The sequence below is a fragment of the Flavobacterium pectinovorum genome, assembly GCF_006438875.1.
Taxonomy (GTDB): Bacteria; Bacteroidota; Bacteroidia; order Flavobacteriales; family Flavobacteriaceae; genus Flavobacterium; species Flavobacterium pectinovorum_A.
This window is the reverse complement of sequence record NZ_RCZH01000026.1, coordinates 1-57,671: the sequence shown is the minus strand read 5'-3', so window position 1 is coordinate 57,671 and position 57,671 is coordinate 1. Positions and strand designations below refer to the sequence as shown.

At 33.0% G+C, this 57,671-nt stretch carries 52 protein-coding genes and 1 pseudogene (1 of these 53 running past the window's edge); 24 read left to right on the top strand and 29 right to left on the bottom strand.

The window, feature by feature from the left end; genetic code table 11:
• From EAH81_RS25730 to EAH81_RS25705, 6 genes are all read left to right on the top strand, one after another.
• A protein-coding gene (locus tag EAH81_RS25730) for a glucoamylase family protein (protein ID WP_140511852.1) crosses the window boundary here: on the top strand, window positions 1–1,167 show its 3' portion. 204 nt of this gene lie to the left of the window's left edge; 1,167 of the gene's 1,371 nt are visible here — the last part of the coding sequence; its start codon lies beyond the left edge, outside the window; it ends in the stop codon at window positions 1,165–1,167.
• 11 nt (window positions 1,168–1,178) lie between these two features.
• Window positions 1,179–1,892: a prolyl oligopeptidase family serine peptidase gene (locus EAH81_RS25725; RefSeq protein ID WP_140511851.1), complete on the top strand. Its 714-nt coding sequence runs from the start codon at window positions 1,179–1,181 to the stop codon at window positions 1,890–1,892.
• A 92-nt stretch (window positions 1,893–1,984) separates the two neighbouring features.
• Window positions 1,985–4,285: a beta-glucosidase BglX gene (gene bglX / locus EAH81_RS25720; RefSeq protein WP_140511850.1), complete on the top strand. Its 2,301-nt coding sequence runs from the start codon at window positions 1,985–1,987 to the stop codon at window positions 4,283–4,285.
• Between the two features lie 75 nt (window positions 4,286–4,360).
• Entirely contained in the window at window positions 4,361–5,140 is a 780-nt protein-coding gene (locus EAH81_RS25715) for a glycerophosphodiester phosphodiesterase family protein (protein WP_140511849.1), read from the top strand.
• A gap of 46 nt (window positions 5,141–5,186) precedes the next feature.
• The gene (locus tag EAH81_RS25710; protein WP_140511848.1) at window positions 5,187–7,106 is read left to right on the top strand and encodes a discoidin domain-containing protein; all 1,920 of its coding nucleotides are present in this window, start codon (window positions 5,187–5,189) and stop codon (window positions 7,104–7,106) included.
• A gap of 472 nt (window positions 7,107–7,578) precedes the next feature.
• Window positions 7,579–8,967 (top strand): M20/M25/M40 family metallo-hydrolase, encoded by a 1,389-nt coding sequence (locus EAH81_RS25705; RefSeq protein WP_140511847.1) that lies wholly within the window; start codon window positions 7,579–7,581, stop codon window positions 8,965–8,967.
• A gap of 65 nt (window positions 8,968–9,032) precedes the next feature.
• Here the strand turns inward: EAH81_RS25705 and EAH81_RS25700 are convergent, their stop codons facing one another.
• The 14 genes from EAH81_RS25700 to prmA form a co-directional block, all read right to left on the bottom strand.
• Window positions 9,033–9,335 (bottom strand): hypothetical protein, encoded by a 303-nt coding sequence (locus EAH81_RS25700; protein WP_140511846.1) that lies wholly within the window; start codon window positions 9,333–9,335, stop codon window positions 9,033–9,035.
• Entirely contained in the window at window positions 9,332–9,793 is a 462-nt protein-coding gene (locus EAH81_RS25695; RefSeq protein WP_140511845.1) for a Coq4 family protein, read from the bottom strand. The genes EAH81_RS25700 and EAH81_RS25695 overlap by 4 nt, the downstream gene beginning before the upstream one ends.
• A gap of 90 nt (window positions 9,794–9,883) precedes the next feature.
• The gene (locus tag EAH81_RS25690; protein ID WP_140511844.1) at window positions 9,884–10,564 is read right to left on the bottom strand and encodes a YiiX family permuted papain-like enzyme; all 681 of its coding nucleotides are present in this window, start codon (window positions 10,562–10,564) and stop codon (window positions 9,884–9,886) included.
• Window positions 10,565–10,930: 366 nt separating this feature from the next.
• Window positions 10,931–11,836, bottom strand: a complete 906-nt coding sequence (locus EAH81_RS25685) for a hypothetical protein (RefSeq protein ID WP_140511843.1) — start codon at window positions 11,834–11,836, stop codon at window positions 10,931–10,933.
• Window positions 11,837–11,855: 19 nt separating this feature from the next.
• Entirely contained in the window at window positions 11,856–12,674 is an 819-nt protein-coding gene (gene kdsA, locus EAH81_RS25680) for a 3-deoxy-8-phosphooctulonate synthase (protein ID WP_140511842.1), read from the bottom strand.
• Between the two features lie 948 nt (window positions 12,675–13,622).
• Window positions 13,623–14,015, bottom strand: coding sequence for a helix-turn-helix domain-containing protein (locus EAH81_RS25675; RefSeq protein WP_140511841.1), 393 nt, complete (start codon window positions 14,013–14,015; stop codon window positions 13,623–13,625).
• A 193-nt stretch (window positions 14,016–14,208) separates the two neighbouring features.
• Entirely contained in the window at window positions 14,209–14,841 is a 633-nt protein-coding gene (locus tag EAH81_RS25670) for a hypothetical protein (RefSeq protein WP_140511840.1), read from the bottom strand.
• Between the two features lie 2 nt (window positions 14,842–14,843).
• Window positions 14,844–15,338 carry a hypothetical protein gene (locus EAH81_RS25665; RefSeq protein WP_140511839.1) on the bottom strand — a complete coding sequence of 165 codons (495 nt, stop codon included), beginning with the start codon at window positions 15,336–15,338 and terminating at the stop codon, window positions 14,844–14,846.
• Window positions 15,328–15,642, bottom strand: a complete 315-nt coding sequence (locus EAH81_RS25660; protein ID WP_140511838.1) for a hypothetical protein — start codon at window positions 15,640–15,642, stop codon at window positions 15,328–15,330. Before EAH81_RS25660 ends, EAH81_RS25665 begins: the two co-directional genes overlap by 11 nt.
• Before the next feature lie 49 nt (window positions 15,643–15,691).
• Window positions 15,692–16,144, bottom strand: coding sequence for a 2-dehydro-3-deoxyphosphooctonate aldolase (locus EAH81_RS25655; protein ID WP_140511837.1), 453 nt, complete (start codon window positions 16,142–16,144; stop codon window positions 15,692–15,694).
• A gap of 420 nt (window positions 16,145–16,564) precedes the next feature.
• Window positions 16,565–17,242 carry a lysoplasmalogenase gene (locus EAH81_RS25650; protein ID WP_140511836.1) on the bottom strand — a complete coding sequence of 226 codons (678 nt, stop codon included), beginning with the start codon at window positions 17,240–17,242 and terminating at the stop codon, window positions 16,565–16,567.
• Between the two features lie 7 nt (window positions 17,243–17,249).
• Window positions 17,250–18,521, bottom strand: a complete 1,272-nt coding sequence (locus EAH81_RS25645; RefSeq protein ID WP_140511835.1) for a sterol desaturase family protein — start codon at window positions 18,519–18,521, stop codon at window positions 17,250–17,252.
• Window positions 18,522–18,585: 64 nt separating this feature from the next.
• Window positions 18,586–18,861, bottom strand: a complete 276-nt coding sequence (locus tag EAH81_RS25640) for an ATP-dependent Clp protease adaptor ClpS (RefSeq protein ID WP_095381901.1) — start codon at window positions 18,859–18,861, stop codon at window positions 18,586–18,588.
• A gap of 145 nt (window positions 18,862–19,006) precedes the next feature.
• Window positions 19,007–19,840 (bottom strand): 50S ribosomal protein L11 methyltransferase, encoded by an 834-nt coding sequence (gene prmA / locus EAH81_RS25635; RefSeq protein ID WP_140511834.1) that lies wholly within the window; start codon window positions 19,838–19,840, stop codon window positions 19,007–19,009.
• 113 nt (window positions 19,841–19,953) lie between these two features.
• Here prmA and EAH81_RS25630 point away from each other — a divergent pair, with 113 nt between their 5' ends.
• Both EAH81_RS25630 and EAH81_RS25625 read left to right on the top strand, forming a co-directional pair.
• Window positions 19,954–21,090, top strand: a complete 1,137-nt coding sequence (locus tag EAH81_RS25630; protein ID WP_140511833.1) for a hypothetical protein — start codon at window positions 19,954–19,956, stop codon at window positions 21,088–21,090.
• Window positions 21,050–23,386, top strand: a complete 2,337-nt coding sequence (locus EAH81_RS25625; protein WP_140511832.1) for a hypothetical protein — start codon at window positions 21,050–21,052, stop codon at window positions 23,384–23,386. The genes EAH81_RS25630 and EAH81_RS25625 overlap by 41 nt, the downstream gene beginning before the upstream one ends.
• Before the next feature lie 207 nt (window positions 23,387–23,593).
• On the opposite strand, the gene tpiA is transcribed toward EAH81_RS25625, so the two are convergent.
• The 6 genes from tpiA to EAH81_RS25595 form a co-directional block, all read right to left on the bottom strand.
• Window positions 23,594–24,346 carry a triose-phosphate isomerase gene (gene tpiA / locus EAH81_RS25620; RefSeq protein WP_140511831.1) on the bottom strand — a complete coding sequence of 251 codons (753 nt, stop codon included), beginning with the start codon at window positions 24,344–24,346 and terminating at the stop codon, window positions 23,594–23,596.
• Between the two features lie 80 nt (window positions 24,347–24,426).
• Window positions 24,427–24,921: a TlpA family protein disulfide reductase gene (locus tag EAH81_RS25615; RefSeq protein ID WP_140511830.1), complete on the bottom strand. Its 495-nt coding sequence runs from the start codon at window positions 24,919–24,921 to the stop codon at window positions 24,427–24,429.
• Between the two features lie 394 nt (window positions 24,922–25,315).
• Window positions 25,316–25,984, bottom strand: a complete 669-nt coding sequence (locus EAH81_RS25610) for a dienelactone hydrolase family protein (RefSeq protein ID WP_140511829.1) — start codon at window positions 25,982–25,984, stop codon at window positions 25,316–25,318.
• 259 nt (window positions 25,985–26,243) lie between these two features.
• Window positions 26,244–27,269 carry a hypothetical protein gene (locus EAH81_RS25605; protein WP_140511828.1) on the bottom strand — a complete coding sequence of 342 codons (1,026 nt, stop codon included), beginning with the start codon at window positions 27,267–27,269 and terminating at the stop codon, window positions 26,244–26,246.
• 83 nt (window positions 27,270–27,352) lie between these two features.
• A complete protein-coding gene (locus tag EAH81_RS25600; RefSeq protein ID WP_140511827.1) occupies window positions 27,353–28,474 on the bottom strand; it encodes a BT_3928 family protein in 1,122 nt (373 codons plus the stop codon).
• 83 nt (window positions 28,475–28,557) lie between these two features.
• Window positions 28,558–29,097, bottom strand: a complete 540-nt coding sequence (locus tag EAH81_RS25595) for a DUF1599 domain-containing protein (RefSeq protein ID WP_089479588.1) — start codon at window positions 29,095–29,097, stop codon at window positions 28,558–28,560.
• 194 nt (window positions 29,098–29,291) lie between these two features.
• Here EAH81_RS25595 and folP point away from each other — a divergent pair, with 194 nt between their 5' ends.
• The 3 genes from folP to EAH81_RS25580 all read left to right on the top strand — a co-directional run bounded on the left by folP (window position 29,292) and on the right by EAH81_RS25580 (window position 31,233).
• Window positions 29,292–30,113, top strand: a complete 822-nt coding sequence (gene folP / locus EAH81_RS25590; RefSeq protein ID WP_140511826.1) for a dihydropteroate synthase — start codon at window positions 29,292–29,294, stop codon at window positions 30,111–30,113.
• Between the two features lie 130 nt (window positions 30,114–30,243).
• Entirely contained in the window at window positions 30,244–30,561 is a 318-nt protein-coding gene (locus EAH81_RS25585; RefSeq protein WP_140511825.1) for a hypothetical protein, read from the top strand.
• Window positions 30,562–30,600: 39 nt separating this feature from the next.
• Window positions 30,601–31,233, top strand: coding sequence for a hypothetical protein (locus tag EAH81_RS25580; RefSeq protein WP_140511824.1), 633 nt, complete (start codon window positions 30,601–30,603; stop codon window positions 31,231–31,233).
• A 35-nt stretch (window positions 31,234–31,268) separates the two neighbouring features.
• On the opposite strand, the gene rlmH is transcribed toward EAH81_RS25580, so the two are convergent.
• The 8 genes from rlmH to EAH81_RS25540 form a co-directional block, all read right to left on the bottom strand.
• Window positions 31,269–31,742 (bottom strand): 23S rRNA (pseudouridine(1915)-N(3))-methyltransferase RlmH, encoded by a 474-nt coding sequence (gene rlmH, locus EAH81_RS25575; protein ID WP_029269532.1) that lies wholly within the window; start codon window positions 31,740–31,742, stop codon window positions 31,269–31,271.
• A 210-nt stretch (window positions 31,743–31,952) separates the two neighbouring features.
• A complete protein-coding gene (locus EAH81_RS25570) occupies window positions 31,953–32,255 on the bottom strand; it encodes an antibiotic biosynthesis monooxygenase family protein (protein WP_140511823.1) in 303 nt (100 codons plus the stop codon).
• Between the two features lie 177 nt (window positions 32,256–32,432).
• Window positions 32,433–33,848 carry an adenosine deaminase gene (locus EAH81_RS25565; protein ID WP_140511822.1) on the bottom strand — a complete coding sequence of 472 codons (1,416 nt, stop codon included), beginning with the start codon at window positions 33,846–33,848 and terminating at the stop codon, window positions 32,433–32,435.
• Between the two features lie 108 nt (window positions 33,849–33,956).
• On the bottom strand, window positions 33,957–34,271 hold the full coding sequence (locus EAH81_RS25560) for a hypothetical protein (protein WP_140511821.1): 315 nt from the start codon (window positions 34,269–34,271) through the stop codon (window positions 33,957–33,959).
• A gap of 111 nt (window positions 34,272–34,382) precedes the next feature.
• Window positions 34,383–34,667: a GNAT family N-acetyltransferase gene (locus tag EAH81_RS25555; RefSeq protein ID WP_140511820.1), complete on the bottom strand. Its 285-nt coding sequence runs from the start codon at window positions 34,665–34,667 to the stop codon at window positions 34,383–34,385.
• A gap of 6 nt (window positions 34,668–34,673) precedes the next feature.
• Entirely contained in the window at window positions 34,674–35,069 is a 396-nt protein-coding gene (locus tag EAH81_RS25550) for an OsmC family protein (RefSeq protein ID WP_140511819.1), read from the bottom strand.
• 2 nt (window positions 35,070–35,071) lie between these two features.
• The gene (locus EAH81_RS25545; protein WP_140511818.1) at window positions 35,072–35,953 is read right to left on the bottom strand and encodes a pirin family protein; all 882 of its coding nucleotides are present in this window, start codon (window positions 35,951–35,953) and stop codon (window positions 35,072–35,074) included.
• A 285-nt stretch (window positions 35,954–36,238) separates the two neighbouring features.
• Window positions 36,239–37,339 (bottom strand): DNA alkylation repair protein, encoded by a 1,101-nt coding sequence (locus tag EAH81_RS25540; protein WP_140511866.1) that lies wholly within the window; start codon window positions 37,337–37,339, stop codon window positions 36,239–36,241.
• 361 nt (window positions 37,340–37,700) lie between these two features.
• Here EAH81_RS25540 and nadC point away from each other — a divergent pair, with 361 nt between their 5' ends.
• From nadC to priA, 7 genes are all read left to right on the top strand, one after another.
• Window positions 37,701–38,558 carry a carboxylating nicotinate-nucleotide diphosphorylase gene (gene nadC, locus EAH81_RS25535; protein WP_140511817.1) on the top strand — a complete coding sequence of 286 codons (858 nt, stop codon included), beginning with the start codon at window positions 37,701–37,703 and terminating at the stop codon, window positions 38,556–38,558.
• A gap of 89 nt (window positions 38,559–38,647) precedes the next feature.
• Window positions 38,648–39,571, top strand: a complete 924-nt coding sequence (locus EAH81_RS25530; protein WP_140511816.1) for a YihY/virulence factor BrkB family protein — start codon at window positions 38,648–38,650, stop codon at window positions 39,569–39,571.
• A gap of 1 nt (window position 39,572) precedes the next feature.
• Window positions 39,573–40,004: a DUF2147 domain-containing protein gene (locus EAH81_RS25525; RefSeq protein WP_140511815.1), complete on the top strand. Its 432-nt coding sequence runs from the start codon at window positions 39,573–39,575 to the stop codon at window positions 40,002–40,004.
• A 17-nt stretch (window positions 40,005–40,021) separates the two neighbouring features.
• Window positions 40,022–40,762, top strand: coding sequence for a subclass B1 metallo-beta-lactamase (bla-B1-FLAV, locus tag EAH81_RS25520; protein WP_140511814.1), 741 nt, complete (start codon window positions 40,022–40,024; stop codon window positions 40,760–40,762).
• A gap of 34 nt (window positions 40,763–40,796) precedes the next feature.
• Window positions 40,797–41,096 (top strand): nucleotidyltransferase family protein, encoded by a 300-nt coding sequence (locus EAH81_RS25515; protein WP_140511813.1) that lies wholly within the window; start codon window positions 40,797–40,799, stop codon window positions 41,094–41,096.
• Window positions 41,089–41,427 (top strand): DUF86 domain-containing protein, encoded by a 339-nt coding sequence (locus tag EAH81_RS25510; protein WP_140511812.1) that lies wholly within the window; start codon window positions 41,089–41,091, stop codon window positions 41,425–41,427. The genes EAH81_RS25515 and EAH81_RS25510 overlap by 8 nt, the downstream gene beginning before the upstream one ends.
• A 33-nt stretch (window positions 41,428–41,460) precedes the next feature.
• Window positions 41,461–43,911: a primosomal protein N' gene (priA, locus tag EAH81_RS25505; protein WP_140511811.1), complete on the top strand. Its 2,451-nt coding sequence runs from the start codon at window positions 41,461–41,463 to the stop codon at window positions 43,909–43,911.
• Window position 43,912: 1 nt separating this feature from the next.
• Here the strand turns inward: priA and EAH81_RS25500 are convergent, their stop codons facing one another.
• Window positions 43,913–44,611 carry a LytR/AlgR family response regulator transcription factor gene (locus EAH81_RS25500; protein WP_026729423.1) on the bottom strand — a complete coding sequence of 233 codons (699 nt, stop codon included), beginning with the start codon at window positions 44,609–44,611 and terminating at the stop codon, window positions 43,913–43,915.
• Between the two features lie 177 nt (window positions 44,612–44,788).
• Between EAH81_RS25500 and rpsF the strand changes: the two genes are divergently transcribed.
• From rpsF to EAH81_RS25470, 6 genes and pseudogenes are all read left to right on the top strand, one after another.
• Entirely contained in the window at window positions 44,789–45,130 is a 342-nt protein-coding gene (gene rpsF, locus EAH81_RS25495) for a 30S ribosomal protein S6 (protein WP_007810575.1), read from the top strand.
• Between the two features lie 5 nt (window positions 45,131–45,135).
• Window positions 45,136–45,432, top strand: a complete 297-nt coding sequence (gene rpsR, locus EAH81_RS25490) for a 30S ribosomal protein S18 (RefSeq protein ID WP_002987043.1) — start codon at window positions 45,136–45,138, stop codon at window positions 45,430–45,432.
• 66 nt (window positions 45,433–45,498) lie between these two features.
• The gene (rplI, locus tag EAH81_RS25485; protein ID WP_140511810.1) at window positions 45,499–45,939 is read left to right on the top strand and encodes a 50S ribosomal protein L9; all 441 of its coding nucleotides are present in this window, start codon (window positions 45,499–45,501) and stop codon (window positions 45,937–45,939) included.
• 101 nt (window positions 45,940–46,040) lie between these two features.
• Entirely contained in the window at window positions 46,041–49,211 is a 3,171-nt protein-coding gene (locus EAH81_RS25480; protein WP_140511809.1) for a carboxypeptidase regulatory-like domain-containing protein, read from the top strand.
• A 108-nt stretch (window positions 49,212–49,319) separates the two neighbouring features.
• The gene (locus tag EAH81_RS25475; protein ID WP_099711810.1) at window positions 49,320–49,793 is read left to right on the top strand and encodes a DUF6495 family protein; all 474 of its coding nucleotides are present in this window, start codon (window positions 49,320–49,322) and stop codon (window positions 49,791–49,793) included.
• A 1,262-nt stretch (window positions 49,794–51,055) separates the two neighbouring features.
• Window positions 51,056–57,671 (top strand): annotated as a pseudogene (locus EAH81_RS25470) (hypothetical protein); the annotation flags it as partial.

Sequence of the window (57,671 nt, the reverse complement as noted above, 5' to 3'; positions counted from 1 at the left end):
CATCCGGATGGAGTTTACCCTGACAATGATGCTAACATTGTTACAACGGGTGGTTCCGGTTTTGGATTAATGGCAATTGTATCTGGAATGTCTCAGGGTTATATAACCAAAAAAGAAGGAGTTGAAAGACTAAACAAAATTGCAGATTTTTTAGGCAAAGCAGATCGTTTTCACGGAGCATGGTCACATTGGATTGACGGAAATACAGGAAAAGTAAAGCCTTTTGGAACCAAGGATAATGGTGGAGATTTAGTCGAAACTTCATTTTTGGTTGCGGGAATGATTACAGTTCGTGAATATCTAAAAGATGGTTCTGAAAATGAAAAAGCAGTAGCTCAAAAATATGATGCACTTTGGAAAGGTGTCGAATGGAAATGGTATACCAATAATAAAAATGTATTGTATTGGCATTGGTCGCCAACATATGATTGGCAGATGAATTTTCCATTAGAAGGTTACAACGAATGTTTGATTACTTATGTATTGGGAGCATCTTCACCAACACATGCAATTGATGCAAAAGCATATCATGAAGGATGGGCAAGAAGTGGCGGAATTGTTTCATCAAAAACAAAATATAACATTCCGTTAATTTTAAAACATAATGGAGCAGAAGAATATGGCGGACCGTTATTTTGGGCGCATTATTCTTATGTTGGACTTGATCCAAATCAGTTAACAGATAAATACGCTAACTATTGGGATTTGAATGTTAATCAAACGAAAATCAATTATGAGTATTGTATTCAAAATCCTAAAAATGGTTACAGTGCTGATTATTGGGGTTTAAGTGCTTCTTATTCAAGAAATCCAGATGGATCAATTGGTTATAACGCACATATGCCAAGCAATGATCAGGGTGTTATGTCGCCAACAGCTGCAATTAGTTCGATTGTTTATACGCCAAAAGAGTCAATGGCTGTAATTCGTAATTTGTACGAAAATCATAAAAAAGAAACATGGGGAGAAGCAGGGTTTTATGATGCTTTAAGCTTGCAGAATAATAATTGGGTTGCAAAAAGATATTTAGCAATCGATCAGGGACCAGAAGTGGTGATGATCGAAAATTACCGTACAGGTTTATTGTGGAAGTTATTCATGAATGCTCCGGAAGTAAAACAAGGTTTAGTAAAACTTGGCTTTAAATCAGGAAAATACGGATTTTAATATCATATAAAATGAAATACAAACTGACGGTATTATGCCTGTTATTTTTTGTGATTGGTTTTGCACAAAGTGAAACAACAGGAACAATAAAAACAGTGGTAATGGTAAAATATGAACTAGGTTATGCATTACACAAGCCTGCCAATACAAAAGATAAAAAGCCATTAATAGTTTTTATTTCAGGAGATGGAGAAAAAGGAACAGACATTGAAAAAGTAAAAATCAACGGGCCTTTGAAATATCTAAAAACACATCAATTAGACGCTTATATTTTGGCACCGCAATGCAAAGAGGATGAAAACTGGGATATTGAATCTATTAATGAATTGATTTTGAAAATTCAAAAAGAAAACAAAATAGATGTCAACAGAATATATGTTACAGGATTAAGTTCGGGAGGTTGGGCAGCGTGGAATTTAGCATTAACATATCCGGATAAATTTGCGGCAATAGTACCTATTTCAGGTTTTGTTGATTTGATTGAGTTAGAGAGTGCTTGTAAAATTGCTAATATTCCAACCAGAATTTTTCACGGATTATTAGATGATGTTGTAAAAGTAGATTATGCGATTACTATTTATAAAGAATTAAAAAAATGCAATGCCAAAGATGTTCAATTGACCATTTTTGATGATGCAGGACATGATAGTTGGACAAGAGTTTATGACAATCCAGAAATTTATAACTGGATGTTTAAACAAATAAAAACGAATACGAACAAATAAATATAATAGAATGAAATCGCTATGATTACAAAGTACAAACTGAATGAAGAAAAGCGATTCCATGTTCCATTAAAAACAAATAATAAATACACATGAAAAACAAATTAGTCTTACTTTTTTTAGGATGTACTGTTTTGGGTTTTGCCCAAAAGAAGAACACTAAAAATGCAGTAACAATTAAACCAAAATCAGAGTTTGTAGCTGAGTTACTGTCAAAAATGACATTAGACGAGAAATTAGGTCAGCTTAATTTACCAACTTCTGGAGATATTACTACAGGACAAGCAAATAGTTCTGATGTGGCTAAAAAAATTGCTGAAGGTAAAGTAGGAGGTTTATTCAATATTAAATCTGTTCAAAAAATTAGAGAAGTACAAAAGATAGCAGTTGAAAAAAGCCGATTGAAAATTCCATTGATTTTTGGTATGGATGTAATTCACGGTTACGAAACAACATTCCCAATTCCGTTGGGATTATCTTGTACATGGGATATGGGATTAATCGAAAGAAGTGCTCAAATTGCAGCTCAGGAAGCAAGTGCCGACGGTATCAACTGGACATTTTCGCCAATGGTTGACGTTTCTCGTGACCCTCGTTGGGGAAGAGTTTCTGAAGGTTCAGGGGAAGACCCATATTTAGGAAGCCAAATTGCAAAAGCAATGGTAAATGGTTACCAACAACATGACCTTACCAAAAACAATTCGATTATGGCGTGTGTAAAACACTTCGCTTTATATGGTGCGCCAGAAGGTGGACGTGATTATAACACAGTTGATATGAGTCATATCAGAATGTTCAATGATTATTTCCCTCCTTACAAAGCAGCTGTTGACGCAGGTGTAGGTTCTGTAATGGCATCTTTCAATGAAATTGACGGAATTCCTGCAACAGGAAACAAATGGTTAATGACTGATGTTTTAAGAAAACAATGGGGCTTTAAAGGTTTTGTTGTAACTGATTTTACCGGAATTCCGGAAATGATCGAACACGGAATGGGTGATTTACAAGCCGTTTCTGCTTTGTCATTAAATGCTGGTGTCGAAATGGATATGGTTGGAGAAGGTTTCTTCGGAACTTTGAAAAAATCATTAGACGAGAAAAAAGTAACAATCGAAACTATCGATAATGCTGTTAAACTTATTTTAGAAGCAAAATACGACTTAGGATTATTCCAGGATCCTTATAAATATTGTGATGCCAATAGAGCAAAAACAGAAATCTTTACAGCAAGCAGCAGAAAAGAAGCAAGATCAATTTCAGCTCAATCATTGGTTTTGTTGAAAAATCAAGGTCAGGTATTGCCTCTTAAAAAATCGGGAACTATCGCCTTAATCGGGCCATTGGCAGATGCCAAAGAAAATATGCCGGGAACCTGGAGTGTAGCTACAAAAATGGAAAATGCTATTTCATTACTAGCAGGAATTAAAGAAGTTGCAGGATCTTCTACGAAAGTATTATATGCAAAAGGAAGTAACTTAGATTATGATGAAACTTTTGAAACTAACGCAACAATGTTTGGTAAAACCTTACACCGTGATGGTCGTTCAAAAGAAGAATTATTAGCAGAAGCCTTAAAAGTAGCCAATCAATCAGATGTAATTGTTGCTGCTCTTGGAGAATCTGCGGAAATGAGCGGAGAATCTAGCAGTCGTACAAATTTAGAAATTCCACAAGCGCAAAAAGATTTATTGAACGCTTTATTAAAAACAGGAAAACCGGTTGTTTTGGTTTTATTCGACGGTCGTCCATTAGTTATAAAAGAAGAAAACGAAACTGTTCCTGCAATTTTGAACGTTTGGTTTGCTGGTTCTGAAGCAGGTTACGCTATTGCTGATGTTTTATTTGGAGATGTAAATCCTTCAGGAAAATTAACATCAACTTTCCCTAGAAGTGTTGGTCAATTGCCAATTTACTATGCACACAAAAATACAGGAAGACCACTTTCTAACACAGAAGGTAAATTCGAAAAATTCAGATCAAATTATATTGACGAAAGAAATGAGCCTTTATTCCCATTTGGTTTTGGTTTAAGCTATACTTCTTTTGAATATTCAAACTTAAAAATTTCATCTGATAAAATGAATGCTAACGGAAAATTAAAAGTTACCGTTGATGTTGCCAATACTGGAAATTATGACGGAAAAGAAACCGTTCAGTTATACATAAGAGATTTAGTAGGTTCAGTAACAAGACCCGTTAGAGAATTGAAAAATTTCCAAAAAATAGCCCTTAAAAAAGGGGAGAAACAAACCGTGACTTTTGATATCACAGTTGAAGATTTAAAATTTTATAATTCTGATTTACAATTTGTAGCAGAACCTGGACAGTTTGATATTTTCGTTGGAGGAAATTCAAATGCCGATAAGAAAGTTAGTTTTGAATTAACTAAATAGTTGGTTTATTTATTGTAATTAGCCCTTCGTAATTGGTTGACGAAGGGCTTTTTTATAACTTTTAATTTTTATAAAATGAATACAATTAAAATTTCACGTGCGTTTCTTTTGATGTTCATAATAGTTGTTTTTTCTTCCTGTAATGCCCCAAAAAATGCTGTTGTAGCACATCGCGGAGCCTGGAAAAAGAATAATTTTCCTGAGAATTCGATAGCTTCTCTTAGACATGCTATTGATTTAAAACTGGCTGGTTCGGAATTTGACGTTTGGAGAACAGCAGATGATTCACTGGTAATCAATCACGATGCGCATTTTAACAAATTGCTGATCGAAGAAACAAATTATCAAGATCTTATAAAGTTTAAACTTTCAAATGGAGAGAAACTGCCAACCTTACACGAGTATATTACAGAAGGTAAAAAAAATAACAAACACACACTTTTGGTTTGTGAAATAAAACCTTCGGAAATCAGTAAAGAAAGAGGACAAAAAACGGCTCTAAAAACTGTTGAAACGATCAAAAAGCTTCATGCAGAAAAAATAACAGCCTACATCAGTTTTGATTATGAAATTCTGAAACAAATCAGACAAATAGACCCAAAAACTTCTTTGCAATACCTGGAAGGGAATAAATCACCAAAAGAAGTTAAAACGGATAATATTTCAGGTATAGATTATCATTATTCCGTATTTCAAAAACATCCTGAATGGATAAAAGAAGCGAAAGACAACAAGGTAACTTTAAATGTTTGGACTGTAAATGATGCTGATGTTATGGATTGGATTATTGGAAACAATTTTGATTATATAACAACCAACGAACCGGAATTACTGAATGAAAGATTAAAGAAGTAAAAAGGAAGCTTTTCGGATGCACACTTTTATTTCAAAAAATAAAATTATGAAAAAACTATATTTAATACCAGTTTTGCTACTATTCATTGGTTTTAGTACTAATATATCTGCACAAAATACCATTCCGGGAAAAACAGAATGGTTTGACCCAAATAAACCCGCAACAACGTATTGTAACCCAATTAATATTGGATACAATTATACAACCCATAATCATAACGGAATTCCGGAATCTCGTCGTTCAAGCGCAGATCCGTTAATTATTACTTATAAAGGTGACTATTATTTATTTGCTACAAATCAGGCAGGTTTCTTCTGGAGTAAAGACATGTCAGACTGGAATTTCGTTTACGGAAGTTTTCAAAGACAGCCGGGCGACGATGATCAATGTGCACCAGCTGCTTGGGTTGTAAACGATACGTTATTTTATGTAGGTTCAACCTGGAAAAGAGATCATCCAATCTGGAAAACTGCTGATCCAAAATCAGGAAGATGGACAAGACACGTAGATAAAGCAATGTTGCCAACGTGGGATCCTGCGATTTTTCAGGATGACGATAAAAAAGTATATATGTATTATGGCTCAAGCGGAAAATTGCCACTTGTGGGCGTTGAGGTAGATTATAATACATGGTTGCCAAAAGGAAATCAGGCAGATTACGAGAAATTATACAAAGCAACAGAAGTGGAGGATATACAACGTCCGTACGGTCAGATAAAAGAAGTAGCTATTTTAGATCCGACAAATCACGGTTGGGAGCGTTTTGGACCAAACAATGATATGGAACCTGCACCTTGGGGAAATTTTATAGAAGGAGCGTGGATGACCAAACACAACGGAAAGTATTATATGCAATACGGAGCGCCGGCAACTGAGTTTAAAGGTTATGCAAATGGTGTTCATGTAGGCGATAATCCGTTAGGACCTTTTGTGTATCAAAAACACAATCCAATGTCGTATAAACCCGGAGGATTTGTAATTGGTGCCGGACACGGAAATACTTTTGCAGATAATTACGGAAATTATTGGAATACAGGAACATGTAAAATCTCGATTAAAGATCGTTTTGAACGCCGTATAGATATGTTTCCTGCCGGATTTGACAAAGATGATGTGATGTATTCAATCACATCTTATGGAGATTTTCCGATAGTGCTTCCAACGGCAGAACGCAATCAGGAAAAAGGAGCTTCATCAGGATGGATGCTGCTTTCGTATAAAAAACCGGTAACTGTTTCTTCTTCTGAAGAATGTATGGAAGTCGAAACTCATAGAATGGATAACGGCGGTAAAAAAGTGTATGAGAAATTCTGTTACGGAGCAAATAATTTAACAGATGAAAATATTCAGACATATTGGTCCGCAAAAACAGATAAACCAGGCGAATGGTTACAGCTTGATTTGGGCAGAAAGATGGAAATAAATGCTGTACAAATTAATTATGCAGATCATAAAGCGACACAGTACAATAAGGCAATGGATATTTATTATCAGTATAAAATCTTCATGTCTGATGATGCTCAAAACTGGACTTTAGTAATTGATAAATCTCAAAATGCAAAAGATGTACCTCATGATTACGTTGAATTGACAAAATCAATCAAGGCACGTTATATCAAGATGGTCAATATTCACAATGCTTCGGGATTATTTGCAATTTCTGATTTTAGAGTTTTCGGAAACGGATTATTGGGAAAACCAAAACCAGTTTCAGATTTTAAAGTAGCCCGAAATGCAAAAGATTCCCGTAATGCAATGCTTTCATGGAAAAAACAAGCAGACGCCATTGGTTATAATATTTATTACGGAATTGCACCGGATAAATTATACAACAGTATTATGGTTTACGACGACAATTCGTATGACTTTAGAGGTTTAGACAAAGGCACGAAATATTATTTTACGATTGAGGCATTTAACGAGAATGGAATTGGAGCAAAAAACAAATTAAAAGAAGTAAAATAATTCTAAGTTTATTTTTGAGTCTGTTTAAATTTTATTTTTGAGATTTATTATTAAAGAAATTAGGGATGAATTTTACCGCAAAGCGCACTAAGATTTAATTTTACTTTATGCATAGAAAACACAAAGTTCACAAAGCTGGATCGACACAAAGCTTTGCGAACTTTGTGTTTTTTTGCACCTACTATTAGATAAATCTTAGCGCGCTTTGCGGTAAAATTATTTACAATACAAAATGTTTTATGTTTCTCCACAGGTTTTTGTGTTGACCTGATTTTTGAGTGAAACAAGGCGAATTTTACAGAATAGCTCTGCTATTGTATAAAAAATTTAACTAAGTTGTAGCCAAAAACCATGATAAGGAAGCCAATAAATAAATTTTAAACAACTCTAAGAAAAGGTTGAGATATTTCTGTTGCAATTCTAAAGAATTTTGTTCCTTTGTATTACAACCCAAAATGCTATAAAAAACCCTATGAAAAAAACAATTCTATTAACTGTTTTTGTTTTAAACGGATTGACCACTTTTGCGCAGTCAAACGATGAAAAAAACATTAAATTATTTTACAAGAAAGCTTTAACCGAGGCTAAATGTTATTCTTGGTTAGAATATTTATCTAACGATATTGGGAGCCGTTTATCAGGTTCTGCAAGTGCTGAAGAAGCTGTTCAATACACTAAAAGACAATTAGAAACTCTAGGACTTGACAAGGTATATTTACAAGACGTTATGGTTCCGCATTGGGTTCGTGGCGAAAAAGAAACTGCTTTTATTTTAGACAATAAAGTTAAAACAGTAGTGCCAATTTGTGCTTTAGGAGCTTCAGTTGCAACGCCAAAAGCTGGAATTACAGCGGAAATAATCGAGGTTCAAAGCATAAAAGAATTAAAGGAATTAGGAGATAAAGTAAAAGGTAAGATTGTCTTTTACAACAGACCAATGAATCCTGAAAATGTTGCCACTTTTATATCCTATTCAGAAGCCGGAGATCAAAGACGAAGCGGAGCTGAGGAAGCAGCTAAGCTTGGTGCAGTTGGAGCAATTGTTCGTTCTTTAAGTCTACGATTAGATGATTTCCCACATACAGGAAATCAAAGTTATGGCGATTTGCCAAAAGAACAATATATTCCGGCAGCCGCGATCAGTACAAATGGAGCTGAATTGTTAAGCAAATCATTGAAAAAAAATCCAGGATTAAAGTTCTTCTTCAAACAATCTTGTGAGACATTACCGGATGTATTATCACACAATGTAATTGGAGAATTGACAGGAACAGTAACTCCGGAAAACATTATGGTAGTTGGTGGACATTTAGATTCGTGGGATCTTGCTGATGGTTCTCATGATGATGGAGCAGGAGTAGTGCAAAGTATGGAAGTAGTTCGTATTCTTAAAAACCTAAACTACAAACCTAAAAACACTATTAGAGTTGTATTGTTTATGAATGAAGAAAACGGTGGAAAAGGCGGCGCTAAATATGAAGAAGTTTCAAAAGAAAAGAAAGAGAACCATATTTTTGCTTTAGAAAGCGATTCAGGAGGATTTACACCAAGAGGGTTTACAATTGAAGCAGATGATGCCAATCTAAAAAAAATACAAGGATACAAAGACTTTTTTGAGCCGTATTTAGTTAATACTTTTATCAAAGGGCATAGTGGTTCAGATATTGAGCATTTAACGTCTAAAACAATCGTTAAAGCAGGTTTAATGCCAGATTCACAACGTTATTTTGATTATCATCATGCAGCAAACGATAAGTTTGATGCCATAGACAAAAGAGAGTTAGAACTTGGAGCAGCAACAATGACGTCATTAATCTATTTAATAGATCAAAACGGAATCGTTCTTCCTGCAGCAAACTAAGATTTAAAAATCAAAAATAGTATAAAAGCTATAAGTTCATACTTATAGCTTTTTTTAGTTTACAGCTATTTGATGACAATCAGATAATAAAAAAACGTAATTGGAATATTAGAGAGCAGAATTAAAATCTTAAACGCAATATCTTTTCGATAATCTGGTAAATGAATAAAACGATCTGTCAAATGAACTAACATAATCAGGTTTACCAATATTGCTGAAGCGGCAAACGGCCATGCAATTAGTAAAACATTCGGGCTTTCATTTGAAATAATATAAAGCACAAATAATAATGTGGTAATAACAAAAGTCCCCACTGCTAATTCAATAGATTGTTTTTCTTCAAAAGGTTTATTGCTAATTGTTTTCATGAGTTTTGTATTTTAAATGTTTGGCGAATAGAGTGAATTGGCATAAGAAGCATTTTAGAAAAATCCAGATAATAAAAAGGCAACGCTTGTTTGCCATTTTTATATTGGTTGATGAAATATTTTAATTGTGTTGGATAAAAAACGGTTCCTGATAAAATGACCATATACAAATACAAGCTTCTTTTTCCATTTCCTAACAGAAAATATTGCATTCCAATTTCTTCATAAACAGAAATTCCCGTATTGGTTAAAACATGAATAATATCATGATCTTCCAATTTTTCCTGAATATCAAAATGATTTTTAAAAAGAAAACTTCCTAAGCCAAATCCCAAACTGTTTTCAGGATAATCCATTAAGTGCGCTTTATCAATTTTCCAGGGTTCATTCTTCTTGAAATATTTTTGATACGGTTTTTTGGTGTGTTCGTATAACTTTTCAATTAAATAATCTCTCATGTTTTTGGTTAGTTAAAAGTTCTTTGAAACTCAAAGTAAAATAATAAATAAAAAAGCTAATTTGTTTCGTAATTAGCTTTTTACGGGTTTTTAGTAATTGTCTATTATCGTTATAAGTAAATTAGAATTTGCGAGGTCAGAAGGAGCGACAACCTTTTCTTCCAGCGGAATATCATTGCCATATCTTTCCTTTAATATTTTTTGAACCCTTGGATCACTTAAATTAAAATCTTTCAATTCTCTTAGTTTAGAAAGCTCGATTCCTGCTGCGTTTTTATAGATTTTCCAGACTAATTCAGAACAATAAATTCTGTTATCTGTCCATTCAAAATAGGCGTCATACTCTTTTCCATCAAATTGCTGGCTGTAATCTTTCATTTTTTGAAGAACCTCCGGCGTTAAAACCTTAGAAGCATTTTTCAATCGTTTGACCACATATTTATTGTTTTTTCCGTGCTGAATCCATTCTTCAAGAGGCGTAAGTTTTACAGGTTGAACTGCTTCAAAAACAAACCAGTTTCCGTCTATATTGTAAATAATGCCACAATGTGAAAATTTCGAATTAGTTGCAATTCTTACTGCTTCGCATTGAGCAGATTGTGAGGTTTGCAATATAATATCTCCGTCCTGATATTTACTTGTTGTAGTTTTCTGTTCCGTTTTTGTTTTCGAAAACGGATTATTTGGAAAAACTTTCATTGCCACAAATAAGGCAAACCCAAAGCTTAGCGCAAATGTGACGATAAGGAAAATATATTTTTGTTTTTTCATAATTGAGTAAAACAAAGTAAAGTACTTTGAAATACAAAGTAAATAATAAAAAAAATAGTTACCAAATAAATGATAACTATTTTTTTAAATATGTCTTATGAAATATTAGGGGACAACACAAAAATCTGTGGAGAAACATAAAATATTGTAAATAATTTTAACGCAAAGGCGCTAAGATTTATCTAATAGTAGGTGTAGTAGGTGAAAAAAAACACAAAGTTCACAATCCCGAAGCTTCGGGATCTGTCGATCTAGCTTTGTGAACTTTGTGTTTCTATGCGTAAAGTAAAATTAAATCTTAGTGCACTTTGCGGTAAAATTCATTCCTAATTTATAGCTGCAGAGGTTTTTTGCATTGATTCAATATTAGATTCTAAAAATTCCACCAACAGCGATAATTCTTTGAAAGAATAAAAAGTGTTGTGAAGCTTTATCTTCGTTGCTCACAGTAGTTCTAATATCTTTCATGTCTATGTAACCGCCTTTTAACTCCCCTTGCAAGTAGAAATATTTAAAGAAAGTAAAGTTGATCCCTGCTTTTGCAGATACACCAAAACCAGAAATGTGAAAATCATCATGACGTTCCATTCCTAAAAGGGTTGTATTAGTTTTAGGATATAAAACTCCCATACCTAAACCTTCAGTTAAGTTAATCTGAACTTTATCTGTATTTGGTAAACCAAACCATTTCGAAATATCGTCATGTCTGGAAACCTCAGTATTAATATAGTTCAAACCATCTGTATGTTCGTACATTAAAAAAGCAGTACCATTTGGGTTAGTAACACCTTTATCATAACCACCTTCAATAGCACCACCTTGAGACATATCTACAGGGGTATTATTATAAAGTCCGTTGTAAATAAATCCAGCCTGATCAGCAGGTAAATTAATATAACCCGTAACATTAGCCGTTTGATTTTGAGTCATGACATATTTCATGTGATCCCAACCAATCGAAACACTATAGTGATCGTTAATGAAATACCCCATTCTAAAATTAGTCTGCGGAATTGTCATGTTTGCCGGATTTACATAATCGATATGATATCCTTTTGGTTTATCATGAGCTTTCATGTCAGCAACCGTAAAGTTGTAATCTTTCCCTCTAAAATTTACATCAGATTTTGTATAACTATCTCTGTTACCTCCCCAGGAAATAAAGAATTTTCCTTTATTATGAGCTGTGTATCTTTCTACTGCGATTTCTTCCTGAGCAAAAGTGTTTAAAGAAACACACATCAGAAAGAAAAATAAAATTTTTGCTTTCAATGAAAATAGTATTAAAAAATTAAAATGAGTTAACTGTTTTTCTGATAGCAACCAACTTCGTCATTAAACCTTCAAAATAGTCTAAATGAAGCATATTAGCACCATCGCTTTTTGCATTAGCAGGATCAAAATGAGTTTCGATAAAAATACCGTCAACACCCACAGCAATACCCGCTTTGGCAACAGTTTCAATCATATCAGGTCTTCCGCCAGTAACACCGGCAGTTTGGTTAGGCTGTTGCAACGAGTGCGTTACATCAAGAACCGTAGACGCATATTGTTGCATAGTAGGAATACCTCTAAAATCAACAATCATGTCCTGGTAACCAAACATAGTACCACGATCTGTAACCATAACATTCTCGTTATGACAATCTAATATTTTTTGAACAGCGTGTTTCATGCTTTCAGGACTCATAAATTGTCCTTTTTTTAAATTCACCACTTTTCCGGTATTTGCAGCCGCCACAAGAAGGTCAGTCTGACGAACAAGAAATGCAGGAATTTGCAAAACATCAACATATTGCGCCGCCATTTCAGCATCTTCATTAGTATGAATATCTGTTACAGTTGGAACATGAAATGTTTCTGAAACTTTTCTTAAAATTTTTAATGCTTTTTCGTCGCCAATTCCAGAGAAACTATCGATTCTGGAACGGTTTGCTTTTTTAAATGATCCTTTAAATACATAAGGAATCTGAAGTTTGTCGGTAATACCAACTAATTTTTCAGCAATTCTAAGTGCCATTTCTTCACCTTCGATGGCGCAAGGCCCCGCCAATAAAAAGAAATTACCACTATCAGTATGCTTAATTTGTGGAATATGTTGTATGTTCATAATATGATTTTTTGACAGTGCAAAGGTAGTTATGATTTATGAATAGCACATGAAGATTTAAGTTTTTTTTAAGAAGCTAATCCCGCTATCCGCTGCAAACAAGGTTCACTGAACTCCAAATTAAATAAATTAATAGTGAAGTAATATTTTTCTCTAAATCCTTTTTTTCTTGATCCTTGCAGGAGCTTCCTTTGGTCGCTCTGCAAAAAACAGAAAAAACAGGCTTTCTCAAAAAATGATTTCCGCTTCTATCAGGGCTAGAAATTAACATTTTCAAAAGTAAATTTTTCTTTGGATTAAAATTGACACAATAAGACATATAAAGACTCAAAATTTATCGAAATAAGACATTATTTAATGTGTTTTATTCTTGTTTTATTAGAACGTTCCAATTAGAAAATCAGCTAAGACGCAATCCTCTGGTTAGACGCACTGCTGTGCATCTCTACAGATAAATATTGCGGATATATTTGTTGATAAAAAACAAAATGTTTTAACGTAAAGGTGGATTGTAGAGACGCACAGCAGTGCGTCTCACATTCCAATTAGAAATCTGCTAAGAAGCGATCCTTTGGTTAGATGTTCCGCTAGCGCGAGCGCAATGTCATTAAATTAAGATATTTTAGATTTTGTTCCATCGGAACATTTCATCGGTAGAAAAAAAATGCATCGAGAGAAACATCGTCCCATTGGGACGTTTGAGAAATTGTATATGTAATCTGTATATGTTTTTACCAAAATCAAACGTTCCTACGGAACGTAAAAAAATACCGTATTTATTGGGCTACCAATGAAATGTTCCGATGGAACAAAAACAAATTGTTCCATTGAATTTTTCCCAACTTAATGATATTGCGCTCGCGCTAGCGAAGCTTATTAGTTATGTTTTATAAAAAACAAAACGAGACTTTTTAAAGTCTCGTTTAATTAATCATATCTTTTATAAAGCTACTTTCCTTTTATTATATTTTCTAAGTATTCTACTTTTTCTTGTTCAGACTGAACTAAACGCTCATAAAGTTCAACAACTTTATCAAGTGAATTAACCGTACAAGTATTATTATTGCTTGCGAAATAATTACCGTGACTTTCGTTAAAAGTATTGAAATAATTAATAACTCCCTCTTCTGAAAAATTCTTAATTGCTTCTACGCTCACACCAAGTGCTTTTGCTACTTCGATAAGTTTTTCTTCATCAACGATTTCGCTATTTTCTATAGCCGATATAGCTTGTTGGTTGGTTCCTAAAGCTTGCGCCAAAGCTTCTTGCTTCATATCTCGAAGTTCACGAATACGGCTTATTTTTCGACCTATATGATTTGGTTTTGTTATTGTGCTCATAAATCAAAGATATTTAAAATTCTGTAAATTTTTCTGTTTTGGTAAAATACAATTCTGCGTAAATTAGAAATAATTTTTAATCTATTGTTTGCCAGCGCATGTAAAAATACAATTTTACTTACAAATATATAGCAACATTATAACTTTATTATATTTAAAAAATTTACTTGTCCGAAGACTCCGTTAAGAATTATTAATCATTCTCAATTTTCTTTCTCAATAAAATTGTCTTAATAACACTATGCAAAATATTTGTATTCCAGTCCTTTAAGTAACTATATCCACAATTGATATTTATTGCGTCATCTTTAGAATAAAGGGCAAAATATGTCACATAACTTTTAAATCTAACTTTCTCCCAAGGGATAAATTCACTTTTAGACTTCAAAGATGCATTACTCAGAATATTTAACCCATCTTTAGTAAATGATACTTTTCCAATCTTAAATTCTTCTCCTAATTCTTGTCTGTTAATATAATTTGTTGCTATATCTTTAAAATACAAATCCCATAGCGAATCCAGAATTTCATTGCAAAGTTTATGATATTCGTTTTTCCTTCTGCCAAAATAAGTTTTGAAATTGATCTTCATAACCTGATTATCATGATTACGAATTGATATCACATATTCACGTCCAAAAACAAATTTATACTGCATCCAATTTACACCAAAATGATATTCAGCAATTTCGTCTTTTTGAAAAGTTATAAAAGAATCATTTTTTAAATCCTTACTGTCAAATTTTATTTCGTTTTGATTTAATATTAATTTTCTGGGGTAGTTATCCGTAATTCCTCTTTGAATGGTAAATTCTTTTGGATTCATGTTTAGTTTTTTTGGTTTTGATTTATTGCTGAAAATGTAATTTTCTTCTGAAATTTCACATAAAATATCCAAAACAAAATCTGTCCAGAGAAAAACAGAATATTTATAAAAGTATTAATATAAATTACCATTTTGATTTGAGATAAAAAGCTTTCAGGATTATATAAATTCATTTCGACGAATTTATAAACATTAAAATTTCCGGCTAAAATGGCCGGAAGCGTTAGTGATAAATGAATGGTAAATTTCTTTAAATCTATGTTTTCAGTGTTTTTCGAAAGCTTCCAATAATAAAAACTAACAATACTAAGAACTAAGAACTTAATCAGGTTTGAAACTATTTGAAGACCAACAATATTAGTATTCCAGCCGGGAATTATTGAAGATAAAAAATCAGAATTAATAAGAAGAATAGCAATGTAATAAGGAAATACGATTATACATAAAAAAGCAAAAATAATAAAAGCTGTTTTTGATGTAATCATTTTATTCCTCATAAGATTTTTTTATGTAATACTGCACAATTATAACAATCACAAGTATTATTGAAAAAAGAAAAGAAAGCATAAAGATTCCTATAAATCCCATTCCACATCTGTATCCATGATGATTAACAGGTTCTTCAAAGTTAGTTGAAGCAATTATAAATGCTATAATTGTTAGTGCAATTTGTAAAATAATGCTGATCATAGAAATAGTTCCAAATTCTAACGTAATAGATTCGGCAATTGCTTTTCGACCAAATATAATCTGAAAAAATAAAGGTAAAATAATTAAAACTAAAGGAGATATTCCAAACATTTCTGAATTGTAATTTATTAAATATTATTCTTAGAGGTATAAAAAAAAGCTAATCCTTCTTCAAACTCAATCCCATCGGAACCATCAAAATACCTTTTTCATAAATATTCAAATATAGTTTTATAGGCTTCCTTTGACCGCTCCATGTTAATTCATAAACATTTAAAAAACCAGCACCCATATTACTTCTTTTAGTTGGAAAAGGACAGCAAGTTTCTAATCGTTTGTAGGTTATTTTTTCGCCATTTGGTCCGGCAAGAGCATTTAAAAAACGAGATTCGTTTAAAGCTTCGTCAGATGTATTTCTGTAAAAAATATTGACAGGATAATCTGGATCGTAACCGTATTTTTTGTCTTTGCTAAAGAGCATAATAGCAAATGTGTTATCTTTTTTCAGAATTAAATCAGGAGCATTATCGTCTACATTTTTCAAAGTAGATTTTGTACTCACGCAAGAAACAGTAGTAAGGAGTAAAACAATAAAAAGAGTTATTTTTTTCATGGTTTATGATATTGGTCGTACAAATATAAAAGGGTTTTTTCTTTTTGCCACGAATTTCACAAATTTCGCGAATTTTTAATTACTAAAATAAACCATCGATAATCTACTTTAATGCACATAATCTGTGCGCTATTTTTTGCCACTCCCGATAGCTATCGGGATACAAGATTAAAAAAGATTATTACATGATGCAAAAAACAATCTGTGCAAATCTGTTTTATCCGTCCAATCCGTGTGCAATTTCTTGCTACAGAGAATAAAAAAAAATAAAAAATAAATCTGCTTAATCTGCCAAATCTGCGAGCAAAAAAGTTAGCAAAAACCTATTTTATGTCACTCCCGATAGTTATCAGGATACAAGATTAAAGATTATTAATATAAAAATCTGTGCAAATCCGTTTTATCCGCTAAATCCGTGGGCTATTCTACTTTCTTTACATTTAATTTTAATATACCAACCACAATCAGATATTGTGCCACAAGATACGTCAGCATAATAAAAAATGAACTTTTCTCAATTGGCGTATGAAATTTATTTACCGCCAAAATACTATCTGAAAGAACAAATACAATCGCACCCAGAAAAACGTAAGCATTCCCTGGTTTTTTCCAGATTAAGAAACCATTAAAGGCAAATAAAAGCATAATCGAAATTACTGAAGCATACACCGTTACAGGAATTCTTAAATCGCCCAAAGTGGGTAATAAAACCGAAAGCATTCCTATTAAATAGCAAGCAATTAAAATACTGCCGATTCCAAAAACAGCAATATTTCTTTTGATTGTACCTTTGATTTGTTTATTAAAAAGGATACAATAGGTAATATGTGAAATAAGAAAAGCAACTAATCCGAGAATAAAATAGATTTCGGCAATATCTGTAAAAAGTAAAATGACGTCGCCTATCCATGAAAATAATAAGGCAGTTAACAAGGTGTTTTTTGATGGGAATTTTCGATAAAAATAAACGCCGAAGCCTAATAACGGAATCAAAATGGGTTTTAGAAACAGGTTTAAGCTTTCATATCCCAAAAACAAAATAAGCAAATAGAATAGGCTAAAGGCAATATAGATTTTAAAAAATGTCGAATTTTTCATAGGCAGTTTATGAATTTATAGGTTGGTTTTGGGGTATTTTAAAATCGATTTTTACAAAGTAAATCGTGGTTAGAAGTGATAAACTCAAATAGGTCAGAATAATATAGTTACCAATTGGTAAGACATTATTTAGACCAAACCAATCACCATAATAAGATATGATGGCAATTGCAACTGCTAAACGAAGGCTCTCCCAGAAAATGGCATATTTACTTTTATCCATTAATTCTGTGTAACTGTAAATCGTTAATAGAATAAAAAAGCCATAGACAAAGATATTTGGCAGTCCAATTTTAGCAATATTATCAAAAAGATAACTCACAAATAAAAGTGTAATTAGAACTTGCGCTACAGACCAATAAACTAGTTTTTGGGAATTTTGTGTGCCATATTTATTAAAATCAAAAACATTCTCGATTTTGTTTACAGGATATTTTTCTTCAAAGTTTTCAGGACGCCAGCCCGTTGGTTTAAACCAAATAGTAAGTTTGTCTCTCCAGTTTTCAGCACGCCATGCATCTTTAATCAATAAAGTTAAATGTTGAAAGTTTATTCTAATAGGATTCCAGGTTTGTGCTGGTCTTGTGATTCCAAAAACGGGAGGAACATTGTCTAATTCGGCTTGAAAAGTACCAAAAAGTTTGTCCCAAAAGATGAAAATCTGTGAATGATTTTTGTCTAAATATTCGGGATTTATGGCATGATGCACCCGATGATGAGAAGGAGTAACCAAAACATATTCAACAAATCCCATTTTTTTGATATGTTTGGTATGATACCAAAACTGCAAAAATAAATGTAATGGTAAAGTAATAGCGATCACCGAGGCGGGAACGCCAATAATTGCTGCCGGAATCAATAAAAAAGTAAATAAATTGACCAAACTTGCAATTGGCTGTCTTAAAGCACAAGCAAGATTAAACTCTTCACTGCTGTGATGAATGGCATGTTTGTTCCAAAGAAAATTAATTTGATGTGCAAATCGATGGCTCCAATAACCGTAAAAATCGATAACAAAAAAAGCAATCAAGTAGGAGAGAATATTAGCCTCAAGGTGATAAATAGCTAATTTAGAAACCAGCCATTCATACGAAAGAAAAGTCAGACTCAGACCCAAAACATCTTTTACAGAATTGGTAATTCCGGAGCTTATGCTGGACACGCTGTCTATCAAAGGCGCAGTGTCGTCTTTTTTATAAATGCCGTATGCCTTTTCGATTACAATCAGGACTAAAAAAATCGGCATGGCGATAATCAATATCTTTCCGTATTCTTCCATAAAAAAAACATTCTATTTTATCCAAATATAGAATAAAATAGAATGTTTTTTAAATTATTTGCAATTAAACGATTTCAGCGCTTAATCCAGCTTCCAAAAGTTGTGTGCATTGCGGTTTTAATTTGTCCATTGGTCCTGTTTTTACAGTGCATTTTCCGTTGTAATGTACAATTAAGGAACATTGTTCTGCTTGCTCAGGCGTGTGACTGCAAACGCGCATTAAAGTGTCAATTACGTGATCAAAAGTGTTTACATCGTCATTATAAACAATGATTTCGTTATTGAAACCCGTCGCTTCCTTCTCACGAACTCTTTCTCTTACTTTTTCTTTAGTACTCATGTTTTTAGGTTTTTGTACTGTTGTAATTACTAATTTTTTTGCCAAAGATTTACAATTTAAAATAGCTTTTAAGAAAGCTAAATCAGTGTGAATCTGTTTGATCAGTTTAATCTGTGGGCGACTTAAATTTCAGATAATTAACTATCTAATTTACGTATTTTAATGAAACCCAGTTGTTTCTTTGAAATTTTTTAACATATGTTAATCCTTTCTCCGTGCATGATGCATCAATAAACGGAATATCTTCTTCGTAGAAACCGCTAAAAAGTATAACTCCTTTTGGGTTCAAGCAATCAACATAACTTTGCATATCATTCAATAAGATATTTCGGTTGATGTTGGCAATAATCAAATCATATTTTTTATCTGCCAACAAAGCAGCATCGCCTTCGTAAACGGTAATATGTTTACAATTATTGCGTTCAGCATTTTCGATAGAATTCAAATAACACCAGTTGTCAATATCTATGGCATCGATTGGCTGAGCACCTTTCATTTCGGTCAAAATTGCCAAAATTGCAGTTCCACAACCCATATCCAACGTTTTTAAACCATCAACATCCATTTCAAGCAAATGCTGAATCATCATGTGTGTAGTTTCGTGATGACCAGTTCCAAAACTCATTTTTGGCTCAATTACAATATCAAATTCAGCATCCGTTTTTGGGTGAAAAGGAGCGCGAACGTGACATTTTCCATCAACATCAATAGCTTCAAAATTCTTTTCCCATTCCTCGTTCCAGTTTACCTGATCGATTTCTTCAATAGTATATTCAATTTTAAACTCTTCAGATTCTAAGATATATATGTCATCCAGAATATTCTCATCCCACAAATCTTTCTTCACATAAGCAGAAATTCCAGTTTCTGTTTCTGTAAAAGTCTCAAATGCTTTTTCTCCTAATTCAGCAATTAAAATTTCTGAACCCGGTTCTTTTGGTTCAATCGTAAAATGGTATCCTAAATATATATTTGACATAAATAAATTTTTTGCAAAGGTAAGAATAGAAAGTAGAAGTTGTTTATAAATAATCCATATCCTTACATATATTAATGTTAATTTTGACTAGAATTTGTAAGGATTTTTAAAATATGAAGAATATCATTTTTATTTTGCTCTTTGTGACACTTAATGGAGCAACTTGTGAAAAAGAACACGAAGTAATAAGATCATTTTGTTATTGGAAAACCGATCTGAATTTCGAAAACACAGATGATTCATTAATCAGAGATTTGAAAGTACAGCATTTGTATGTTCGTTTTTTTGATATCGATTGGAATCCGTATGCCAAAGAACCTTTGCCGGTTGCAACAATCAGGAACACAAGCCTAAATGAAAGTAACCCTGAGATTACACCAAGTATTTTTATTACAAACGAAGTTGTTTTACAATCCAATAAAAAACAATTGGATAGTTTGGCAATTCGAATTGCAAAACGCGTTGAACAAATTGGTGTAAACATAAACGAAGCAAAAGCGGATAAAATCGCCAATGCAATTGTATATCCAAAGGATTATTATAAGAATGAAAACTACAAACGCATCAATTATGATTCAGTAAAATCAATTGAACTGGCGAAATTAAAAGTTGATTTTAAAGAGATTCTGATCGATTGCGACTGGACCGAAAAATCGAAGAACAATTATTTTTATTTATTGAAACAAATCAAAAAAGGATTTCCAACAGCCCAAGTTTCAGCTACAATACGACTTTGGCAATACAAATATGCATCAAAAGCCGGAATTCCTCCAGTGGATAAAGGATTATTAATGTGTTATAATTTGACAAAACCGGAAGATTTTAAAACCAAAAATTCGATAGGAACCAGCGAAGAATTGGCGCAATATATTAGGCACGATCAATATAAATTAAAACTTGATATTGCTTTGCCATTATACAGTTGGGCGGTTGTTTTTAGAGGAAATCAGTTTAAAGGCATTTTATCCGATTATGATCAGCTAAGAAATGATACTATTAAACTGAAAAAAATATCAGACATTAAATATGTTCTGCAAGATGATATTTTGGTCGGTCAGACCTATCTTAGAAATGGAGATGAAATCAGGATTGAAAAAATATCTGAAGAAGAATTAGAGAAAATGATTTCGATAATAAAAAGTAAAATTAAGATTGATAATCAAACCAAAGTGACGTTTTTCTCTTTTGATAAAAAATACATCAACGATTATGGAACCCAAAATATATCCAGGTATTATGAGAGTTTTTAGCAGTTTACTTTTAGTTTTATGCTTTCAGGTTTCTTTCGCCTGTGGTTGGAGTGTTTCGCCGGAAACGAGCCGATTGGCCTTGTTTAAAGCACAACGTGAAGGTTTTTTTAAACTGACACCGTTTTATTATTCGGCAGATTACTATTATTCAACAAATACAGTTTCGGGCGTAGACCAGGAATTGAATTGTTTAGAATGGAAGAAAAAATTAGGCAGTCAAATTGATCCGAAAGATGTGCATACCATTTTGTACGAAACTGATGGAGAACAATTTGAAACGGCTTATGAAACCAAATCATTAAAACAAACTTTTGATAAAAACACTTTTATCGAAGCTCTATTATTGCCAAAAAACAAGGTTTTTTTGAACTATATTCTATTTGCTAAAAAACTCGAATACAATAGCAATACGGATGTAAAATGGGAATCCTGGGGACAAGTTGGTTATGGCAGTAAGGATCATAAATTGGCTGATATTACTGATTTTGAAAAGAAAATCAAAATAACTAAAGATGCATTTCTGAAACAACGCTATGCATTTTTAATGCTGAGATATAATTTTTATGCTCAGGATAAAAATGAAGTAATTCGTTTGTATAATACTTATTTTACTGAAAATAAAAACACTATTTTAGAACCATGGGCTTTGTATTATAAAGCTTTGTGTATTGAGAATTTTCCTTTGCAAAACTATTTATTGAGTAAAGTTTTTGCGTCATGCGAAGAAAAATCTTTTGCCGTTTTGCAACATTACAATTGGAAATTAACCGAAGAAACTTTGGCTCTAGCCCAAAATGACGAAGAACGAAGTGTAATTTTATCTATAGAAAGTTTCCGAAATCCTGCACCGGATCTAAAAACGATCGAAGAAGTTTACAAACTAAGTCCGAATAGCATTAATTTGAGTTTTTTGATAGGAAGAGAAATCAACAAACTCGAAGATTGGATTTTTACACCACAATATACCAATAACGGAAGTCCGTCGGTTACATTTGAAGGTACAGATTGGTATGGAGATTACGCTAAAGCGAAAGAGGAGAATTTAAATAAAGACATTTCGAATTTAAGAGCATTAGAATATTTTTTGATTTCGATCAGAGAACAAACTTCTGGAGAACAAAAGGATTATATAACGACAGCAATCGCACAGCTTTGTTTTATGGACGATCAAATTGATTTGGGTAAAAAATATACCGATATGATTTCTGATAAAGCCAATGCATCGATTCAGATGCAAAAGAATATTCAATTGGCTTTGGTTTCATTAAAGCAAGATAATTTGAAAAGTGAGAAAGTTCAAAACCAACTTTTCGAATACTTTAATTCAGTTGAGAATTTAGTCGAAGCAGATTATGGATTATTTAAAAACATGTACAGTTTATACCGAATTGCCAGTGCTGATTTTGCGAAACAAGGCGATCGTGTAACAGCAGGCTTGTTAGCGATGAAATCAGACCTTAAAAACGAAGGAGAGTATTCGGTTTATAATAACCCTTATTTTTATAGTTATATTGGTTATTTCGACCGAACTGCGACGGTAGAAGATGTAGATCGTTTGATGGCTTTACAGCAGAAAAAAGATAAAACGCCATTTGAAATATACATTTGTTCCGGAACGATAGCACCAAATATCAATTATTACAAAGATCTGAAAGGAACAATTGCCTTTAGAAATAATGATTTAGAATTGGCGTATAACACCTTTTCGAGCATGCCAAAAGATTTCTGGGAGAAGAATTATTCGTTTACCGATTATTTGAATGAGAATCCGTTTACGCCAAAAATTCTGCAAAAAGATAAAGAACGAAAATTTGATTATCATTTTAATAAAACCGATTTTATTGCGAAATTGATTCAGCTAAAGAAACAAAACACAGCATCGAGTAATTTACAATTGGCACACGCATATTTTAATGTTTCGTACCTCGGAAATTCCTGGATGATGGTCGCGTACGATTGGACATCAGGAGAATCTTATGTTGATTATGTTTATGGAGATAATACAGAGATTGAAAAAACATACCAGAAAGGAAATTATTACAGCTTAACAATGGCTAAAATGTATTATGAAAAAGCCTTGAAAATGTCTAAAAATAATAACGAAAAAGCTTTAGCTAGTTTAATGATTTTTGAATGTAATTATTACAATCATTACGCTAATATAGTTTCTGCTGAGGAAGAAGAAAAGAATCCGTTTAAAGCAGGGAAGGAGCTGATTAATTTTTATTCGATCTATAAAACGACACCAACATTTAGAAGATACAATTGCCCTTTATTAAAAGCATTTATAAACTAAAAAGGGTTTACCATATAAGTGATATAAGTAAATATAAGTTTGTTTTGTTAAAGACATAAAAAAAGCGTTCGCACAGCGAACGCTTTTTTTATATAGTAAAATCTAAAATCTAAAATCTAAAATCTAAAATCTAAAATCTAAAATCTAAAATCTAAAATCTAAAATCTAAAATCTAAAATCTAAAATCTAAAATCTAAAATCTAAAATCTAGATAGCGGTAACGATAGCTAAGAAATCATCTGCTTTTAATGCAGCGCCTCCAATTAAACCACCGTCTACGTCTGGTTTACCGAAAATTTCTTTAGCGTTATCCGGTTTTACAGAACCACCGTAAAGAATCGAAACTTCGTCAGCGATATCAGCTCCAAAAGCTTTACGAACAACTTCTCTGATAAATTCGTGCATTTCCTGAGCTTGTTCTGGTGAAGCAGTTTCTCCAGTTCCAATAGCCCAAACTGGTTCGTAAGCTAAAACAACTTTAGACCAAGACTCTTTTGCGATATGGAATAATCCGTCACGTAATTGGTTTTCAACGATATTGAAATGATTTCCTGATTGACGATCTTTTAATTCTTCTCCAAAACAGAAAATAACTGTTAAGTCGTGTTTCAAAGCCGTATCAACTTTACTAGCGATTAATGCATCAGTTTCGTGAAAAATAGCACGACGCTCAGAGTGACCAAGAATTACGGTGTTTACACCAATACTAGTTAACATATCAGCAGAAATTTCTCCTGTAAAAGCTCCACCTTCAGCTTGGTGAACGTTTTGAGCAGAAACACCAATTGTAGTGTTTTTTACTTTAGCAACTGCTGCCTGTAAGTTTACAAATGTTGGAGCAACAATTACCTGAGCAGTAGTTTGTGCTGGTATTTTAGCAATTAATTCGTTTAATAATTCTTCAGTTTGTTCTGCGTTTTTATGCATTTTCCAGTTTCCTGCAACAATCTTTTTTCTCATTTTGGTAGTTTTTATTTATTCTTTTTTGTTTTTTATTCTTGTATTAATATCAGAGCCAGCATTGACATTGACATTGAATTTTATTTCAAGCTTTTTAAAGTTTCATTGATTTTATCAAAATCAGTTTCGATAGCGCGGTACAATACGATTTTTCCTTTTTTGTCTACAATAATATATCTCGGAATCCAGTCTAAATCGATCGCTTTTCCAAAAACACCTTTCATACCGTCATTCATCATGAAATGATCGCCTTTTAATTCGTGTTTTTCGATTCCGGCTTTCCATTTGTCAGCTGTTTTATCAGCCGAAAGGAAAAGATAAGAAACATCAGGATTATTAGCTTGTAATTCTTTTACTTTTGGCATTGCTTTTACACAATCGCCACACCAAGAAGCCCAAACCTCGATTACCAAAGTTTTACCCTTGTATTTTTTTAAAATGTTTTTGAAAGAAGTCTGACCTCCGTCAACGGTTAATAATTTTTCAGACAAAGCTTCTTTAGAAAAACTTGTTTTCTGAGCCTGTGAACATGAAAAAGTAATAAATGCAATAACAACTAAAGCTATTTGTTTCATATTATAATTATAATTTTTTAAATACTATGAATTGTCTTTTCCGAACTGAATCTGCAAATTCAAATCAGAGCAATTTCATAAATTAAGGTTCCGAACAAAGTTAAACAAACAAATCGAAAGCCAAATGGAGATTAACAAAATTTGAAGACTCGTTTATTTTATCACAAAACAGGAATTTTCGGTTAAAAAAAGCGGACTGAAATCGTAATAGTTGACTGAGAAATTAGGATTTTTTAGAATTAAACTGTTGAAGAAATAAAAAAAGATGTGATTTTTTTATTTATAAAATAATTTCAGAAGCAAAAAAACGTCAGGTTCATATCAAAAAAGCCTTCAATATTTATTCTGATTTAGAATTTATTGAAGACTTTTTTATTGTTTTTTTTTAGAATTTTTAATTCACATCATAATCGCCATTTGCCCATTTTTTACTCGGAGCAATCCAATTATCTGCAGCTTTGTATAAAAAACCATGCTTCAGATTGGTATGTAATTCGATTTGTTTAAAATGATTTATTTTGAGTTTAGAAGTTTCTTTCCGTTTTGTAGCATCAACGCCTAAAACATCAGATTCTTCATAAATCATCAAAATGTTTCCACAGTAATTAATATCTGGAATCTCTTCGATATCGATGTCCCTAAAGCATCCGATAAAAACAAAATTCATATCAGGATTTGCTAAAAAAGTCGAAACATATTGTGCAATATAACCGCCTTTTGAAGTTCCGATTACCGTAATTTTATTTGGTGAAACTCCTTTCTTAATTTGTTTTTTTATCTGTTTCGCTATTTTTTCAGCGTAGTCATATGCATTTGTATTTTTCTTTCTGATTTCGCTAAAAACAGTAAAATTATCTTTTCTAAAGGAAGCTAAAATCTCGTTGTATTCTGCCTTTCCATATTCAGGATGTGCGACACTTAAATCATTTTGCTCGATAAAAGCATTGTGCAAAAAATAGATATAACGTTGGTCTTTGTTTGGTGTTTTTTCTTGGCTAAAAGCCGTAAAAGAACAAATTGTAATAAATAAAAAAGAAAAGAAGAATTTTTGAAATCGGTTCATAAAAAAATTTGTTTTTAATCTGTTTTTTAACAAATGTAAGAAAAGTTTTTAATCAGTTTTTTTGTAATTTAGTATAATAAAAAAACGCCAATAATCTAGATATAGAATATTGGTGTTTTTTTAAATTTTATGCTATTTACAGACCGTAAGCAACATCTGATAACTTTAAGTCATAGGTCCATTTTGTACAACAAAAATGCTTGAATTTGCTTTTTCAACTGTTTTTAAAGTTATTGTGTCGCAGAAACATGAAGTAAGTTTATTTTTTCTTTTTTAGAAAATGATTATACGCGATTAAAAGAAATGGAAATGTTACAAAAGTTAACCAGATTATAAATTGTCTGGGAACGATTTCATAATGATAATTAAAAAAGAAAATAATACTGACAAAAAGAATACAGAACACAGAGTCTGATTTGCTTACCTGTGTATCTGAATATCTATCGATATGCTCATTTTTGAGTTCACTTATTGTGTCAGAATACTTTATGAAGAAGAACATTTTCCAACTTGGTAGAAAACCAATAAGCATCATAAAATTCTGAATCATGTAAATACTTGAAATACCTAAAAGAAAATATTGAATTGCAATATAAGTTCCTTGTATTAATTCATTAGTACTTACAACGTTTCCATTTTCAAAAATCCCATATAAATTATCGATAGCAAAAAACATCATAATTATGGAACTCCAGATGCTTAGGATTAGTTTTTTAGTATTAGATAAAAAAACTTTACTAAAAGCATTATAAAAAGAAAATAAGGAAAGTGAAATTACAATAATAATAAATGTTTTTAAGATGATATTATCAAACCTTACCAAACCATTATCTATAACCCAATAAATCATCGATACCGAAAGTATTAAGGTTATACCTTCTGTCAATTGAGGAACAATTCTTCTCTCATTAAATATTCGTGAAGAAATAACATATAAAATAAAGAAAGCAATAGGCCAAGCTAAAATACTTAGATTTAAAATTTGCGTGAAATCAAATTTTGAATTAGGTGAGATGTGATATAAATAAAGACCTAAAGAAAAAGTAAAAATAAAAGAAATAATAGATATTAAAACAGCTGTTGTCCACGTTTTTGTAATTCTTTTACTTTCAAAAATAACACCTGCAATTAATGCTAGGATATGAAGAGGAATCAAATGTGCACCATCAGTTTCGTAAAAATTAAAATCATAGATGACATAAAGAATTAAAAAGATTATAAATGAAAAAAGGTAAAGATTTTTAGAAAAATTGGTAGTTAATTCATTTTTTAGTTTTGCACTCATATTTCTTATTGGTTAATTGTTTATTCAAAAAACGCCAATAATCTAAATATAGAATATTGGCGTTCTTTTGAATTTTATGCTATTTATATACCGTAAGCAACATCAGATAATTTCAAATCGTCAATATCGTTATAATGTACTTTTTGAATTACAGTTCCCTTATGTAAAACGACAATACTAGGATTCGCTCTTTCGATTGTTTTTAAAGCTGTTGCATCGCAAAAATAGAAATCAACATCTAAACCATATTGTTTTTTTGCTTTTGCAATTTCATCAGGTCCAGAAGCCGTCATTGCAATTACTTTGTATCCTTTTGCTTTAGCAGTTTTACTTAAACCTTCTAACTTTTTCATTCCGTCAGGATTAGATAAAGCTAAATCATAGGTTACAAAAACAAGTAATTTTGGCTCTTTTAACAATTCTGCTTTATAATCAGAATCTTCTTTAACCATCGTAAAATCGTGAATTGGCGGTACATAACCTTCAGTAATTACTTTGTCTTTTCTGTCAACAAATGTTGCGCCTTCGGGAATATTTGTCAAATCTTTTTCTGTAAATTCTTTATCAACTCCGTTTACTTTGTAGATAAAGATCATTTCAACTACTGATTTTGGAGCGCCTTCAGGAATTTCCATTCCTTTCTCGATGTTTGTTCCCACTTTATAAGGACGGAAATCTTTTATTGGATTGTGGTTTAGTACCCAAACTGCCATAAAAACACATAATATTACAGCAACGAGCGTAATTAAATTTGTCACCATCTTTGGAAATAAAGATTTTACCAATTTTTTATTGATGAATAAAATCAAAATAAAGAAAAGTAAAACGATATCTTTAGTAAACGACTGCCAAGGCGTAAGGTGTAAGGCGTCTCCAAAACAGCCGCAATCTTTAACTACATCAAAATACGCAGAGTAGAAGGTAAGAAACGTAAAGAAAACGATTAATAGTAATAAAAACCAAATCGTAAGTTTTGATTTATAGCCCACTAATAACATAACTCCCAAAACTACTTCCAGAATTACTAAAAAGATCGCTAATCCTAAAGCTAAAGGCTCTAAAAATGGCATATTAAAAACCGGTTCGCTAAAATATTCAGCTAATTTATAAGAGAATCCAACTGGATCATTCAGTTTGATTAATCCCGAAATAATAAATAATACGCCGACAAATAATCTTGAGAATTGGGTAATAAAGTTTTTCATGTTTTTTTAGTTTTTTCGCCACGAATTTCACGAATGAGCACGAATTAATTGGTGTTAATTCGTGAAATTCGTGGCTAAATTTTTTATTTTAATGGATTCAATATTAGAGCAAACACAGAATAATTAATCATGTCCTGATAATTGGCATCGATACCTTCAGAAACTAAAGTTTTGCCTTTATTGTCTTCAATTTGCTTTACGCGAAGTAATTTTTGCAGAATCAAATCGGTTAAAGAACTTACACGCATATCACGCCAAGCTTCGCCGTAATCATGATTTTTGGCTTCCATTAACTCTTTTGTCAATTTAATTTTAGCGTCATATAATTCGGTTGCTTTTTCAAGATCCAAATCAGGTTGGTCAACAACGCCCAGTTCTAACTGAATCAAAGCCATAATCGAATAGTTGATGATTGCAATGAATTCTCCTTTTTCATCTTCGTCAACCTTGCGGACTTCGTTTTCCTGCAAGCTTCTGATTCTTTGCGCTTTTATGAAAATTTGATCGGTCAATGAAGGCAATCTTAAAATGCGCCATGCACTGCCATAATCTTTCATTTTATTGATAAATAAAGTGCGGCAAACCGTAATTACATTATCATATTCAAGGGAAGTATTCTTCATTTATTGCTGTATATTTGCTAAAATTTCCTCAAAAATAAGGATAAAATTAAAGAGTTTAGGAAAAAAGTTTCAAGTTTCAGGTTTCAGGTTGATGTAGATTGTACTAGTTCAGTAACTTGAAACATGAAACCAAAAAAACATGAAACAAATTTCGTGAAACTTCGGCCTTGGAACAAATAAAAATTTCAAACAAAATGTTAATAAACTGCAAAGGCAAACTTTTAGACCTATCAATTCCTAAAGTAATGGGAATTTTGAATGTGACGCCAAACTCTTTTTTTGACGGTGGAAAGTATAAAAATGAAGCCGAAATTATCTCACAAGTAGAGAAGATGTTGTCTGAAGGCGCAACATTTATAGATATTGGAGCTTATTCAAGTAAACCAAGTGCCGAGTTTGTTACCGAACAAGAAGAAATCGAACGCATTGTTCCTGTTGTAGAATTGATTTTAAAGCATTTTCCGGAAGCTTTATTGTCGATTGATACATTTAGGGCCGAAGTTGCAAAAGCGAGTTTAGAAAGCGGCGCAGCAATTATAAACGATATTGCTGCAGGAGAGTTAGACGATAAAATGTTTGATGTTATCGCAAAATATAATGTTCCGTATATTATGATGCACATGCGTGGAAATCCGCAAACGATGCAAAGTTTGACACAATATGAGGATATGGTAAAAGAGATGCTTTTCTACTTTTCGGAAAAAGTAAAAAGAGCAAGAAGTCTCGGAATTAATGATATAATTTTAGATCCAGGTTTCGGATTTGCAAAAACAACCGATCAGAATTATGAGGTTTTGCAAAAAATGGAACTTTTTAATTTGTTGGAATTACCAGTTTTAGCCGGTGTTTCAAGAAAGTCTATGATTTATAAAACACTTAATAATACAGCGGAAGAAGCGTTAAATGGTACAACAGTTTTGAATACAATCGCTTTGACAAAAGGTGCTAAAATTCTTCGTGTTCATGATGTAAAAGAAGCGGTGGAATGTGTTACTTTGTTTAATAAGATGAATTAAATGTTTTTTAAATAATTATTTTGAAGAGAAAAATGGACATATTACTATATAATTTACATGAATCACATTTTCAATATCATCCTTATGATGAATTAGCTAAAGCATTTGCAAATTTTAAATTTTCAAATGAATCTTATTCTACAGAGGGGATTATAAAAAACAAACAAGTGGATCTTGTAAATATGCAGAAGTAAAAATTATTATAGAAAATAAAAATCCTGATTCAGGAGATCAGATATTTAGTTGGGAAGTTTCTAATGATAAAATTCCTATTGAATTTATGGATGTTATAATGACTACTATTAAAGGAATAATAAAAGATTATAAAAAATCATTGAAGTTTAGGATAGTAGGAGGTTCTTTTCATCCAGTTGATTCAAGTGCTTGGAGTTATGAAATAGCAACTTTTAGAGCAATTGAAAATTTAGTTAATTTTTCAACTTCTTAATTGATAATTCAACTTCAATAAACTTAAAAAAAAACAAACATGAAATACTTCAGCTTAATATTTATATTTCTTCTTTTTTCCTGCGAAGAAAAAAAAGACGTTTTACTTCCTAAAGCAAACATTTCTATAGTGAAAGATGTACAAGATCATTCACCAATTTATATCTTTTTTAAAACAGAAGGAAAAGATACAATTGCAGACGTAAACAGAAAAAACAGCATCATCTCAACCAATTGGATTTTCAACATAGACAAGCGTTTGCCATTAAGATTGGTAATTCCGGAAGTAATGAAACTTCAAGATAAAAAACGAGCCGAAAAAGCCCATAAAAACGAAAAAGCCGAAAATTATTATTCTTACGCAGATTCCATCGGAAAGAATATGGCCTTTTTACCTTTCACGAAAGTGTATTATAAAACAGAAAAACCGACTGAAGGAAGTTTTGTCTTTTATTTTAGAAAAGGAAAAAAACAAGTTTTGATGGGAAATAAGGAAATAAAAATATCAGAAATATTACAACATTTTTATAGTATAAAATTCGAAAGAGTGCCAGATGTGGTATTTTTATTTGATAAGAACATGAGTTATGACGAATACATTCAAGATAAAATTTTACTGCAAAAATACGTGTCTTACAACCTTGATAAACTTCCACTAGAATTCATTTTCTAAAACTGAATACTAAAAACCGCGACTAAAAACTTTTTCTACTGATGATGATAAGGTTCATTCCTTAAAATCGTAAATCCTCTATACAATTGCTCTATAAAAAACAAGCGAACCATTTGATGCGAAAATGTCATTAACGAAAGTGAAATTTTACCCTGTGCTTTGCTGTAAACGGTATCAGAAAATCCATAAGGACCACCAATAACGAAAACCAAAGTTTTGATTCCCGAGTTCATTTTCTTTTGCAATTCTTCAGAAAAACCAACACTGGAAAAGTTTTTTCCATTTTCATCCAGTAAAATCAATTGATCCGTTGGCGTCAGTTTTGACAAAATCAATTCGCCTTCTTTTTCTTTTTGCTGACTTTCAGATAAATTCTTTACGTTTTTGATGTCCGGAATAATTTCCAAATCAAATTTGATATAAAATGACAAACGTTTGGTATAATCGTCGATTAAAGTCTGCAACGATTTATTATCTGTCTTGCCAATGGCGATAAGTTTGATATTCATTTTTAGTATTATTTTTTTGCCATAGATTAAAAAGATTTAAACACATAGAGACATAGTTTTACTTTGTCTGTAAAAGGTGTTTCACTAATTAAAATACACATAGCTATGTGTGAAAGCTTGCTTTTTTTGTAATCTTAAACAGGAGCAATAAACATCTATGTTTCTATGTGTTTAGTTTTCAATTGAAAGCTTAATCCTTTAATCCGTCGGCTATTTTTTATTCTCAAAAACGGTTTCAAAATGCTCTACAACAGGAAACGGTTCGTAATAGTGATGCAAAATCTTTTTCCATTCCAGATAAGCTACAGAATTCCTGAAACCTACAGTATGATCTTTAAGTGTATTCCAGTCTACCAATAAAAGATACTTGTTTTCGACCTCAAGACATTTCTCTAAACGATGCCCTAAATAACCATCAATTGATGCAATATATTGACTTGCTTTTGCAAAATCGGCTTCAAATTGAATAGCTAGATTAGGTTTTACAAAAAGAAATGCTGCTTCTAGAATCATATAGATTAATTATAATTTTTTATCTGCTTGATCTGCTAAATCTGCGAGAGCTAATTTTTTTTCTCGCAGATTTAGCAGATTCGGCAGATTTTTTTTAATATTCCAATACAAAAAATCTGCGCTAATCGGCTTTAATCTGTTTAAATCTGCGTGCAATCTTCGCAACGATTAAACATTTTAATTTTTAGAAAATTTAGCTTCAAAGGTTTTAAATCTTGCGTCTAAATCTTTCAGTAATTGTTTTTTTACAGCTGCATCTTGAATAAAACTATAATTGATGCTGTTGTAGACATATTGTTTTATTGTTGCATACGTAACGTCAGGATATCTTTTGGCAAGTAAAACATATTGTTCCGTCATATTTGTTCTTAGAATTCCCGCATCGTCTGTACTGATTACAATTGGCACATTAAATTCTTTGTAAAGTGTAAATGGATGCCTGTTTTCTTTTACTTTCAAAATGAATTCGTTACTAGTCAAATTAATCTCAATTGGAATGTTGTTTTTTGCCATATAACGCAATAAATCATATGAATTTTCTTCGTATGCAATATCGACTCCGTGACCAATTCTGTTTGCACCTGCAATGTGAATTGCGGCGTTAATATGCCATGTGAGATCTTCCGGCTGTACCAAACCTAATGTCAATTCGCCCGCGTGAAGCGTATATTTTACATCGGGAAATTTAGAGTGGCAATATTTAAACATTACCATGTGCAGCCAATAATCTTTCATCGAATTTTCGCCATGTTCCGGAGAAACAATATTTACGCCTGCGACTAATTTACTATCGTTTGCAGAGATAAAAGCAATTGTCAGGTTCTTGAATAAATCAACCGGATCCATAAAGCGAAGTACAAAATTTTGATAACGCATGGTGAATTTGTCGTCGTCAATTTTTAAGTCTTTATGCAGTTTTGCAATGAAATTAGTATTGAAATCTGTTGCGTATTTTTTGGCATCTTTCTGCTGAATTGATTTATACAATTCATCCAAAAGTTTCAGAACTGTTTTTTCATCTTTCTGAGTTGCCGCCTGACGTAATTTTGTATTGAAATCAGTTAAATCAGAAACATTCATATCGCATGGAATCGTTGATAATTGTGTTTCGATATAACTTACATTTTCAGCTATTGCACGTTTTTTTAATTCCAGCATTCCTTCTGGAAAATGCCCTTGGATAGTGTTTTCAAATTTTTGAAATGAATCAAAAAATAAATCATCAGAAGGAACAGAGCCATTATAATCTTTAGCCGACCAGGTTTGCATGATTTGCTGCTCATAGAAAGCCAGTTTTCCTTCGTTCTTAAGAGCCGAGAAAGTTTGCCAATTGCCTTTTGAAGGTTTTGTTTTAGAAACTTCCATCGTTTCTAAATTCAAATAAAAATTTTCTGCAATTGCTCTTTCCAAAAGAGGTTCTGCATAAATTGATCCTGAAAAATGATGGTGTAAATCGCCGCCTTTTGGCATTTGTTGAAAGAAAGCTGTTAAGAGAGCTTCGTTATTTCTGTTTTTATCTAAATAATTTTCAGCCGTTTGAGAAAAGCCGATTTGTGCTATGAAAAAACAGAAAAGTGTAATTATCCTCGTCATACTCTAAGTTTAAATTACATGCAAATGTAAGGGTTTTTGAGGAGATTTGAAAATTTTGTTTTGAGGGGCAAAGGTTCAGAGGAGCAAAGTGACAAAGGTTCGAGTAAATTATTTTATAAGTTCTTCGATTTTTGTTTCTAACATTTGAATTTTTAAATCTTGAGTTTTTATTGAAACTTCTAGACTTTTAACCAAATTATTTAATGCATTTGTTTGAATATCTTTAATTTCAAATTTCTCAATTACATCTTTGATAAATCCTGCAAGATTCCTAAAAGTTTCATCCATAGCTAAAGTTTTTTCTTTTTCACTTTCAATAAATGTTAATGTAGCCTTGAATTTTTTCTGAATATCATTGAATTCTTCCTCGGTTGCGTATTTGAAAATTTTATAATCTGCTTTTAATGTTTCTAATTCTTGCATAAATGAATTAATTTAAAATGATGTATTGATATAAAAGACGCACTGCTGTGCGTTTCTACGTAAATATTAGGTTAAAACCTCTGAACCTTTGTTACTTTGCATCTTTGTACCTCAAGAAAAAAGCACATCACGAATCTCTGCTGTTTTATCAAAAACGCTTTTCGCAAAAGGACAAAGCGGAATAATTTTTATGTTGTTAGCTCTTGCATAATCAACCGCTGCCATAACCAGTTTTTTACCAACACCTTTTCCGTTAAAACCTTCATTTACTTCAGTATGATCAATAATGAATTTAGAATCTCCAGCCCAGGTATAAGTCATTTTTCCGGCTTCTTTTCCGTCTTCTATGGCTTCAAAATAGCCTCTTCTTGTATCGTTTATTTGATTTATTTCCATGATGCGTTAAATTAATGTGGTTTTAATTTCGATTGAATGCGTAAGTGTTTTATGAATTGGGCAACTATTGGCAATCGTTTCCAATCTTTGTCTTTGTGTTTCGTCGACTTCTCCAATTACTTCAATTTTTCGGGTAAATACGGCTACATTTCGCTCCGAATCTCTTTCAAAATCAATTTTGACATTTATTTCTGAAACATTCCATTGTTTGCGATTGATGTACATTCGCAAAGTAATTACGGTGCAGGAAGCCAATGATGCTGCCAAAAGTTCTGTTGGATTAAGTCCTAGGTTTTTGCCTCCAATTTCCTGAGGTTCATCGGAAATTAGGATATTTCCGCTGGCAGATGTTATTTCCGTTCGGTATAGTCGCGTATCAATTTGTGCTGATATAGTATCCATATTTATTTGATTCTAGGTTCTGGTAATGGCACAAATTCGGTTTCACTGGGAACTTTAGGGAAAGTTTGTTCTGTCCAGTCTTTTTTTGCTTTTTCGATGAGGTTTTTGTCTGAGGAAACGAAATTCCAGAATATAAAATGTTCTTCAGGAAAAGGTGTTCCTCCAAATATATAAACCGTAGAATTTTCGGCTAATTCAAACTCGCACAAAGTGCTGTCATTTGTAATTAAGATTTGTTTTGGATCATAAACATGTTCACCGCTTTTTATACTTCCTTCTAAGATATACAAACCGCTTTCGCCGAATAAATCTTTTCCAATATTGATTTTTTTAGGGGCTGTACTTTTAATTTCAATAAAATATAACGGACTGTAAACAGGAACCGGTGATTTTTTGCCAAATGCTTCTCCGGCAATTAATTTATAAGAAACGCCATCTTCTTCCCAACCCGGAATATCATCGGCTTCAACATGCGCAAAAGTTGGATCCATTTGCTCTAATTCCTTTGGCAATGCAACCCAAATTTGCAATCCGTGAAGCATTTTATCCGAATGTCTTAAATATTCCGGAGTTCTCTCAGAATGTACGATTCCTTTTCCGGCCGTCATCCAGTTTACGGCGCCTGGTTTTATTTCTAATTCGGTTCCTAAACTATCGCGGTGCATAATACTTCCTTCAAACAAAAAAGTAAGAGTAGAAAGTCCGATGTGCGGATGTGGCGGAACGTCCATGTTTTCATGATCGCTTAAATGTGCGGGTCCCATGTGGTCGATAAATACAAATGGTCCAACGGCTCTTTTTTCGCGGAAAGGCAATAATCTGCCTACCATAAAATTGCCAATATTGGCAGAACGTTCTTCGATAATTAGACTGATATTTGACATGATTATTTTGATTTGATTTGAAAAACAAAATTACAGTTGTGATAGAAATCTGTAACTTAATTTAGATTAAGAAATTGTTTTTAGATTTTAGTTTTATAAAAATAAGAAAAATCTTTTACTGAGCTTTACATAAAGTCCCGGAGGGATGAAATATTTATAGAAAAAAAGAATACCACGCCAAAAGCCCCAGAGGGGTGAAATAAATATCGCTCCGCTGGAGCTTTTTCGTTAGATGATCTTTTTGCTATAAATATTATACTCCGCTGGAGCATTTGAAAATCAAAATTATTCAACTAAATCAAAGTTTAATGTTTCACTCTCAGTTCCATTAATAATAATAGACAATTGATGAATTCCCGTATGAAAAACACGAGTCGTAATTACTTTGAATGATTGGTTTCTTTCGACTTTCGTCAATTGATTGGACTGATAGATTTTCTCACTGATTTTAAAGACCTTTTTTGCCAAATGTCCTTTTGATTTTTTGTAATGAACGGCATATTCTAAACGAACGGTTTTTGCATCATCATTTTTATTGTTTAAATGAAATTGAAACTGCAAATAATCTCCAATTTTTACGATTGGCGTTTTAATTTCGAAAGAAGAAAGTTCGATATTAGTACTTTCTAAACCATAATGATTTAGAACTTCCGGATGTCCTTGTTTTAATAAAGTTCGGCAACCGTGTTTGATAATTCCGTCGGTTTCTTTACTGAAACCTTTCCATTTACTGGCGATTTCAAGCACAATTTGCGGATTATCTTTTGCGATATCATTTAAGTTATTAGCGACACTTCGGCGTACATATTCTGATGGATCATTTTTTAGATTTTCTAAAATCGGTAAAATAGAAGTTGGATCTTTTTTGAGGTACGGAATCGCCATTGCCCACGGTAATCTCGGACGGCTTCCCTCGCTTGCCAGTCTTCGAACATGATGATTTTCGTGCAACGACCATTTTGTCATTTCTTCGATCATTTTGTCTTTATACTTTAGAATGAAAGGGCGAACGGCAAATTCACAGCTTATAAATTGAGTTATTGAAACAAAGGCTTTCGCCGAAGTTTTAAAATCATCTAAACCGTATGTTTCGATATAATCAGCAAAGAAAATGAATGCAAGATTTCCTTCAGTAAATTTATTTTTCTTAAGATTTTCAATGATTTTGTCAATTAGTAAAACGGCTTCAGGGAAATTTTGAGGCATAAATTGATGCAAAACAACTGTAGTATGTTTCATGCGGTCTTTCCATTCTTTCTGAGCAAAATCGCCTTCGTAAATGGTGTCAATAAATTTTTGCTTATCAAATGTTGGATGAACTTCGGCTACAGCCTGACCAAATTTTTCGTAAAAAGTAACCGAATAAATATCTTTAATTAATCCCATGATTTTATTTGAATGAACCTCAAAGATATTTAATGTTTCTGATTGATGACAAACAAAGAATAAAAACATTTTAACCATTAAGATATTAAGTTTCATTAAGTGTAAAAGCTTAATTTTTCTTAATATCTTAATGGTGAATTATAAAAATCCAGATTTTAGCACATAGTAACTATTGTGCATTAATGTTGAGTGAAACGACTTTTTTAGGCAATCAAAACTATGTTTTTATGTGTTAGAGAATTTTAATACTTTTCTTCCAAATATTTACAGTTTTTTTAGTGTTTAGAAATTTTTGGTAAAGGTTTAACTTTCAAATCCACAAAATATGTCCTACTTTAGCATCTTATAAAATTTAAGAAAAATGATTAGCGAAGTACAATTTCAAACCGAATTACAACTATTGATTAGCCATGCAATTCGCGAAGATGTAGGCACGGGAGATTATAGTTCATTGGCGTGTATTCCTGAAACGGCTCACGGACAAGCTAAATTGTTGGTAAAAGATCAGGGAATTATTGCTGGTGTTGCACTTGCAAAAATGATTTTTGAATTTGTTGATCCAAAATTAAAAGTCAAAACTTTTATTGAAGACGGAACACATGTAGAATATGGTGATGTAGTTTTTGAGGTTTCCGGAAGTTCCCAGTCAATTTTAAAAGCTGAAAGAGTGGCTTTAAATACCATGCAGCGTATGTCAGCAATTGCGACAAAAACAGATCAATACGTACAACTCTTGGAAGGAACCGGTGCCAAAATTTTGGATACTCGTAAAACAACTCCAAATTTTAGAGCTGCCGAAAAATGGGCGGTAAAAATTGGAGGTGGAGAAAATCATCGTTTTGCACTTTATGATATGGTAATGCTTAAAGATAATCATATTGATTTTGCAGGCGGAATTACACTTGCAATTAAGAAAACCAAAGAGTATTTGAAAGCCAATAATCTGGATTTGAAAATTATTGTCGAGGCGAGAAATTTAGACGAAATCCGTGAGATTCTTTTAAGTGATGGCGTTCACAGGATCCTGATCGATAATTTTAATTATGAAGATACTAAAACGGCAGTTCAGTTAATTGGTAAAAAATGCCAAACAGAATCTTCAGGAAATATCAACGAAAAAACGATTCGCGAATATGGTTTATGTGGTGTAAATTATATTTCGTCGGGAGCATTGACGCATTCGGTTTACAACATGGATTTGAGTTTGAAAGCTTTTTAGGAAGAAGTTATGAGTTATGAATTATGGAGTTTAAAATAATCTAAAATCTTAATTCTATCCCGAGGTTTCGGGACTAAAATCAAAAAAATATGTCTCAAGAGATAGAGAATCGGATTGAAAAAATTCCTGTAGTACGTTATTTAGCCCGGTTTCTAAAAAGAATAAAACTGCCATGGCTGGAAGGTTTTTCGTTGTACGATTTGCTCGAAATGTATACTATTGGTATTATTGAGGGCGCATTTTCGTATCATGCGAGCGCTGTTTCTTTCAGCTTTTTTATGGCTTTGTTTCCTTTTGCATTATTTATCCTAAACTTAATTCCTTTTATTCCGATTGAGGGATTTCAACAAGATTTTTTGCAATTTGTACAGCAGGGAGTTCCACCAAATACTTACGATGCGATTAGTAAAATTATCAGTGATATTTTAAATAATAGTCACTCGGGATTGCTGTCATCGGGATTTTTGCTTTCTATTTTTTTGATGTCAAATGGCATTAACGGAATTCTTAGTGGTTTTGAATCTTCTAAGCATGTTTTTGATAAACGTGGTTTTTTTAGTCAGTATTTAGTAGCGCTGGCAATTTCGCTTGTGATGACTATTATTTTGTTTGTGACAGTGGCAACAATTGTCGTTTTTGAGGTATTTATTCAAAAAACAATCATTCAGGATGTCTTGAGTGATCGTATTCCGTTGATAATTTTGGGTCGATATTTGTTTGTTATTTTGATGATTTTGATAACATCTTCAATATTATTACGTTATGGTACAAAACAATATAATAAAGTACCATTTATAAGCATTGGATCTGTTTTTACAACGATCTTAATTGTTATATCTTCGTTCTTTTTTGGGATTTGGGTTATAAAATTCTCAAAATATAACGAACTTTATGGCTCAATTGGAACATTATTGATTCTAATGTTTTATATTTGGATAAACTGTATGATTCTGCTTTTGGGATTTGAATTGAATGCCTCAATCAGAAAATTAAAACAAAAAAAAAATAAATAGTATGAAAAATTGGATGTTAACAATTGGTGTTTTCTTTTTAATGTTAGGTACAATTCAAGGCCAAAGCGTTATTGGGAAATGGAAAACAATTGATGATGAAACAGGTGAAGCAAAATCAGTTGTAGAGATTTATGAGAAATCTGGAAAACTTTATGGCAAGGTGGTAGAAATACTTCGTGCAGATCATAAAAAAGATGTTTGCGTTAAATGTGATGGTGCAGATAAAAACAAGCCAATTTTAGGTTTAGTGATTATTAACGGACTTAAAAAAGACGGTTCTGAATATAGCGGAGGAACAATTTTGGACCCAACAAACGGTAAAAAATACAAATGTTATATTGCATTAGAATCTGCAGATAAACTAAAACTTCGCGGTTATGTTGGGATTTCTATCATGGGAAGAACGCAGTACTGGACCAGAGTGAAAAATTAATTTTTTTTGAAAATAAAATGCGAAAATTAGCATCGATAATTTTATTCTTTGCAATACTATCCAATAGTTTTGCTCAGTCTAAAAATTCGCCATTACAAATAAGTCATCTTACAGGTGACTTTTATGTTTATAAAACGTTTCATGATTATAAAGGAACATTGATCTCGGCAAATGCTTTGTATCTGGTTACAGATAAAGGAGTTGTTTTGTTTGATGCGCCTTGGGATAAAACACAATTCCAGCCTTTGTTGGATTCTATAAAAGCAAGACACCATAAAGAAGTTGTGATGCATTTTGCAACACATTCTCATGAAGACAGAGCAGGAGGTTTGGATTTTTACAAAGAAAAAGGAATCAAAACCTACACTATAAAACTCACGGATCAGATTCTTGAAAAGAATAACGAAAAAAGAGCTGAATTTATAATTCCAAATGACACGACATTTACGGTCGGGCAGCATACTTTTGAAGTGTATTATCCGGGAAAAGGGCACGCTTCGGATAATGTTGTAGTTTGGTTTAATAAAGAGAAAGTACTTTACGGAGGTTGTTTTATTAAAAGTACCGAAGCAAAAGATTTGGGATATTTGGGCGATGCTGATGTGAAAGAATGGGAGAAATCTATTAAAAAAGTACAATCAAAATTTAAAAATCCCAAATATATTATTACGGGTCATGATGATTGGAAGGATTTGTCTTCTTTAAATCATACGCTGAAATTGGTTCAGGAATATAATGCAGTTTCAGGTAAAAAGTAATTTTTGCTTATATTTGAAATAAAATTACAGATTAATGAATTTTTTAGAACATCATTTATCGGATATTTCTAAACTTTGCGAAAGTCACAAGGTTAAGGCTTTGTATGCCTTTGGATCAGTACTTACAGAAGATTTTAGTGATAAAAGTGATGTTGACTTGGTTGTTGATTTTCAATCTTTTGATGTTTTGGATTACGCTGATAATTATTTTGATCTTAAATTTTCATTAGAAGATATTTTAAAACGTCCAGTTGATTTATTGGAAGAAAAAGCAATTAAGAATCCTTATTTCAAACAAAATCTCGATAAACAAAGACAATTAATTTATGGATAATAATATTAAAACCTGGTTGTTTGATATTTTGAGTTCTATAAATGAAATTGAGAGTTATTTTGTTAATCAATCCATGCAATTTCAAAATTATCAAAAAGACCTGCGTACTAAGCGTGCTGTGGAGCGGAATATAGAAATTATTGGTGAGGCAATGAATAGAATTTTAAAAGAAAATAACGAAATTCAAATTTCAGATTCCAGAAAAATTGTGGCTGTAAGAAATAGAATAATTCACGGTTACGACTCTGTATCTGATGATGTCATTTGGGGAATTGTTATTAAGCAACTTCCAATTCTTAAAGCTGAAGTAGAAAAAATGCTTTCAGAATAATTTCAAATTATTCAAATCTTATAAAATATTTCCATGTTTTTTGTCGAAGTCGTTTTACCACTTTCCTTAGCGAAAACCTTTACTTATCGTATTTCTGAGGCCGAATTTCATTTCATTAAAAAAGGAATGCGGGTTTCGGTGCCTTTTGGTAAAAGTAAAATATATACTGCATTGGTGCTTGATGTTCATCAGAATGAGCCGAGTTTGTATGATGCTAAAGAAATCCATCAAATACTTGACGAAAAACCTATTGCGACTGAAATCCAAATTAAACATTGGCTTTGGGTGGCGAACTATTATATGTGCGGAATTGGCGATGTGTATCGTGGTGCTTTCCCGAGTGGATTATTGTTGGAAAGTGAAACGATTATTTCGCATAAAGCTGATATTGTGGTGAACGAAAACGAACTTTCTGATGAAGAATTTTTGGTTTATGAAGCCTTGCAACAACAGAGTTCTCTTAAAGTTCAGGAGATTATTTCGATTTTAAATAAAAAAAATATTCTCCCGACTCTTCAAAAAATGATTGCGAAAAACATTATTGTTTTAGAAGAAGAAATAAAAGAAGGTTATAAACCTAAGTTAGTTCGGTATGTAAAATTGCACGCGAAATACGAATCGGATAATGGTCTGGGAGAATTATTAGAAATATTGAAAAGTGCCAATAAACAAAAAGAAATTGTTTTGGCTTATTTTCAAACTATGGCTTCTGAGAAGAAACCTATTACGGTAAAAAAACTAGTTGAGGTTTCTAATTCAACTTCGGCGACGGTAAAAGCTTTGATTGATAAAGAAATTTTTGAAGAATATCTTCTGCAGCATGATCGCGTTTCCTTTGAAGGTGAAACTTCGGATAAACAATTGTTGTTAAGTGAAGCTCAGGAGAATGCTTTTACGGCAATTAAAAATAATTTTTTAGAAAAAGAAGTTTGTTTGCTTCACGGTGTTACCTCAAGCGGAAAAACAGAAATTTATATAAAGCTAATTGAAGAATATTTAGCGACCGGAAAGCAGGTTTTGTATCTGTTGCCTGAAATTGCGTTAACGACACAATTAGTTTCGCGTTTGCGACTTCATTTTGGGGACAAAGTAGCGGTTTTTCATTCGAAATACAGTAACAATGAAAGGGTAGAAGTTTGGAAACAAACGCTTGAAAATTCAGAGAAGGCTAAAATTGTAATAGGAGCGAGGTCGGCTTTGTTTTTGCCATTCAATAATTTAGGATTATTGATAGTTGATGAAGAACACGAACAAACTTTTAAGCAATCGGATCCGGCGCCACGTTATCATGCTCGTGATGCTGCAATTGTTTTGGCTAATTTTCATAGCGCAAAAGTCCTTTTAGGATCTGCAACGCCAAGTATTGAAACATATTTTAATACGCAAACAGATAAATACGGTTTAGTATCGCTTACGGAGCGTTATAATAATGTAAAAATGCCTGAAATTCTTTTGGTTGATTTGAAAGACAAGCAATTTAGAAAAAGAATGACAGGACATTTTAGCGATGTTTTAATTGAAGAAATTACCGAAGCTTTGTCTTTAGGCGAACAAGTGATTTTGTTTCAAAACAGGAGAGGATATTCGCCAATAATCGAATGTATGACTTGCGGACATGTTCCGCATTGTCAGCAATGTGATGTGAGTTTGACTTTTCATAAACATAAAAATCAATTGCGTTGTCATTATTGTGGTTATTCGATTGCAAAACCTACGCATTGTCACAGTTGCTCCAGTATAGATTTGACTACAAAAGGCTTTGGAACGGAACAAATTGAGCAAGAATTGGTTTCTCTTTTTCCGAAAGCTAAAACCGGAAGAATGGATCAGGATACAACTCGTGGAAAGTATGGTTTTGAAAAAATAATTGATTCTTTTAAAAACCGTGAAATTGATATTTTGGTTGGGACACAAATGCTTGCCAAAGGTTTGGATTTTGATAATGTAAGTTTGGTTGGAATCATGAATGCAGATAATATGCTGCATCATCCTGATTTTAGAGCTTTTGAACGTAGTTTTCAGATGATGACTCAGGTTGCGGGAAGAGCCGGAAGATCAGAGAAACAAGGAAAAGTGGTGATTCAGACTTATAATCCAAATCACAATACAATTCAGCAAGTTACCACTCATAATTATATGGGTATGTATAAGGAGCAATTGTATGACCGACAAATCTATAAATATCCGCCTTACTTCAGGATCATAAAACTGACTTTGAAACATCGTGAATTTGAAAAATTAAAAGAAGGTTCAATGTGGCTGTATCAGGTTTTGAGTCAGAATTTAGGCATCCCGGTTTTGGGACCTGAAGAACCTGCAATTAGCAGAATCAGAAATGAATACATCAGGACGATTCTGATTAAGATTCCACAAAATCTACCATTAGCAAGCACAAAAAAAACTATTCAGAAAATGTTGAATAGTTTTGAGGCTGTTGCGCAATACAGAGCTATAAAGGTAATTGCTAACGTCGATTTTTATTAAATTAAGATGATGTTGACAATGCTTTTACTAAATCTTCTTTTTTGTTTCGGCTAAGCGGAATTTTTGTAATACCAATTTCTGCAAATTTACTGTTAAAGCGTTCTACTTTATCTATATTGATAATATAGGATTTGTGTACGCGGATAAACTTGTCTTTTGAAAGATCATTTTCAAAAGATTTCATAGTTGAAAGTACCAAATTGCTATCGTCTTCTGTAACCACTCTTACATAATCTCCAAAAGCTTCAATCCATTTGATTTTTGCGGTGAAAATTTTAAGTTTTTTAAGGTTACTCTTGATGAATATATGCTCGCCTTCTTCTTCTTTTACTTCTTTTTTAAGTAAATGCATATCTATTGCTCTTTTTACAGAAGCATTAAATCGATCGACGGCAATAGGTTTTTGCAGATAATCAGTAGCATCATAGTCAAAAGCTTTTAAAGCATATTCGGCTTTAGAAGTAATGAATATAATTTGAGGTTTTGATTTTAGTCCGTCAAGGAAGTCAAAACCATTGATAACAGGCATTTCGATATCAAGGAATATTAAATCGATATTATTTAGAGAGATACAACTTTTTGCTTCTATTGCATTAGAAAAATCCCCGATTAAGTGCAAACCTGGGTGATTATTAACTAATTTTGCAATAATTGTCCTCTGTATAGAACTATCATCTACAACAACACAGTTTAGTTTCATAACATTTAAATTTAGAATAAATTCAGGATAGCAGTAGTAAATGTATTATTTTTTTGTAAAAAAAACTAGAGTGAGCGTGTATTTTTTGCATTACGACGAATAAAACTAAAAAAGTGTTGTATATATAAATTAAATGGTTACTTTTGCACCCAATTTTAACAAATAAATATTGTATTTATGAATCATTATGAAACTGTTTTCATTTTAAATCCCGTTTTATCTGAGGTTCAGGTGAAGGAAACAGTAACGAAATTTGAAGAATTTCTTACTAGTAGAGGAGCTGAAATGGTATCTAAAGAGGATTGGGGTCTGAAAAAAATGGCTTACGAAATCCAAAACAAAAAAAGTGGTTTTTATCACTTATTCGAATTCAAAGTAGCTGGAGAAGTTCTAATTGCTTTTGAAACTGAATTTAGACGTGACGAAAGAGTTATGCGTTTCTTAACTGTAAGTTTAGATAAACATGCTATTTCATGGGCTGAAAGAAGAAGAGCCAAATTAAAATCTACTAAAGCTTAATTATTATGTCTACAATAGAGCAATCTGCAAAAGGAAAAAAAGACGGAGATATCAGATATTTAACGCCTTTAAACATTGAAACTAACAAAACTAAAAAGTACTGTCGTTTCAAAAAATCAGGAATCAAATATATCGATTATAAAGATGCTGATTTCTTATTGAAATTCGTTAATGAGCAAGGAAAAATTCTTCCTCGTCGTTTAACTGGAACTTCATTAAAATACCAAAGAAAAGTTTCTGTAGCTGTAAAAAGAGCTCGTCACTTAGCTTTAATGCCATACGTGGCCGATTTATTAAAATAATATTAAAAGAATAGTTGTTGGTTTCCGGTAAGATGGAACCTAACTTCTCAAATAAAGGACAACAACATGGAACTTATCTTAAAACAAGACGTACAAAACTTAGGTTTTAAAGATGACGTAGTATCAGTTAAAGCTGGTTACGGACGTAACTTTTTAATTCCTCAGGGATTCGCGCAATTGGCTACTCCTTCTGCAAAGAAAGTATTAGCTGAAAACCTAAAACAAAGAGCACACAAAGAAGCTAAAGTTGTTGCTGATGCAAGAGCAATAGCTGAAACTATTAAAGCTCTTGAAATTAAACTTAGCGCAAAAGCTGGTGGAGAGAAACTTTTTGGTTCTATCACAAACATCGACATTGCTGATGCTTTAGCAAAATCGGGTAACGCTATTGATAGAAAATTCATCACTAGTGGTATCGTAAAACGTACAGGAAAATATACTGCTAACATCCGTTTACACAGAGATGTTATCGTTGAATTACCATACGAGATTATCGCTGAAAAATAACATTTTGTTAACTTCTTGTTAATAAAATATAAAAACCACTCTTAGGAGTGGTTTTTTTTTGCCTATTTTTGAGTTTAACCAACTAACTCAAAATCAGTAAAATGAAAAAAATCTTTGCATTATTAGTGTGTTTTTTCTCACTAGCCGTCGCTACTGGGCAAACAACGACTTCGAGTATTAAGGGGATTGTCAAGAGTTCATCAAATGAACTATTACCGGGTGCTTCTATCTTAGCCGTTCATACCCCAACAGGAACTAAATATTCAGCTGTTTCAAATGAAGATGGAAGATTCAGTATTTTGAATATGAGAATTGGAGGTCCGTATAAAATTACGGTAACTTTCGTAGGATTTCAAAATCAGGAGTATACTGATATCAATCTTGATTTGGGAAAACCTTTTAATCTAGCTGTTCAATTACAAGATGCGAGTCAGGCTCTTGAAGAAGTTAAAATTGTTTCTAAAGACAAGATTTTTAAAAGCGGAAAAACCGGAGCAGAAACCACAATTGGAAGAAGAGAATTAACGGCATTGCCTACAATTTCAAGATCTGCTGAAGATTTTACCCGCTTAGAACCAACGGCAAGCGGCGGTTCTTTTGGAGGAAGAAACGATCAGTATAATAATTACTCTTTGAATGGCGCGGTTTTTAATAATCCTTTTGGATTGGATGCCGCTACTCCGGGTGGGCAAACTGGTGCTCAGCCAATATCATTGGATGCAATTGAGCAAATTCAGGTAGCAACGGCTCCTTACGACGTTACTTTATCGGGTTTTACTGGTGCTTCTGTAAACGCAGTTACAAAATCCGGAACAAATGAGTTTCATGGTACTGCCTATGTTTTTTATAGAGATCAGGATTTAACGGGAAGTAAAATTAAAGGAGAAAAAATATTTGTGCCAACATTAGAACAAACTCAGGCAGGTTTTAGTTTGGGTGCACCAATTATAAAAGACAAGTTATTCATTTTTGGAAATTTTGAAATTGACAGAAGAAGTGATTTAGGATCTAATTTTGTGGCTAATAATAATGATGGCGTTACCGGAATTAATGAATCGAGAGTTATGGAATCTGATTTAATTGCGGTTTCTAATGCCTTGAAAGGTTTAGGGTATGACCCAGGCGCATATCAGGGATTTATACACGAATCAAATTCAAATAAAGGAATTATAAAAGTCGATTGGAATATTAGTGATAATCACAAACTGGCGGTTATTTATAATTTTCTTGATGCTTCAAAAGATAAAACGGCACATCCAACAGCTCTTGGTTTCAGAGGTCCAAATGCCTCGATTTTGCAATTTCAAAATTCAGGGTATCAAATCAATAATAACTTAAGTTCATTTTTAGCCGAATTAAATTCAAAATTCAGCGAAACCGTTTCGAATAAGTTACAGGCAGGATATTCTCATTTTAATGATTATAGAGTACCATTTTCTGTTCCGGCGCCAGTTATTAATATACAGGATGGTGCAGGTTCTAATTATATTATTGCTGGTCATGAGCCTTTTTCGATCAATAATACGTTAGATCAAAAAGTAATTCAAATTACAGATAATCTTACTTATACAGTTGGTAAACATGCTTTTACTTTTGGGTCTTCTTTTGAAAAATTCGGATTTAAAAACTCGTTTAACCTGGCTGGTTATGATAATTTTGGTAACCCAAATGGTTATGAAGGAACTTTTTTTACGCCCTATTTTACAACACAGGATTTCTTAGACGATGCAGCAAAACCTTATGCTACAAGTATCATTGCGCAAAACCTTCAATATGCGCAAAATGTTTTTAATACTAAAAGTCAGTTTGAAGTTGGAGCTGACGGTGGATGGAAACTGGCTGAATTAAATGTTGGTCAATTGGCATTTTACGCTCAGGATGATTTTAGCGTAAATGATGATTTTAAATTATCTGTTGGTTTAAGAATTGACAAACCATTGTATTTTAATACTGCAGATTTGATTCAGAAATATATTGATACTGATAATGGTGGTTCAGGTCGAGATAATAATATTGATTATTATGATCCGCAAACAGGTAAGGCTGTTAAATTGATTTCTACAGATTTACCAAGTGATAAGATTCTTTGGTCGCCCAGAGTTGGTTTCAACTGGGATGTAAATGGTGACGCAACTTCTCAGCTTCGTGGAGGAACCGGAATTTTTACGGGACGAATTCCTTTTGTCTGGTTAGGAAATCAGGTAAGTGGAGCTGATGATAGCTTTTTGCAGATTATGGATCCGGATTATAAATGGCCACAAGTGTGGAGATCCAGTTTAGGTTTTGACCACAGATTTAAGAGTAACTATATCTTGACGCTTGATTTGTCTTATAATAAAGATATTAATGCGGTACAGGTTCAAAACTGGGGATTAAAACCTCCAACGGGAACATTGGCAGGTGTTGATAATAGAGCGATTTATGTTGCAGCAGATCATGGAGCAAATAATGCTTATGTAATGACTAATTCGAATAAAGGAAGCGCTTTTAATGCTACGGTTAAAGTGCAGAAGAATTTTGAAAATGGATTGTATGCAAGTGTTGCTTATAATTATTTGAAATCTAAAGATGTGAATTCTATTGAAGCTGAAATTACGGGTGATGCTTTTGCTTTTAATCCAGCTTTAGGAAATGTAAATAATGCTGTTCTTTCGAATTCTAAATATGGTGATAATCATCGTTTTATTGGTGTAGGATCTAAAAAATGGAAATACGGAAGGGACAAATGGGCAACAACTGTTTCTGCTTTTTTTGAATATGCTCAGGGTGGACGTTTTAATTATACTTACGGAGGTGATATTAATGGAGACGGTTCTGCTGTAAATGATTTAATTTATATACCAACAACTGCAGAAATTGCTTTGATGACTTTTAGCGCACCGGGACAAGGTGCGGCTTTTGATAAATTTATTTCGCAGGATGATTATATGAAAAACAGGAGAGGACAATATGCGGATCGTTACGGTGCTATATCGCCATGGAGAGGAAGATGTGATCTTAAATTGATGCAGGATTATAATTTTAGGGTTTCATCAGCATCAGAAAAAAAGAATACGATTCAGTTTAGTATCGATGTTTTGAATTTTGGAAATTTAATAAATTCAAATTGGGGAGTTGTTCAGGTGCCAACAAGTGTACAGCCAATTGGTGTGACGGTTGTTGGAAACACTCCGACTTATACCTTCAATAACACACAAACCAAAACGTTTAGTTATGATGCGAGTTTAACGTCAAGATGGCAAGCTCAATTTGGTATCAGATACATTTTTTAATAAAGCAAAAAAAGTTATAAATTTGCCCTCGCATTTGTGAGGGCTTTTTTATGGATAATAAAATTTTATATGAGCTCTTTTAAGGGTGTTTTAATACAAAAATAAACAATGAAATACGCAAGATTAACAAAAGAGCAATTTGATGAATTGCACGCAGAATTTGCTAGTTTTTTAGCTACTCAGGCAATTGATAAGGCAGAATGGGATTCTCTTAAATTAAATAAACCGGAGGTTGCAGAACAAGAGTTAGATGTTTTTTCAGATTTAATTTGGGAAGGTGTTTTGTCAAGAGCTGAATTTTTAGAGCATTTCTCTAAAAATCATATCTTTTTGTTTCAATGTTTTGAAGAGCATGTTCAGTCAATCGTTTTGAAATCATTAGTTCCGGAAACTGATTTTTTGACTAAAGATGGCTTGCAATGGTTAAGTGACAATATGTTTACGGAGAATATTGAAATGAAAGTTGGAAAGAAAGTATTCACTGAGGATAGAAATGCTTCTATATTTGAATTGATTCAACAAGGGGCATTTTTAAGTGACGGACAATTATTTACTCAAATTAATACTATTATCGAATCTTAATTTTAGTTATTTATTCTTAAAGAAAGGTAAATGGTTGATGTTAAATTGTTTACCTTTTTTTAGTTTTTTAACGTTTGTTTATACTTTTTTATTTTTTTTACCCCGTATTTCTACCTGTTTTTTTTGAATTGTTTAAAGAATTTATATTTGTATATAAAAATGTAGGTTTTACTTTTCATTTCTCTTTTTTTACTTCATTTTCAGTTGATTAGCTTCTTTAAAAAGTAAGTTTTAACTTACTTGATTGAAATATTATGAAAAATTCTGATTTTTTTTGTGATATATGTAACAGCGCTTATTGGCTTAAAACTATTGATTTTTCTCGTATTTAGCGGTTTTTAAGCCATATGTGTTTTTGTTAAAATTTAAAGTATAAGAATTTTACGCTTTTTTTGTAAGTTTATTTTTTCTAATTTTAGGATAGGAAAGTTAAACAAAATGTTTTTTTTGTACTTTTTCAAAAACATCTAAAAATGAATTTATTTGATTACTTTTTTTAAAATTAAACAAATTGACATTTTTGTGTTTTTACCAGAAAATTTAAAGTTGAAAATATTACTAATAATTTAATTAGTCTGCTTATGGAATTGACAATTACTTTCTTCATCAAGTTTGCATTATTTGTCCATATTATTTTAGCTTTATTTTTTATTCTTTGGAATAAGATGAAGTTTATTCCCAAACTTGATTTTGCTTTCATAGTAAGCTTTTTTCAAAACGTATTTTATTACATTAGTTTTTCATTTCCAAAACCCAATAGGTGTTCTAGTTAATGAAAAGCTCTTCTCGTGTTTATATTTCTTTAAATCCGAAAATACTATACATGAAAATAACGTATTCAATTTTTAGAATTTCTTTCTAAATAGACAAAGTTTGTAGATAGTCTAATCAGCTTTCTATAGATATTGAATCACACTCTATATATTTTAATAGAATATCCCTCTGTTCTATCTAAATGCAAATTTTCTTTTATGAAAATTAAACCTGCAACAAATCACTCCGCCGGAAGACTGATTCGGATCAGTATTCCTCAAAATTTTTGAGTTATTTTCTGTTCAAAGTGAATAGAAATAGCTCTCTGGTATACTTTGGTATACTTAATATAACATATTTTTTTTTATGAAATTTAATTTATTGTCTTATTTATTAAGACTTTAAGTTGTGGTTTAACTAATTGAGTTTTAACGTTTTTTTTGAATTGTGTAAGCATATATGCTTATTGCAACAGGTATTTTATTGTCCATTTTCTAATCTTCCAAATTATGAAAAAAAAATTTACTTTCTATGATCTCATCGTAAAGAAGAGATTATTTGGTTTGTTGTTTTTACTGCTTTTTTGCAATAAAAACTTTGCACAGACTTTTTGTAGACCCGACTCGCAGACGAATAGTACGGGCGGTCTTTTATGCTTAGGAATGAGTGTTACGAATCCAAACAATGCGTTTGATTCGAGTACGACGACTTATGCATCAATAACGAACACGCTCGGTTTGGCTTGTTTTGCTCAGGAAACATTACATTTTAATCAGACTGCAAAAGCAGGGGACCAAATAGTGATAACTTTTGGTGAGGGAAATGGATTGTTAGATGTTAGTTTGTTATCAAACGCAACTATCCAGGCAAAAAATGGGGCAGCAAATGTTGGTGGCGCGGTTGCGATGAATAACCCGCTGCTGAATCTTCAATTATTATCTGCTACTAATTCGGCGGTAATAAAATACACATTACCGGGAGATGCAGATCGGATTCAAATTCAATCTGGAGGACTTTTAGCGCTATTAGTAGATTTAAGAGTTTATGATGTTCGTTTGCAATTTGCAAAACCAACTATTGTTGGCGGAGAAACACAATCTGTTTGTTCTGGACAATCTCTAGTACTTACGGCTACTGCAGCAGCAGGAACAACGCTTGCCTGGTATGATTCTCCAACATCTACCACGGCACTTTCGAATGTTGGTACATTTACTACACCAGCCTTGACAGCTACAACTACTTATTATGTAAGTACTTCTAGGGTAGCGGGTTGCGAAAGTAGTGAAAGATTACCTGTAACTATAAATGTTATCAATCCTGTATCGCCAACTATAAGTAGTACCGGCACAGCGATTTGTTCGACGGGAGCTACTCAGGCAACTACATTATCAGTTATAAGTCCGGTGCCGGGAACAATTTATTCCTGGTATAATGTGCCATTAAATGGTGCAGCATTAGCAGCTGGAACTACTTATACGCCAACTGTTCCTACAGGGGTTACTAATTTTTATGTAGAAGCGTCTATTGGTACCTGTAAATCTGCACGTACTCAGGTTACTGTGACTTCAACTCCGGTTCCGGCGCTCGCAACAATATTGACACAAAGTGTAACGATATTATCCGGACAAAATGCAAATTTAAGTGCCTCAACAACTGAGGCAAATGTTGCGTTAGACTGGTATGATGTACCTACAGGCGGAGTAAAATTATTAGGAGATTCTAATACTTTCACGACTCCAATTTTAACTGCGACAAAAACATATTATGTTGAGTCACGCAATACTATTGGTGGTTGCGTTAGCGCTACAAGAGTTCCTGTGACTGTAACGGTTTTACCTGTTGCATTAGGAGGCTGTTTGGAAGCTAATAGTCAGCAGACAAATCAAAACGGACTTTGTTTGCTTTGCTCTTCTACAACTCCAAATAATTCTGTAGATGGAGATATTAATACATCGGCGAGACTTACGCTTCCGGTTGGATTATTAAACGGATATATTCAGCAAACTTTGCAATTTAATAATCCTGGAAGAGCAGGCGATATCGTAGATGTAGAATTGGCTTTGCCGGGTGGTATTGCCGATCTTTCATTATTAGGAGCTGTTAGTTTGGCAACTTACAACGGAGCTACTTATAATAATGATAGAGTTTCTACTAATAATAATGCTTTGGTGACTTTGCAATTATTATCCGGAAATCGTTTTAGAGCCAGTATCGTTGCGGGTGCAAATTTTGATCGTGTCGAAATTAGATTGGGCGGTTTGGTTACTGCTTTAACAAATTTAGATATTTATCAGGCAACTTATAGATACAAAGCTCCTGTAATAAACGGTAACATTGCAATTTGTGGTGGATCGACTACTACGTTAATAGCCGCTACAAATTTAGGGGAAACTATAAAATGGTATGATTCCTTAACTGGTGGAAACTTATTGGTTAGTACACCGGCTTATACAACTCCTGTATTGACCGCTAATACAACTTATTATGTAGAAGTTACTCGCAATGGTTGTGTGAACAGCGAAAGAAATCCTGTTCTTGTTACGGTAAGTAATCCTCTAGCACCAGCAACTGTAGTTCCAACTCCTGCAAATGTATGTAGCGGAGCAACAGCTTCCATAGCAATTCAGGCACCTGTTGCAGGGACAACCTATAATTGGTATGATGCTGCTTCTGGCGGAAATTTAGTGACTACTGGTACTTCTTATACGACACCAAGTTTAACGGCTTCTGTGACTTATTATGTTGAAGCTGTTATTGGAAGTTGTGTAAGTGCAACACGTACTCCGGTAAGTGTAAATGTTAGTCCATTACCTGCCGTACCAGTTCCGGTATCCTCAAATGTTATTATTCAGTCAGGTCAGAGTGTGATGTTGGCAGTTACTAGTAATCCTGGATTTTCATATGCATGGTATGATGCTCCAACGGGAGGAAATTTATTAGAACCTGCTAGTAGTACTTATACTCCAAACCCGGCCTTAACTGCAAATAAAACATTTTATGTTGAGGCTAAGGATTTATCATCAGATTGTGTCAGTAGTTCAAGAGCTGTAATTAATGTGATGGTAATCAGCGCGGTTAGTAGTTGTTTACAACCAAGTACACAAGCAATAACTGTAGACCCTGGTTTATTATGTGTTTTATGTAATGGTACTAACGGGGCAAACGCTGTGGACGGAAATGCAAATACATTTTCTTCTTTAACTATAACCGCAGGAGTTCTTAACTCATACATACAACAGGAATTAACTTTTGCGACACCTGGTCAGGCGGGAGATATTATTGATATCGAACTAGAATTGCCTGGCGGACTTGCTGATATAGCATTGTTAGGATCTGTAAGTATAGGAACTTCTAACGGAGGGGTTGCAAATCCTGGAAGGCTTGCAGTAAACAATAGTCTATTGAATTTACAAGTTTTGTCAGGAAATAAATTTAAGGTTAGTTATCCGGCAACTGCTGCATTTGATAGAGTTGACATTAGATTGGGAGCATTAGTTGGTTTATTAACTACTTTAAGAGTTTATGACGCTTCTTATAGATATCCAAATGCTACAATAACCGGAGCGACTGCACCAGTTTGTGCCGGAGGAACTGCTACATTATCAGCATCTTCTACAGGAACAGAAACATTTACATGGTATGATGCTCCAACAGGAGGTAGTATAGTGGCTGTTAATCCAACTCTTCCATTGACTGCAACTACAACTTATTATTTAGAGGCAACTCGTGGCGGATGTATTAATAGTGTTCGTCAACCTGTTACGGTTAATGTATTGCCTATTCCAACAGCGGCGGATATTACAATAGCAACTCCTTTGACGGCTTCTTGTGCCGGGGGTATTGTATTGGCTCCAACATCTGCTTTAGCGGGAGCGACATTTAAATATTATACGGATCAAAATAAAACAACGGAGATTACAACAGGAACTGTAGCCGGAGTAACTTATGCTAAAGATGGTACAACAGGTGCTCTTACTATTAGCGGACTTATTGCTGCTAATGCTCCTTATACTTATTATGTTTCGGTTCTTAACGGAGGTACTTGCGAGAACGTAAACGGAACATTGAAAGCAGTCGTTGTAAATTATCCAACAGGTTCTGCTTTAACAGTTACACCAACGTTAGTTGGTTGTGCGAAAGCGAATCTAAAAGATGCTATCACGAATTTTGATACATCAGGAAACACAACTTATACCTTCTTTGATCCTTCAAATAATCCAATAACAGATATAGCTGCGGCAAATATTACCGTTAACGGAATTTATTCAATTCAGGCTCAAACAACAGGTGTTGATTGTCCATCTGTTAAATTACCGGTGGCAGTAACAGTTAATCCACTGCCAACATTAACGGGTGTAACCAATTCTATAGCGATTACAAAAGGATCTTCAGTTGCATTAGCAGCAACATCCAATGGTACAATTACCTGGTATGATCCCCAAGGGAATGCTTTACCATCTAATAATACAGGAATCCTTAATACTGTAGGTGTTTATACTTATACTGTAATTGCAAGTAGCGGAACTTGTACAACTAGCCAGACGGTAACCATTAGTGTTCTTGATCCGGCAGCTTGTGATGCATTATTAGAAAGAGTATACGCTACTACTCAATTATCTGGTTCAATTATTACAGGAAGTGTTACAAACGGACCTTTGGGTGCGGATGGTGATCCAAGTACATTTTCTACAATAACTACTGGTGTAGGTCTTTTGGGAATTGGAACTACATGGCAAAATTTACAATGGCCAACAACTATTGCTAAAGGTACTCCTGTAACAGTAAAATTAGGCTTAGCCAATAGTGCAGTTGCAGTTGGACAAAGCATTTCTGTAGTGGGGACTAAACGCGATGGATCTAACAATCCTATTGATATAGGAACTTTGCAATCAGCATCAGGATCATTATTGAACTTATTGCCGGGTCAAAATTCATTTGAATATACTTTTGTTCCTTCTAATACTTCAGGTCCTCAGGATTATGATGGTATTCGAGTACAATTAGGATCTCTTCTTAGTCTTGCACAAAATATCAATGTTTATGATGCTCACTATAGTAAACAAGTAACTCAGATTGCTTGTGGAAAAGGTGATATTGAAGATATTTTCTACGGAGTAAGAGATTTAGGAGTTGGAGCATTAACAACTACTGTTGGTGTTTCTAATGCTTTTAATGTTGCCGATGGAGATGTTGCTACTTATGCAACAATGTTTAGCGGAGTAGGAGTACTTGCTGCTGCTGAACTTACAGCTAAATTTAGAACACCATCTATGGTTGGCGATAGTTTAAGAATTACAATATCAAAACCGGGAACACTTTTAAATCTTAATCTGCTTACTGGATTCACAATTCAGCTTTATTCAGGAAATATTGCTGTTGGTGCGCCAATACAAAATACGAGCAGTTTATTGACTTTAAAATTACTTTCAGGAGATACAATGGCAGTGACAATCGTTGCACCACAAACTCAGCCTTATGACAAAGTTGTCATTACTTTTGGAGGAGTTGCAAGTGTTTTAGATCAGCTTAGAGTTCATACAATCGACCGTGTAACGAATACCAAAGTTATTGGCGGCGATCCAAATAATAGTATAACAGTCTGTCCCGCAACAGCTATTACGCTCGAGGTTCCGGTAAAACCTTGTGCAGATTATGCGTGGTATGATTCTCCAACAGGAGGAAATCAGGTAGCGACCGGGCAAACTTATACACTTCCTGCAACATTGGCTGCCGGTACGTATAAATATTATATTCAACCAATTCGTTACGGTTGTCCAGCCTTAGAAAGAGGTGAAGTTACTGTAGTAGTGCGAGCAACAACTCCTGCAACTGCAATAGCAAGTGTGACAATAAACGGAGGAAATGGTACTATAATTTGTGCCGAAGACGGAAAAGTAACACTAGATGCGGTTTTAAACGCTTTGCCTGTACTTACTAATCCTATATATCACTGGTATAAATTTGATGGTACAACAAGTGTGGCTGTCGCTGGCGAAACAACTTCTAAATTAGTATTGACAGGATTAGTTCCCGGAACATATACTTATTATGTAGGAGTTAGTTCAAATGAATTTTGTGAAACTGCAGTAGCAGATAGAAAATTAGTAACATTCACAATTTTACCTACTTCACTTCCAACAGATATTTCGGTAGCTAATACTACTATTTGTCATGATACAGATGCAGTGTTAACACCAACAAGTTTGTTAACAAATCCAGTATTCTTTTGGTATTTGGATGCTAATAAAACGCAGCCTGTCACAAATGGGGTAATTGGCGGGGTAACCTATACAATTAGCGGTACAGGAGTTTTAACAGCTTCAGGATTAACAACTGCGATGAGTCCTATTACTTATTATGTAGCTGTTAAAAGCGATAATACATGTCAGAATAAAAATGGAGAACTTAAAACTGCTACAGTAATTGTTAATGATCCAGCTACACCAACTACTAATGATACAACTCAGGATTTCTGTTTAATAACTAATCCAACAGTTGCAAATCTTCAGGTAAATGAGGCAAATGTCGTTTGGTACAATGTTTCATCAGGAGGAACAGCATTGGCAACTACAGCTGCCTTAGCAAATGGACCTTATTATGCAGCGATAAAAGATCCTGCTACAAGTTGTGAGAGTTCAGTTCGATTATTAGTAACTGTAACTGTAACCGATCCTGGAACACCAGTAATCACTAAAACAACTCAGGATTTTTGTTTAGTAAATGCACCAACATTAGCAACAATCGACGTAAGTCCAGCCGTTGCCGCAAATATTGTTTGGTATGATGCTTTAACCGGAGGAAATTTAATTCCAAAAACAACAGCATTAACAACAGGAACTTATTACGCAGCGATTAAAGATCCAACAACAACTTGCGAAAGCAAAGTTAGATTGGCAATCAACATCATCGTAACAGATCCTGGAACACCAGTAATCACTAAAACAACTCAGGCTTTCTGTTTGATTAATGCTCCAACATTTGCAACAATCGACGTAAGTCCAGCAGTTGCAGCAAACATTGTTTGGTACGATGCTTTAACCGGAGGAAACTTAATTCCAAAAACAACAGCATTAACAACAGGCACTTATTATGCCGCGATTAAAGATCCGACAACAACTTGTGAGA

Excerpts from the sequence above, each read along its gene's own strand:
- EAH81_RS25715 (WP_140511849.1), top strand. The coding sequence starts at position 4,361 with ATGAATACAATTAAAATTTCACGTGCGTTTCTTTTGATGTTCATAATA.
- EAH81_RS25480 (WP_140511809.1), top strand. The coding sequence starts at position 46,041 with ATGAAAAAAATCTTTGCATTATTAGTGTGTTTTTTCTCACTAGCCGTC.
- folP (WP_140511826.1), top strand. The coding sequence starts at position 29,292 with ATGTTAATAAACTGCAAAGGCAAACTTTTAGACCTATCAATTCCTAAA.
- EAH81_RS25530 (WP_140511816.1), top strand. The coding sequence starts at position 38,648 with ATGTCTCAAGAGATAGAGAATCGGATTGAAAAAATTCCTGTAGTACGT.
- rplI (WP_140511810.1), top strand. The coding sequence starts at position 45,499 with ATGGAACTTATCTTAAAACAAGACGTACAAAACTTAGGTTTTAAAGAT.
- EAH81_RS25710 (WP_140511848.1), top strand. The coding sequence starts at position 5,187 with ATGAAAAAACTATATTTAATACCAGTTTTGCTACTATTCATTGGTTTT.
- EAH81_RS25540 (WP_140511866.1), bottom strand. The coding sequence starts at position 37,339 with ATGGGATTAATTAAAGATATTTATTCGGTTACTTTTTACGAAAAATTT.
- rpsF (WP_007810575.1), top strand. The coding sequence starts at position 44,789 with ATGAATCATTATGAAACTGTTTTCATTTTAAATCCCGTTTTATCTGAG.
- EAH81_RS25655 (WP_140511837.1), bottom strand. The coding sequence starts at position 16,144 with ATGAAAAAAATAACTCTTTTTATTGTTTTACTCCTTACTACTGTTTCT.
- bla-B1-FLAV (WP_140511814.1), top strand. The coding sequence starts at position 40,022 with ATGCGAAAATTAGCATCGATAATTTTATTCTTTGCAATACTATCCAAT.
- prmA (WP_140511834.1), bottom strand. The coding sequence starts at position 19,840 with ATGTCAAATATATATTTAGGATACCATTTTACGATTGAACCAAAAGAA.
- bglX (WP_140511850.1), top strand. The coding sequence starts at position 1,985 with ATGAAAAACAAATTAGTCTTACTTTTTTTAGGATGTACTGTTTTGGGT.
- EAH81_RS25670 (WP_140511840.1), bottom strand. The coding sequence starts at position 14,841 with ATGAATCCAAAAGAATTTACCATTCAAAGAGGAATTACGGATAACTAC.
- EAH81_RS25690 (WP_140511844.1), bottom strand. The coding sequence starts at position 10,564 with ATGAAAAAACAAAAATATATTTTCCTTATCGTCACATTTGCGCTAAGC.
- nadC (WP_140511817.1), top strand. The coding sequence starts at position 37,701 with ATGATTAGCGAAGTACAATTTCAAACCGAATTACAACTATTGATTAGC.
- tpiA (WP_140511831.1), bottom strand. The coding sequence starts at position 24,346 with ATGAGAAAAAAGATTGTTGCAGGAAACTGGAAAATGCATAAAAACGCA.
- EAH81_RS25550 (WP_140511819.1), bottom strand. The coding sequence starts at position 35,069 with ATGGATACTATATCAGCACAAATTGATACGCGACTATACCGAACGGAA.
- EAH81_RS25665 (WP_140511839.1), bottom strand. The coding sequence starts at position 15,338 with ATGAGGAATAAAATGATTACATCAAAAACAGCTTTTATTATTTTTGCT.
- EAH81_RS25595 (WP_089479588.1), bottom strand. The coding sequence starts at position 29,097 with ATGAAGAATACTTCCCTTGAATATGATAATGTAATTACGGTTTGCCGC.
- EAH81_RS25515 (WP_140511813.1), top strand. The coding sequence starts at position 40,797 with ATGAATTTTTTAGAACATCATTTATCGGATATTTCTAAACTTTGCGAA.
- rpsR (WP_002987043.1), top strand. The coding sequence starts at position 45,136 with ATGTCTACAATAGAGCAATCTGCAAAAGGAAAAAAAGACGGAGATATC.
- EAH81_RS25700 (WP_140511846.1), bottom strand. The coding sequence starts at position 9,335 with ATGAAAACAATTAGCAATAAACCTTTTGAAGAAAAACAATCTATTGAA.
- rlmH (WP_029269532.1), bottom strand. The coding sequence starts at position 31,742 with ATGAATATCAAACTTATCGCCATTGGCAAGACAGATAATAAATCGTTG.
- EAH81_RS25705 (WP_140511847.1), top strand. The coding sequence starts at position 7,579 with ATGAAAAAAACAATTCTATTAACTGTTTTTGTTTTAAACGGATTGACC.
- EAH81_RS25545 (WP_140511818.1), bottom strand. The coding sequence starts at position 35,953 with ATGTCAAATATCAGTCTAATTATCGAAGAACGTTCTGCCAATATTGGC.
- EAH81_RS25725 (WP_140511851.1), top strand. The coding sequence starts at position 1,179 with ATGAAATACAAACTGACGGTATTATGCCTGTTATTTTTTGTGATTGGT.
- EAH81_RS25570 (WP_140511823.1), bottom strand. The coding sequence starts at position 32,255 with ATGATTCTAGAAGCAGCATTTCTTTTTGTAAAACCTAATCTAGCTATT.
- EAH81_RS25475 (WP_099711810.1), top strand. The coding sequence starts at position 49,320 with ATGAAATACGCAAGATTAACAAAAGAGCAATTTGATGAATTGCACGCA.
- EAH81_RS25640 (WP_095381901.1), bottom strand. The coding sequence starts at position 18,861 with ATGAGTACTAAAGAAAAAGTAAGAGAAAGAGTTCGTGAGAAGGAAGCG.
- EAH81_RS25650 (WP_140511836.1), bottom strand. The coding sequence starts at position 17,242 with ATGAAAAATTCGACATTTTTTAAAATCTATATTGCCTTTAGCCTATTC.
- kdsA (WP_140511842.1), bottom strand. The coding sequence starts at position 12,674 with ATGAACATACAACATATTCCACAAATTAAGCATACTGATAGTGGTAAT.
- EAH81_RS25630 (WP_140511833.1), top strand. The coding sequence starts at position 19,954 with ATGAAGAATATCATTTTTATTTTGCTCTTTGTGACACTTAATGGAGCA.
- EAH81_RS25625 (WP_140511832.1), top strand. The coding sequence starts at position 21,050 with ATGGAACCCAAAATATATCCAGGTATTATGAGAGTTTTTAGCAGTTTA.
- EAH81_RS25675 (WP_140511841.1), bottom strand. The coding sequence starts at position 14,015 with ATGAGCACAATAACAAAACCAAATCATATAGGTCGAAAAATAAGCCGT.
- EAH81_RS25580 (WP_140511824.1), top strand. The coding sequence starts at position 30,601 with ATGAAATACTTCAGCTTAATATTTATATTTCTTCTTTTTTCCTGCGAA.
- EAH81_RS25525 (WP_140511815.1), top strand. The coding sequence starts at position 39,573 with ATGAAAAATTGGATGTTAACAATTGGTGTTTTCTTTTTAATGTTAGGT.
- EAH81_RS25565 (WP_140511822.1), bottom strand. The coding sequence starts at position 33,848 with ATGACGAGGATAATTACACTTTTCTGTTTTTTCATAGCACAAATCGGC.
- EAH81_RS25555 (WP_140511820.1), bottom strand. The coding sequence starts at position 34,667 with ATGGAAATAAATCAAATAAACGATACAAGAAGAGGCTATTTTGAAGCC.
- EAH81_RS25615 (WP_140511830.1), bottom strand. The coding sequence starts at position 24,921 with ATGAAACAAATAGCTTTAGTTGTTATTGCATTTATTACTTTTTCATGT.
- EAH81_RS25660 (WP_140511838.1), bottom strand. The coding sequence starts at position 15,642 with ATGTTTGGAATATCTCCTTTAGTTTTAATTATTTTACCTTTATTTTTT.
- EAH81_RS25605 (WP_140511828.1), bottom strand. The coding sequence starts at position 27,269 with ATGAGTGCAAAACTAAAAAATGAATTAACTACCAATTTTTCTAAAAAT.
- EAH81_RS25560 (WP_140511821.1), bottom strand. The coding sequence starts at position 34,271 with ATGCAAGAATTAGAAACATTAAAAGCAGATTATAAAATTTTCAAATAC.
- priA (WP_140511811.1), top strand. The coding sequence starts at position 41,461 with ATGTTTTTTGTCGAAGTCGTTTTACCACTTTCCTTAGCGAAAACCTTT.
- EAH81_RS25500 (WP_026729423.1), bottom strand. The coding sequence starts at position 44,611 with ATGAAACTAAACTGTGTTGTTGTAGATGATAGTTCTATACAGAGGACA.
- EAH81_RS25645 (WP_140511835.1), bottom strand. The coding sequence starts at position 18,521 with ATGGAAGAATACGGAAAGATATTGATTATCGCCATGCCGATTTTTTTA.
- EAH81_RS25695 (WP_140511845.1), bottom strand. The coding sequence starts at position 9,793 with ATGAGAGATTATTTAATTGAAAAGTTATACGAACACACCAAAAAACCG.
- EAH81_RS25610 (WP_140511829.1), bottom strand. The coding sequence starts at position 25,984 with ATGAACCGATTTCAAAAATTCTTCTTTTCTTTTTTATTTATTACAATT.
- EAH81_RS25510 (WP_140511812.1), top strand. The coding sequence starts at position 41,089 with ATGGATAATAATATTAAAACCTGGTTGTTTGATATTTTGAGTTCTATA.
- EAH81_RS25600 (WP_140511827.1), bottom strand. The coding sequence starts at position 28,474 with ATGAAAAACTTTATTACCCAATTCTCAAGATTATTTGTCGGCGTATTA.